The organism is Streptomyces sp. NEAU-174, assembly GCF_052665095.1.
The window spans coordinates 1-57,671 of sequence record NZ_JBQTCE010000003.1; the positions used below are offsets into that span (position 1 = coordinate 1).

Annotated in this window: 44 protein-coding genes and 1 riboswitch (1 of these 45 running past the window's edge); of the genes, 14 read left to right on the forward strand and 30 right to left on the reverse strand. The window is 71.4% G+C overall.

The features are described 5' to 3' along the window. The 4 genes from ispG to ACT2CW_RS09405 all read right to left on the reverse strand — a co-directional run. Positions 1-845: flavodoxin-dependent (E)-4-hydroxy-3-methylbut-2-enyl-diphosphate synthase (gene ispG / locus ACT2CW_RS09390; protein ID WP_445516242.1), on the reverse strand; the 845-nt coding region annotated here is incomplete at its 3' end. Between the two features lie 138 nt (positions 846-983). Further along, complete coding sequence (locus ACT2CW_RS09395; RefSeq protein ID WP_182470687.1) at positions 984-2,285, reverse strand: M50 family metallopeptidase; 1,302 nt, start codon at positions 2,283-2,285, stop codon at positions 984-986. Next, positions 2,282-3,544 carry a 1-deoxy-D-xylulose-5-phosphate reductoisomerase gene (gene dxr / locus ACT2CW_RS09400; protein WP_182470688.1) on the reverse strand — a complete coding sequence of 421 codons (1,263 nt, stop codon included), beginning with the start codon at positions 3,542-3,544 and terminating at the stop codon, positions 2,282-2,284. The genes ACT2CW_RS09395 and dxr overlap by 4 nt, the downstream gene beginning before the upstream one ends. 132 nt (positions 3,545-3,676) lie before the next feature. Further along, positions 3,677-5,611, reverse strand: coding sequence for an acyl-CoA dehydrogenase family protein (locus ACT2CW_RS09405; protein WP_445516243.1), 1,935 nt, complete (start codon positions 5,609-5,611; stop codon positions 3,677-3,679). A gap of 301 nt (positions 5,612-5,912) precedes the next feature. On the opposite strand from ACT2CW_RS09405, the gene ACT2CW_RS09410 reads away from it, so the two are divergent. After that, a complete protein-coding gene (locus ACT2CW_RS09410) occupies positions 5,913-6,929 on the forward strand; it encodes a LacI family DNA-binding transcriptional regulator (RefSeq protein ID WP_445516244.1) in 1,017 nt (338 codons plus the stop codon). 61 nt (positions 6,930-6,990) lie between these two features. Here the strand turns inward: ACT2CW_RS09410 and ACT2CW_RS09415 are convergent, their stop codons facing one another. Genes ACT2CW_RS09415 through ACT2CW_RS09435 form a run of 5 tightly spaced genes read right to left on the reverse strand, consistent with a single transcriptional unit; the run spans position 6,991 to position 13,352 of the window. Continuing rightward, positions 6,991-7,692 carry a GH12 family glycosyl hydrolase domain-containing protein gene (locus ACT2CW_RS09415; RefSeq protein ID WP_445516245.1) on the reverse strand — a complete coding sequence of 234 codons (702 nt, stop codon included), beginning with the start codon at positions 7,690-7,692 and terminating at the stop codon, positions 6,991-6,993. Between the two features lie 35 nt (positions 7,693-7,727). Beyond that, positions 7,728-9,731 carry a beta-galactosidase gene (locus tag ACT2CW_RS09420; protein WP_445516246.1) on the reverse strand — a complete coding sequence of 668 codons (2,004 nt, stop codon included), beginning with the start codon at positions 9,729-9,731 and terminating at the stop codon, positions 7,728-7,730. A 44-nt stretch (positions 9,732-9,775) separates the two neighbouring features. Beyond that, on the reverse strand, positions 9,776-10,729 hold the full coding sequence (locus tag ACT2CW_RS09425; protein ID WP_182470693.1) for a carbohydrate ABC transporter permease: 954 nt from the start codon (positions 10,727-10,729) through the stop codon (positions 9,776-9,778). After that, a complete protein-coding gene (locus ACT2CW_RS09430; RefSeq protein ID WP_445516247.1) occupies positions 10,726-11,670 on the reverse strand; it encodes an ABC transporter permease in 945 nt (314 codons plus the stop codon). Before ACT2CW_RS09430 ends, ACT2CW_RS09425 begins: the two co-directional genes overlap by 4 nt. After that, positions 11,670-13,352, reverse strand: a complete 1,683-nt coding sequence (locus ACT2CW_RS09435; RefSeq protein ID WP_414084684.1) for an extracellular solute-binding protein — start codon at positions 13,350-13,352, stop codon at positions 11,670-11,672. The genes ACT2CW_RS09430 and ACT2CW_RS09435 overlap by 1 nt, the downstream gene beginning before the upstream one ends. Before the next feature lie 311 nt (positions 13,353-13,663). Here ACT2CW_RS09435 and ACT2CW_RS09440 point away from each other — a divergent pair, with 311 nt between their 5' ends. After that, positions 13,664-16,612, forward strand: a complete 2,949-nt coding sequence (locus ACT2CW_RS09440; protein ID WP_445516248.1) for a glycoside hydrolase family 3 C-terminal domain-containing protein — start codon at positions 13,664-13,666, stop codon at positions 16,610-16,612. Positions 16,613-16,697: 85 nt separating this feature from the next. Here ACT2CW_RS09440 and ACT2CW_RS09445 read toward each other — a convergent pair whose 3' ends face one another. The 3 genes from ACT2CW_RS09445 to ACT2CW_RS09455 form a co-directional block, all read right to left on the reverse strand. Next, the gene (locus ACT2CW_RS09445; protein WP_182470696.1) at positions 16,698-18,158 is read right to left on the reverse strand and encodes an aldehyde dehydrogenase family protein; all 1,461 of its coding nucleotides are present in this window, start codon (positions 18,156-18,158) and stop codon (positions 16,698-16,700) included. 150 nt (positions 18,159-18,308) lie between these two features. Next, the gene (locus ACT2CW_RS09450) at positions 18,309-20,060 is read right to left on the reverse strand and encodes a PucR family transcriptional regulator (protein ID WP_445516249.1); all 1,752 of its coding nucleotides are present in this window, start codon (positions 20,058-20,060) and stop codon (positions 18,309-18,311) included. A gap of 269 nt (positions 20,061-20,329) precedes the next feature. Next, complete coding sequence (locus tag ACT2CW_RS09455) at positions 20,330-22,495, reverse strand: ATP-binding protein (RefSeq protein WP_445516250.1); 2,166 nt, start codon at positions 22,493-22,495, stop codon at positions 20,330-20,332. A gap of 248 nt (positions 22,496-22,743) precedes the next feature. Between ACT2CW_RS09455 and gabT the strand changes: the two genes are divergently transcribed. Both gabT and ACT2CW_RS09465 read left to right on the forward strand, forming a co-directional pair. After that, entirely contained in the window at positions 22,744-24,093 is a 1,350-nt protein-coding gene (gabT, locus tag ACT2CW_RS09460; protein ID WP_445516251.1) for a 4-aminobutyrate--2-oxoglutarate transaminase, read from the forward strand. A gap of 351 nt (positions 24,094-24,444) precedes the next feature. Next, positions 24,445-25,131, forward strand: a complete 687-nt coding sequence (locus ACT2CW_RS09465) for a phosphatase PAP2 family protein (RefSeq protein ID WP_445516657.1) — start codon at positions 24,445-24,447, stop codon at positions 25,129-25,131. A gap of 21 nt (positions 25,132-25,152) precedes the next feature. Here the strand turns inward: ACT2CW_RS09465 and ACT2CW_RS09470 are convergent, their stop codons facing one another. The 7 genes from ACT2CW_RS09470 to ACT2CW_RS09500 all read right to left on the reverse strand — a co-directional run bounded on the left by ACT2CW_RS09470 (position 25,153) and on the right by ACT2CW_RS09500 (position 33,061). Continuing rightward, positions 25,153-26,601, reverse strand: coding sequence for an NAD(P)/FAD-dependent oxidoreductase (locus ACT2CW_RS09470; protein ID WP_445516252.1), 1,449 nt, complete (start codon positions 26,599-26,601; stop codon positions 25,153-25,155). Positions 26,602-26,606: 5 nt separating this feature from the next. Next, a complete protein-coding gene (locus ACT2CW_RS09475; protein ID WP_138917285.1) occupies positions 26,607-27,404 on the reverse strand; it encodes an ABC transporter permease in 798 nt (265 codons plus the stop codon). Next, entirely contained in the window at positions 27,401-28,357 is a 957-nt protein-coding gene (locus ACT2CW_RS09480) for an ABC transporter permease (RefSeq protein ID WP_445516253.1), read from the reverse strand. The genes ACT2CW_RS09475 and ACT2CW_RS09480 overlap by 4 nt, the downstream gene beginning before the upstream one ends. After that, on the reverse strand, positions 28,354-29,505 hold the full coding sequence (locus ACT2CW_RS09485; protein ID WP_445516254.1) for an ABC transporter ATP-binding protein: 1,152 nt from the start codon (positions 29,503-29,505) through the stop codon (positions 28,354-28,356). The genes ACT2CW_RS09480 and ACT2CW_RS09485 overlap by 4 nt, the downstream gene beginning before the upstream one ends. Before the next feature lie 21 nt (positions 29,506-29,526). Next, the gene (locus tag ACT2CW_RS09490; RefSeq protein WP_445516255.1) at positions 29,527-30,774 is read right to left on the reverse strand and encodes a polyamine ABC transporter substrate-binding protein; all 1,248 of its coding nucleotides are present in this window, start codon (positions 30,772-30,774) and stop codon (positions 29,527-29,529) included. Positions 30,775-30,854: 80 nt separating this feature from the next. Continuing rightward, positions 30,855-32,375 (reverse strand): gamma-aminobutyraldehyde dehydrogenase, encoded by a 1,521-nt coding sequence (locus ACT2CW_RS09495; RefSeq protein ID WP_445516256.1) that lies wholly within the window; start codon positions 32,373-32,375, stop codon positions 30,855-30,857. Positions 32,376-32,626: 251 nt separating this feature from the next. Continuing rightward, the gene (locus tag ACT2CW_RS09500) at positions 32,627-33,061 is read right to left on the reverse strand and encodes a DUF4190 domain-containing protein (RefSeq protein WP_414084674.1); all 435 of its coding nucleotides are present in this window, start codon (positions 33,059-33,061) and stop codon (positions 32,627-32,629) included. Between the two features lie 115 nt (positions 33,062-33,176). Between ACT2CW_RS09500 and ACT2CW_RS09505 the strand changes: the two genes are divergently transcribed. Next, the gene (locus ACT2CW_RS09505) at positions 33,177-33,833 is read left to right on the forward strand and encodes an NADAR family protein (protein WP_445516257.1); all 657 of its coding nucleotides are present in this window, start codon (positions 33,177-33,179) and stop codon (positions 33,831-33,833) included. Here ACT2CW_RS09505 and ACT2CW_RS09510 read toward each other — a convergent pair. Further along, a complete protein-coding gene (locus ACT2CW_RS09510; protein ID WP_445516258.1) occupies positions 33,773-34,894 on the reverse strand; it encodes a hypothetical protein in 1,122 nt (373 codons plus the stop codon). The genes ACT2CW_RS09505 and ACT2CW_RS09510 overlap by 61 nt on opposite strands. Positions 34,895-35,005: 111 nt before the next feature. Here ACT2CW_RS09510 and ACT2CW_RS09515 point away from each other — a divergent pair, with 111 nt between their 5' ends. Together ACT2CW_RS09515 and ACT2CW_RS09520 are read left to right on the forward strand one after the other, a co-directional pair. Then, entirely contained in the window at positions 35,006-36,028 is a 1,023-nt protein-coding gene (locus ACT2CW_RS09515) for an adenosine deaminase (RefSeq protein WP_445516259.1), read from the forward strand. Beyond that, positions 36,025-36,732 carry a glycerophosphodiester phosphodiesterase gene (locus ACT2CW_RS09520; protein WP_445516260.1) on the forward strand — a complete coding sequence of 236 codons (708 nt, stop codon included), beginning with the start codon at positions 36,025-36,027 and terminating at the stop codon, positions 36,730-36,732. The genes ACT2CW_RS09515 and ACT2CW_RS09520 overlap by 4 nt, the downstream gene beginning before the upstream one ends. A gap of 88 nt (positions 36,733-36,820) precedes the next feature. Here the strand turns inward: ACT2CW_RS09520 and ACT2CW_RS09525 are convergent, their stop codons facing one another. Next, positions 36,821-38,272, reverse strand: coding sequence for a gamma-aminobutyraldehyde dehydrogenase (locus ACT2CW_RS09525; protein ID WP_445516261.1), 1,452 nt, complete (start codon positions 38,270-38,272; stop codon positions 36,821-36,823). 178 nt (positions 38,273-38,450) lie between these two features. Between ACT2CW_RS09525 and ACT2CW_RS09530 the strand changes: the two genes are divergently transcribed. Further along, positions 38,451-38,924 (forward strand): Lrp/AsnC family transcriptional regulator, encoded by a 474-nt coding sequence (locus tag ACT2CW_RS09530; RefSeq protein ID WP_020868121.1) that lies wholly within the window; start codon positions 38,451-38,453, stop codon positions 38,922-38,924. Positions 38,925-38,926: 2 nt separating this feature from the next. After that, positions 38,927-40,288 carry an aspartate aminotransferase family protein gene (locus ACT2CW_RS09535; protein WP_445516262.1) on the forward strand — a complete coding sequence of 454 codons (1,362 nt, stop codon included), beginning with the start codon at positions 38,927-38,929 and terminating at the stop codon, positions 40,286-40,288. A gap of 103 nt (positions 40,289-40,391) precedes the next feature. Here the strand turns inward: ACT2CW_RS09535 and ACT2CW_RS09540 are convergent, their stop codons facing one another. Then, complete coding sequence (locus ACT2CW_RS09540) at positions 40,392-42,113, reverse strand: PucR family transcriptional regulator (protein WP_445516263.1); 1,722 nt, start codon at positions 42,111-42,113, stop codon at positions 40,392-40,394. A 237-nt stretch (positions 42,114-42,350) separates the two neighbouring features. On the opposite strand from ACT2CW_RS09540, the gene ACT2CW_RS09545 reads away from it, so the two are divergent. The 5 genes from ACT2CW_RS09545 (at position 42,351) to ACT2CW_RS09565 (ending at position 48,914) form a co-directional block, all read left to right on the forward strand. Next, positions 42,351-43,826, forward strand: coding sequence for a sodium:solute symporter (locus tag ACT2CW_RS09545; RefSeq protein ID WP_445516264.1), 1,476 nt, complete (start codon positions 42,351-42,353; stop codon positions 43,824-43,826). A 54-nt stretch (positions 43,827-43,880) separates the two neighbouring features. Beyond that, positions 43,881-45,578 carry a thiamine pyrophosphate-binding protein gene (locus ACT2CW_RS09550; RefSeq protein WP_445516265.1) on the forward strand — a complete coding sequence of 566 codons (1,698 nt, stop codon included), beginning with the start codon at positions 43,881-43,883 and terminating at the stop codon, positions 45,576-45,578. A 169-nt stretch (positions 45,579-45,747) separates the two neighbouring features. Beyond that, on the forward strand, positions 45,748-46,473 hold the full coding sequence (locus tag ACT2CW_RS09555; RefSeq protein WP_138917298.1) for an ABC transporter ATP-binding protein: 726 nt from the start codon (positions 45,748-45,750) through the stop codon (positions 46,471-46,473). After that, positions 46,455-47,711 (forward strand): hypothetical protein, encoded by a 1,257-nt coding sequence (locus ACT2CW_RS09560; RefSeq protein WP_445516266.1) that lies wholly within the window; start codon positions 46,455-46,457, stop codon positions 47,709-47,711. Before ACT2CW_RS09555 ends, ACT2CW_RS09560 begins: the two co-directional genes overlap by 19 nt. A 105-nt stretch (positions 47,712-47,816) precedes the next feature. Continuing rightward, positions 47,817-48,914 (forward strand): LOG family protein, encoded by a 1,098-nt coding sequence (locus ACT2CW_RS09565; protein WP_164431232.1) that lies wholly within the window; start codon positions 47,817-47,819, stop codon positions 48,912-48,914. A 102-nt stretch (positions 48,915-49,016) separates the two neighbouring features. Here ACT2CW_RS09565 and ACT2CW_RS09570 read toward each other — a convergent pair whose 3' ends face one another. The 8 genes from ACT2CW_RS09570 to tsf form a co-directional block, all read right to left on the reverse strand. After that, entirely contained in the window at positions 49,017-50,054 is a 1,038-nt protein-coding gene (locus ACT2CW_RS09570; RefSeq protein WP_445516267.1) for an ABC transporter ATP-binding protein, read from the reverse strand. Then, positions 50,055-51,668: an ABC transporter permease gene (locus tag ACT2CW_RS09575; protein ID WP_164431235.1), complete on the reverse strand. Its 1,614-nt coding sequence runs from the start codon at positions 51,666-51,668 to the stop codon at positions 50,055-50,057. 95 nt (positions 51,669-51,763) lie between these two features. After that, positions 51,764-52,837, reverse strand: a complete 1,074-nt coding sequence (locus tag ACT2CW_RS09580) for a thiamine ABC transporter substrate-binding protein (RefSeq protein ID WP_182470719.1) — start codon at positions 52,835-52,837, stop codon at positions 51,764-51,766. Next, a riboswitch (TPP riboswitch) is annotated at positions 52,833-52,937 on the reverse strand. It overlaps the preceding gene by 5 nt. 73 nt (positions 52,938-53,010) lie before the next feature. After that, positions 53,011-54,117 (reverse strand): 23S rRNA (adenine(2503)-C(2))-methyltransferase RlmN, encoded by a 1,107-nt coding sequence (rlmN, locus tag ACT2CW_RS09585; protein WP_164431239.1) that lies wholly within the window; start codon positions 54,115-54,117, stop codon positions 53,011-53,013. A gap of 72 nt (positions 54,118-54,189) precedes the next feature. Further along, on the reverse strand, positions 54,190-55,365 hold the full coding sequence (locus ACT2CW_RS09590) for a phosphatidate cytidylyltransferase (protein ID WP_445516268.1): 1,176 nt from the start codon (positions 55,363-55,365) through the stop codon (positions 54,190-54,192). Beyond that, entirely contained in the window at positions 55,365-55,922 is a 558-nt protein-coding gene (frr, locus tag ACT2CW_RS09595) for a ribosome recycling factor (protein WP_030834259.1), read from the reverse strand. The genes ACT2CW_RS09590 and frr overlap by 1 nt, the downstream gene beginning before the upstream one ends. Before the next feature lie 104 nt (positions 55,923-56,026). Beyond that, positions 56,027-56,809: a UMP kinase gene (gene pyrH / locus ACT2CW_RS09600; protein ID WP_037948633.1), complete on the reverse strand. Its 783-nt coding sequence runs from the start codon at positions 56,807-56,809 to the stop codon at positions 56,027-56,029. Between the two features lie 155 nt (positions 56,810-56,964). Then, positions 56,965-57,671, reverse strand: partial view of a translation elongation factor Ts gene (gene tsf / locus ACT2CW_RS09605; protein ID WP_138917305.1) — the 3' portion only. It continues 130 nt past the right edge of the window; the window shows 707 of its 837 coding nt (coding positions 131-837); its start codon lies beyond the right edge, outside the window — the gene reads right to left on this strand; it ends in the stop codon at positions 56,965-56,967.

Here is a 57,671-nt window from a genome sequence, read left to right on the forward strand (position 1 = left end):
GACGGACACGAGACGATCTCCAGCCGCCGCTGCCGCAGATTCAGCGACTCCAGGATCTGGATGCCGACCTTGACCTCCTCCGCCGGAGGCGCCGACAGCGACACCCGGATCGTGTCCCCGATCCCCTCGCTCAGCAGCGCACCGAACGCCACCGCCGACTTGATCGTCCCCTGGAACGCCGGACCCGCCTCCGTCACACCCAAGTGCAGCGGATAGTCACACTGAGCCGCCAGCTGACGGTAGGCATTGACCATCACCACCGGATCGTTGTGCTTCACCGAGATCTTGATGTCCCGGAACCCGTGCTCCTCGAACAGCGAGCACTCCCACAACGCCGACTCCACCAACGCCTCCGGCGTGGCCTTGCCGTACTTCTCCAGCAACCGCTTGTCCAGCGACCCCGCGTTCACCCCGATACGAATCGGCACACCCGCGTCCGACGCCGCCTTCGCGATCTCCTTGACCTTGTCGTCGAACTGCCGGATGTTCCCCGGATTCACCCGCACCGCCGCACACCCGGCATCAATCGCCGCGAACACATACTTCGGCTGGAAGTGAATATCGGCGATCACCGGAATCTGCGACTTCTTCGCGATCACCGGCAACGCGTCCGCGTCATCCTGCGACGGACACGCCACCCGCACGATCTGGCACCCCGACGCCGTCAACTCCGCGATCTGCTGCAACGTCGCACCGATGTCCGCCGTCACCGTCGTCGTCATCGACTGCACCGAGATCGGCGCGTCCCCGCCCACGGCCACCGACCCGACCTGGATCTTCCGGCTGACCCTGCGCTCGGCGAGCTTGGCCGGTACGGACGGCATTCCTAGCGAAATCGCAGTCATCTGGTTCGTAACCCCAAGGTGTGTGCGTGGCTGGAGATCAGCGGACTCCGATCTCCGAGATTACGGCACCGGCCATGGCCTCAGCACACCGCGCTCCTGAAGTCCGCCCAAAGGTGAACTTCAGGACATCTCGCGTCATCAGGAGATTTTCACGGGGTTCACGACGTCCGCCACCAGGACGAGCAGCGTGAAGCAGATGAAGACTCCGGCGATCACATAGGCCGCCGGCATCATCTTCGCCACGTCGAACGGTCCGGGGTCGGGCCGCCGGACCAGCCGGGCGGTGTGGCGCCGGATGGACTCCCACACCGCGCCCGCGATGTGGCCGCCGTCCAGCGGCAGCAGCGGCAGCATGTTGAACAGGAACAGCGAGAGGTTGAACCCGGCGACCAGGAAGAGCATGGTCGCGATCCGCTGGGAGGGCGGGATGTCGAGGTTGGCGACCTCGCCGCCGACCCGGGCCGCGCCCACGACGCCCATCGGGGAGTCCGCCTTGCGCTCGCCGTCCCCGAAGGCCGCGTTCCACAGGTCCGGGATCTTGGAGGGCAGGGCGATCATCGAGTCGATGCCGTCCTCGACCATGTTGCCCATACGGTCCACGGACTGCCCGAAGGACTGCTGGACCACTCCGGTGGCGGGGGTGAAGCCGAGGAAACCGGCGGTGACGAACTCGCCGTCGACATAGCCGCCGTTCCCGTCGGACTTGGCGACCTGGTTCTTTATGAGGTTGGCGGTCAGGGTCTTGCGGACGCCGTCCCGCTCGACGGTGATCGTGGCGTGGCCGGTGGTCTCGCGGATGTCCTGCTGGAGGGTGCCCCAGTCCGGGGTGGGGTGCCCGTTGAAGGCGACGATCTTGTCCCGGGGCTGGAGACCGGCGGCCTTGGCCGGGGAGTCCTTGGCGCCCTTGGGGCACTTGTCGGTGGAGGCCGAGGCCGCGACCACGCACTGGGAGACCGTGCCCACATTGGTGGTCTGGGTGTTGACGCCGAAGCTCATCATCACCCCGAGGAAGATCGCCACCGCGAGGATCAGGTTCATGAACGGCCCGGCGAACATGACGATCACGCGCTTCCACGGCTTGCGCGTGTAGAACAGGCGCTTGTCGTCGCCGGGCTGGAGCTCCTCGAAGGCGGCCGACCGGGCGTCCTCGATCATGCCGCGCCACGGTGAGGTGGAGCGCGCGGTGATCTTTCCGTCGTCGCCCGGCGGGAACATCCCGATCATGCGGATGTAGCCGCCGAGCGGAACCGCCTTGATGCCGTACTCGGTCTCGCCCTTCTTCCGGGAGAAGATGGTCGGCCCGAAGCCGACCATGTACTGGGGCACCCGGATGCCGAAGAGCTTGGCCGTGGAGAGGTGGCCGAGCTCATGCCAGGCGATGGAGATCAGCAGGCCGACGGCGAACACCACTATGCCGAGGACCGTCATCAGTGTCGTCATGCGCGAGCCTCCGGGGTCGCCTTCGCCGCTCTGGCGGCCAGTTCCGTTGCGCGGGCGCGGGCCCATGTCTCGGCCTCGAGGACGTCCGCGACGGTGAGCCGGGTTCCCGCGGCCGGGGTGCCGTGCTCGGCCACCACCTCGGCGACCGTATCGACGATTCCGTTGAAGGGCAGCTTTCCGTCAAGGAAGGCGTCCACGCACTCCTCGTTCGCCGCGTTGAAGACGGCCGGGGCGGTGCCGCCGAGGTCGCCGACGTGGCGGGCGAGCCCGATCGAGGGGAACGCCTCGGTGTCGAGGGGGAAGAACTCCCAGGTGTGGGCCTTGGTCCAGTCGCAGCCGGGCGCGGCGTCCGGCACCCGCTCGGGCCAGCCGAGGCCGAGCGCGATGGGCATCCGCATATCGGGCGGGCTCGCCTGGGCGAGCGTCGAGCCATCGGTGAATTCAACCATCGAGTGGATATACGACTGAGGGTGGACCACCACCTCAATCCGCTCGAAGGGAATGTCGTAGAGCAGATGGGCCTCGATGACCTCCAGGCCCTTGTTGACGAGGGTCGCGGAGTTGATCGTGATCACCGGGCCCATGTCCCAGGTGGGGTGGGCCAGCGCCTGCTCCGGGGTGACCGAGGCCAGCTCGCGCTTGGTCCGGCCGCGGAACGGGCCGCCGGAGGCGGTGACGACCAGCTTGCGGACCTCCTCGCGGGCGCCGCCGAGCAGCGCCTGGAAGAGCGCGGAGTGCTCGGAGTCGACGGGGACGATCTGCCCGGGCTTGGCCACGGCCTTGACCAGGGGGCCGCCGACGATGAGCGATTCCTTGTTGGCCAGCGCCAGCACCCGGCCCGCCTCCAGGGCGGCCAGGGTGGGCGCCAGGCCGATGGAGCCGGTGATGCCGTTGAGCACGGTGTGGCACTGGGAGCGGGCGAGCTCGGTGGCCGCGTCGGGCCCCGCCAGGATCTCGGGGAGCGGCTCACCGGCGCCGTAGCGCGCGCTCAGCGCCTGGCGCACCTCGGCCACCGCCTCGGGCCGGGCGACCGCGACCCTGTCCACCCGCAGCCGGTGGGCCTGCTCGGCGAGGAGCCCGGCCCGGCCCCCGGCGGCGGACAGGCCGGTCACGCGGAAGCGGTCGGGGTTGCGCAGCACCACGTCGATGGCCTGGGTGCCGATCGAACCGGTGGAGCCCAGGATCACGATGTCGCGCACGCTCGCCGCGGCAGTGGCCGCCGGAACGCGCAGATGCGGGTCAGCCAGGGAATCCGTCATCCCCCCATTGTGGGGGCAAGGGGTGACGGCTCGGTGACAAGCCCCGGGATCCGGTGATCGCGGATCCCGGGAGCCTGTCAGCGCGTGCTCCGGCGGCTTCCCGGCGGCTTCCCCAGGGGCTGGGGCGGCTCCTCAGGGGATGCGGCGATGGACGTTCCGCTTGGCGGTCGGGCCGGGGGTGGCGTCGGCGATCCAGGGGCCGTCGCCGCTGGGGTCGATCACACCGTGCTCGAGCCACTCGTACGTCCCGGAGAGCACGCCGGAGACCACCTTGCGGTCGAGCTCGTCGGTGTTGGTCCACAGCCGCCCGAAGAGCTCGTCGGCGCGGATCCTGGCCTGCCGGCAGAACGCGTCGGCCAGCTGGTAGGCCGCGACGCCGTGGTCGCCGCGGGAGCGCAGCATCTCGGCCCGTACGCAGGCCGCGCTCATCGCGAACAGCTCCGCGCCGATGTCGACGATCCGGCTGAGGAAGCCCTGTTTGGTCTCCATCCGGCCCTGCCAGCGGGACATGGCGTAGAACGTGGAGCGGGCCAGCTTGCGCGCCGAGCGCTCCACATAGCGCAGATGCGGGGAGAGGTCGGGGTGTCCGGCCGGGTTGAACTCCGGGTAGGCGCGGGGCAGTTGGCCGGGGCCGGTGAACAGGCCGGGCAGCCAGCGGGCGTAGAAGCCACCGGCCTTGGCGGCCGCCTTGCCCTTGTCCTGGAGGGACTTCTCGGGGTCGATGAGATCGCCCGCCACCGACAGATGGGCGTCCACGGCCTCCCGCGCGATGAGGAGGTGCATGATCTCGGTCGAGCCCTCGAAGATCCGGTTGATGCGCAGATCGCGCAGCATCTGCTCGGCGGGGACGGCCCGCTCGCCGCGGGCGGCCAGCGAGGCCGCGGTCTCATAGCCCCGGCCGCCGCGGATCTGGACCAGTTCGTCGGCCATCAGCCAGGCCATCTCGCTGCCGTAGAGCTTGGCGAGCGCCGCCTCGATGCGGATGTCGTTGCGGTCCTCGTCGGCCATCTGGGAGGCGAGGTCGATGACGGCCTCCAGGGCGAAGGTGGTCGCCGCGATGAAGGAGATCTTGGCGCCGACGGCCTCGTGCTTGGCGATGGGCTTGCCCCACTGCTCACGGGCGGCTGACCATTCGCGGGCGATCTTCAGACACCACTTCCCGGCGCCCGCGCACATCGCGGGCAGCGACAGCCGTCCGGTGTTGAGCGTGGTCAGCGCGATCTTGAGGCCGGCGCCCTCGGGGCCGATCCGGTTGGCGGCCGGGACGCGGACCCGGTGGAAGCGGGTGACGCCGTTCTCCAGGCCGCGCAGCCCCATGAAGGCGTTGCGGTTCTCGACGGTGACGCCCTCGGAGGCGGTCTCGACGACGAAGGCGGTGATGCCGCCCTTGTGGCCCTCGGAGCGCGGCACCCGGGCCATCACCACCAGCAGGTCGGCGACCACGCCGTTGGTGGTCCACAGCTTGACGCCGTCCAGCAGGTAGTCGTCGCCATCGGGCACGGCGGTGGTGGCGAGGCGGGCCGGGTCGGAGCCCACGTCCGGCTCGGTGAGCAGGAAGGCCGAGATGTCGGTGCGGGCGCAGCGCGGCAGGAAGAGGTCCTTCTGCTCCTGGGTGCCGAAGAGCTTCAGCGGCTGCGGTACGCCGATCGACTGGTGGGCCGAGAGCAGGGCGCCGATCGCCGGGCTGACGGAGCCGGCCAGGGCGAGGGCCTTGTTGTAGTAGACCTGGGTGAGGCCGAGCCCCCCGTACTTGGTGTCGATCTTCATGCCGAGCGCGCCGAGCTCCTTGAGCCCCTTGAGGGTCTCGTCGGGGATCTGCGCCTCGCGCTCGATACGGGCGGCGTCGACCCGCGTCTCGCAGAACTCCTGGAGCTTGGCGAGGAAGGTCTCGCCGCGGCGGACGTCGTCCGGGGCGGGGGCGGGGTGGGGATGGATCAGATCGAGTCGGAAGCGGCCGAGGAAGAGCTCCTTGGCGAAGCTGGGCTTGTGCCAAACCTGTTCGCGTGCGGCCTCGGCGACCTGGCGCGCTTCACGCTCGGACACCGGCCTGACGGAGGATGCGGTCATCGGTGCTCCCTTTGCCGCGACGATCTCGTGACATTACCGGCACGTACCGCTGCCAGTGTGCATCCGGTCCGACCGGACGGCAAAGCGGGAGGACGCGGGGATTCGGAGGTTCGGGAAGGGTCGCCGTGGCGGCGGGCCCGTCAGGAGCACCGAGAGGCGGAGGTGCGGTGTTGAAGCGCTTCGACACCCTCTGGACAGTCCTTGTGCTGCGGGTTTAGTGTCAACCCGCATGGTCAGACGAAGAGGTTCGGCCATGCGTCGAAGCGCTTCACTGACCATTCCCCCGGATGGAGTCCCCCGCATGGTCACCCTCGCCGAGGTCGCCCGCCACGCCGGAGTCTCCGCCAGCACGGTGAGCTACGTCCTCAGCGGCAAGCGGTCGATCTCCGCTCCCACCCGCGAGCGCGTCGAGCGCAGCATCAAGGAGCTCGGCTACCACCCCAACGCCGGGGCCCGCGCCCTGGCCAGCAGCCGCTCCAACATCCTCGCGCTCATGGTGCCACTGCGGACGGACATGTATGTGCCGGTGATGATGGAGATCGCCATCGCGGTCGCCACCACCGCCCGCTCCCACGGCTATGACGTCCTCCTGCTCACCGGCGAGGAGGGCCCGGCGGCGGTGCGCCGGGTGACCGGCAGCGGGCTCGCCGACGCCATGATCGTGATGGACGTGGAACTCGAGGACGAACGGCTGCCGCTGCTGCACGCGGCCCGCCAGCCCACCGTGCTGATCGGGCTCCCCGCCGACACAGTCGGCCTGACCTGCGTCGATCTGGACTTCACCGCCACCGGTGCGCTCTGCGCCGAGCATCTGGCAGACCTCGGCCACCGGGAGATCGCGGTCGTGGGCGAGGCCCCGGCCGTCTATGAGCGCCACACCGGCTTCGCCGAGCGGACGCTGGAGGGGCTGCGCCGCCGCGCCGCCGAGCTGGGGGTGCGGCTGCTGCACCGCCCGTGCGAGGGCAGCTACGAGTCCATGGACGGCACCCTCTCCCGGATCTTCGACGAGCGGCCCGGCACCACCGGCTTCGTGGTGCAGAACGAGGCGGCCATCGAACCGCTGCTCAGCCTGTTGCGCCGGCAGGGCCGCGCGGTGCCCGAGGACATCTCGGTGGTCGCCATATGCCCCGAGCAGGTGGCCACCCAGGCGTCGGTGCGGCTCACCTCGGTGGCCATCCCCGCGCAGGAGATGGGGCGGCGGGCCGTGGAGCTGGCGGTGGCGAAGCTGTCGGGCGACGCCCCCGAGGAGCAGGTGACCCTGCTCGCCCCGGAGCTGACCGTACGGGCCAGCTCGGGCCCGGCGCCCGGCACGTCCTGACGCGGCCGCGCCGGGCCGGTGGCGTATCGCCGCCGCGTGGGGCGGCGGCGGTACGCGGATATCAGCTCGCGCTCACTCCGAAGCTGTTGGTGCGGAAGTCCAGACCGCCGGCCGAGGAGGTGATCTCGTAGCCGAACTGGACATCGCCGATGGTCACATCGCCGAACCAGCCCTTGGTGTTCTTGATCCAGTTCACGATGGACTTGATGTCCACGGAGCCGGAGCTGGAGTTGGAGCCGCGGATGAAGGAGAAGACCTGGTTGGAGCCGTTGCTGCCCTTGTAGACGGTCCAGGTATGACCGCCGAGGGTGACGGTGCCCTGGGAGGTGCCGAGGGGGCCGACCGGACCGGTCTTGTTGACCCAGAGCATGATCTCGTACGCGTAGTTGCTGTCCCAGATGTCGTACGAGGTGTTGTAGGCGCCCGAGGACGGGACCGTCACGCTGTAGTTGCTGGTGAGGGTGTTAATGGCGCTGATCTTCTTGCCGACGACCTTCTTGGCGTTGGGGTAGGACTTGATGCCGCCGGTGTTGGGGTGGTTGGCCCACACTCCCCAGTCGCTGGAGGAGTTGGCCCAGATGGTCTGGGATCCGGCGCCGGAGCCCCAGATATTGTTGTAGAGGGTGTAGCCCCCGTTGGACCAGGTGCCCCACTGGTCCGAGGAGGACCAGGTGGCGGCCTGGGCGGGGGCGGCGGCGAAGCCGATCAGCGCGAGTAACGCGATCAGCGGGGTGAGGAGAAGCGTTCGAGCGGCTCGTTGCACGGGACCTTCCCTTTCAGATGAGGGATTCGGGTCTTTCAGATGGGGGATTCGGGCGGACCCAGGACCATGACCGCGAAGCGGTCCAGCCGGACGCCGGTGTGGTGCGCGCGCCCGGTGAGCAGATCCGTCCGCGCGGACGGGAGGGGGACGACCGCCGGGGTGCGGCCGTGGTTGAGCAGGAAGAGATACGGGCCCCGCCGCACCGCCTCGACCCCCGCGGGGAGGCCGGGCAGCGCGGGGGCCAGCCCCGCCTCCTCGGCGGCGCGGCCGAGCAGCGCGCGCAGGGCGGCGGGTTCGGGGAGGGTGGAGACGTACCAGGCGGTGCCGGTGCCGTAGGCGTTACGGGTGACGACGGGGCGGCCGTCGAGCTCTCCGCCCTTGATCCGGGCGACCGGTTCGGCGGTGGACGGCTCCAGTTCCTCGGACCAGAGGGTGCCGTGGAACGCGCCCAGCCAGGCGCCCTCGGCGGTGAGCGCCTCGCCCTCGTCCAGCGGCCACCACTCGTGGACCGTACGGATGCCGAGGAGCCCGCGGAGGCGGCGGTCCACCCCGCCGGGGCGCACCCGGTCGTCCTCGTCGGCGACGCCGGTGAAGAAGCCGCAGACGAGGGTGCCGCCGTCGCGTACGTACGCCGCGAGGTTGTCCAGCGCCTCGTCGGTGAGCAGATACAGCTGGGGGACGGCGACGAGGGCGTAGTCGGTGAGGTCGGCGTGCGGATGGGCGAAGTCGGTGGTGAGGTTCCGCTCCCACAGGGCCTGGTGCCAGGCGCGCAGCAGCCGTTCGCAGGAGACCAGGGAGGAGGGGCGGCCGTCCTGGACAGAGGCCCACCAGGAGTGCCAGTCGTGCAGGATCGCGGCCCTCGCGCGGACGTCCGTGCCCGCGACCGGGGCCAGTTCGCGCAGTTCGGCGCCGAGTTCGCACACCTGCGCGAAGGTGCGGCTGTGCTCACCGGCGTGCGGGACCATCCCGGAGTGGAACTTCTCGCTGCCCTGCCGGGACTGCCGCCACTGGAAGAAGCAGACCGCGTCGGCGCCGCGCGCGACGGCCTGGAGGGACCACAGCCGCATCAGCCCGTGCGGCTTGGGGTGGTTGACGCCGCGCCAGTTGACCGGACCCGCGGCCTGCTCCATGAGGACCCAGGGGCCGCCCGCCTGGGAGCGGGTCAGATCCTGGACCAGCGCGCCGTAGGCGGCCGCGTGCGGGTCCTTCGGGTCGGGGTAGAGGTCGACGGAGACCACGTCCTCCTCCGCCGCCCAGGCCCAGCCGTCCTGGCCGATGAACAGCGGCATGAAGTTGGTGGTCACGGGGATGTGCGGGGTGCGGGCGGCCAGCGCGTCGCGTTCGGCGGTGAAGCACTCCAGCAGGGCGTCGCTGGTGAAGCGGCGGAAGTCCAGCGCCTGACCGGGATTGATCAGGTACTGGGCGCGGCGCGGCGGGATGATCTCCTCCCAGGAGTCGTAGCGCTGGCTCCAGAAGGCCGTCCCCCACGCCTGGTTGAGGGCGTCCAGGCCGCCGTACCGGGCGCGCAGCCAGCGGCGGAAGTGCCGGGCGGTCTCGTCGCACCAGCAGTGGGTGGAGTACTCGTTGCCGACGTGCCACATCCGCAGGGCCGGATGGCCGCCGTAGCGGTCGGCCAGGTCCTCGGTGATGCGCAGGGCGTAGTCGCGGTAGACGGGTGACGAGGCGCAGAACTGGTTCCGTGAGCCGTACCAGACGACCGCGCCGCTCTCGTCGCGCGGCAGGGTCTCGGGTTGGCGGGAGCCCATCCAGGGCGGCGGGGAGGCGGTCGGAGTGGCCAGGCACACCTCGATCCCGCCCTCGTGGAGCAGGTCCAGGACCCGGTCCAGCCAGTCGAAGTCCCGTGCGCCGGGGCGGGGTTCGAGCCGGGCCCAGGAGAAGACACCGACGGTGACGGTGGTGACGCCCGCCCGGCGCATCAGCCGGATGTCCTCGTGCCAGACGCTCTCGGGCCACTGCTCGGGGTTGTAGTCGCCGCCGTAGAGGACGCGGCCGCGGGTGGCGTCGTTCAGGTCGGGCATACCGGCTCCCGTCTCGGGTCGGCTGGGTACGGGGGCAACCGGCGTCAGCCCTTGACGGCGCCGGTGAGCATGCCCTTGGTGAAGTGCTTCTGGACGAAGGGGTAGAGCACCGCGACCGGGATCAGCGCGAGCACCATGACGGCCATCTGCACCGCCAGTCCGGGGATCTGCTGGGTGGAGATCATCTGGGACATGCCCTGTGGCGCCTGCTGCTTGATCACCAGCTGGCGCAGGATCATCTGGAGCGGCCACATGTCCTGGTCGTTGAGGTAGAGCATGGCGTTGAACCACTGGCTCCAGTAGCCGACCGCGTAGAAGAGCGAGACCACCGCGATCACGGCCTTCGACAGCGGCAGCACGATGCGGAACAGGATCCGCCAGTCCCCCGCGCCGTCGATCCGGGCGCTGTCGATCAGCTCGGGCGCGATGTTCTGGAAGAACGCCCGCAGCACCAGGACGTTGAAGACCGAGACGGCCCCGGGCAGGATCATCGACCAGTAGCTGCCCTCCAGGCCGACGCCGGTGACCAGCAGATACGTGGGGATGAGACCGGCGTTGAAGAACATGGTGACCAGCAGCACCATCAGGATCGGCCGGTGCAGGAAGGACCCCGGGCGGGACAGGCCGTAGGCGCACAGGACCGAGACGACGGTGCTGATCACGGTGCCCACGGCGGTGAGCGCGAGGCTGACGAGCGTCGCCCGGGTCACCGTGCCGCCGCTCAGCAGCTCGGTGTAGGCGCGGAAGGTGATCGTCTCGGGGACGATCACCAGTCCCCCGGCGTCGGTGATGGTCCGCTGGTCGGAGAGGCTGGTGACGACCACCACCCACAGCGGGCCGAGGATCGCCAGACACACCCCGACCAGGGTGGCTCCCTTGAGCCCCTGGCCGACCCTGCCGGGCTCCTCCTCCCACACCGGGCGCCGCTCGTCGCGGCGCCGCCGCGGGGGCGGGGCGGCGGGTCCGGCCGGGGCCGCGGTCCGCTCGGTCACGGTCATTTCCGGTAAACCCCCTGCTCGCCGAGCATATGAGCGACTTTGTTGGCGATCAGCACCAACACCAGGCTGAAGACGCCCTTGATCAGACCGCCGGCGGCGGCGATCCCGTAGTCGGTGTTGGCGATGCCGACCCACCACACATAGGTGTCGAAGACCTCCGAGGCGCCGGGCCCCACCGCGTCGCGCTGGAGCAGGATCTGCTCGAAGCCGACGGTCAGCGAGTCGCCGACGCGCAGCACCAGCAGCAGGGCGACCACGGGGCGCAGCGCGGGCAGCGTGACGTGCCACATCCGGCGCCGGCGGTTCGCGCCGTCCACCGCCGCGGCCTCGTAGAGGTCCTGGTTGACGGCGGAGAGCGCGGCCAGGAAGACGATCACGCCCCAGCCCGCGTCCTTCCACACCAGCTGGGCGGTGATCAGGAACTTGAAGACGCCCGGGTCGGTCATCAGGTCGAAGCCCTCGTGGCCGTGGGCGCGCAGCTGCTGGGCGAGCAGCCCGGCGCCGCCGAGCATCTGCTGGAAGATCGTGATCACCAGCACCCACGAGAAGAAGTGCGGCAGGTACAGGATCGACTGCACCAGGCCGCGGACCTTGTCGCTGAGCACGCTGTTGAGCAGCAGGGCCAGCGCGATAGGCACCGGGAAGAACAGCACCAGCTGGATGAAGGTGATGGAGAGGGTGTTGGCGAAGGCGTCCCAGAAGCGGCTGTCCTCGAAGAGGAGGCTGAAGTTGTCCAGGCCCACCCAGGGGCTGGTCCACAGCCCCTGGGTGAACGGGTCGTAATCCTTGAAGGCGACCGTGGTCCAGAGCAGCGGGACGTAGGTGAAGAGCAGGAGCAGGCCGACGGCGGGGGCGACCATCAGGAGGAGGGTGCGGTCGCGGCGCAGCCGGTGCCACCATGCGGCGCGGGCGGTCGGGGTGCCACGGGCCGGCTTGGCCATCAGGCGCCGCTGCCGTTCTCGTCGAGGAGCCTCGCGTACCAGTCGCGGAGCCGGTCGCCGCCGCCGCTGCGCCAGTCGCTGATGGCCCGCTGGGCGTCCTTGATCGACTTACGGCCGCGGGTGACGTCCTTGGCGAGGTCCTCGAACGGTGTGTAGAGCGAGGCGTACCGATTGGGCTCCTGGATCTGCATTCCGTAGAAGAGCGGCTTCCTGGCGAACTTGCCCATCCGCTGCATCCAGCCGCAGTAGTCCTCGACCATCTGCGGGAAGTCCGGATAGGCGACGCTCGCCTGCGGGGAGACGATGAAGCGATAGGTGTCCTGGACGTCCCGGACGCCGGTCGCGTTCTTGACCGGTACGCCCTTCTTCATGTCGTGGTGCACACCTTCGACGCCGTAGTCGATGAGGCGCTGCTCCTTGGTGCCGAAGGGTGCGGCGATGAAGTTCGCGAGGGCGAGGATTTCCTCGATCTGATCCTTGGAGAGGTTCTTGTTGAGGAACGACCAGATCTGGGCCGGCGGGTCGAGATAGATGACCGGGTCGCCGCCGTCGGGGCCGAACCAGTCCATTCCCTGAATCTTGAAGTCGGGGTTGGGACCGGCCTGTTCGAAGGTGGCGCCGTACCACTTGGCGTCGCCGTCGTTGTAGATGAGGGTCTGTCCGGAGGTGAAGCGGGTCAGCGCGTCATTGGCCTTGCCCGCGACCGCGTCCGGGTGGACATAGCCCCCGGCGAAGAGCTTGCGGCACCATTCCAGGGCCTCGAGGTAGTTCTCGGTCTCGACCTTGTGGACCAGCTTGCCGTTCTTCTCGATCCAGTAGTACGGCTTCTCCCCCGGGCAGCCGAAGAACCGCTGCGCCGACCACCACATGTCGTCACAGGCCCATACCTTGCTCTTGGGCCGGGTGATCTCCTTGGCCAGGGCGAGGAATTCCGCCGGGCTCTTGGGGACGTGATAGCCCTCCTTGGTGAAAATGTCCTCGCGGTAGTACGGAATCACGCTTTCGAACGGACGGGAGGGCATCGGCAGCCCGCGGAGCTTGCCGCCGAAGACGGACATCTGCCAGGCGGCGGTGGGAATGGCGGCGAGGTTCGGATATTTCTTGACCTTGTCGCCGGAGAGATACGGGCCCAGATCGGCGAATTTGGCGCCGACCGCGCCATGGATCCGCCCGCCCATCTCCCAGAGCGGAATCATCACGATATCGGCGATGTCGCCGGAGGCGAGGACGGCGCCGAGCTTCTCGCCGTAGGTGTTGCCGTCCTGCGGCTGGAGCTTGACCGTGGCGCCGAGTGCCTCGTTGACCGCCTTGTAGTAGGCGTTGTTCTTGGGCGGCGGGGTGCCCCAGAGCGGTTCGAACATCGTGTAGCTGCCGCCGTGGCCGGGCTTGCCCCGTACGGAGGCGACCAGTTCGGCGGCGGGCGGGGCCTTGGTGTAGCCGGGGCTGGAGCCGTTGACGCTCGGGATGTCGGGGTCCGCCACCTTCGAGGCCACATAGGTCGGCAGCAGGTTCTTCAGCTCCTTGCCGGAGGTGGTGCCGCCCTTGCCGGAGCCCTCCTCGGTGGAGCAGCCGGTGAGCAGCGGAACCCCTCCCGCGGCGGCCGCCGCGGCAACCGCCGTGGAGGCCAGGAAGGTTCTCCGGCTGGGAGGGGAAGTGGAGGCCGAAGCCTGGGAGTTCGGCATTGCGTCAACCCTTCGTGGCGTGCCCGCCGTACGACCGATGGTCGAGTTGGCCGAGATTGGTCGAAGATTGGTCGAAGCGCTTCGATATTGCGCCGAGATTAAGGCGGGGGGTGGGGTCGCGCAAGAGTGGTGGCGCAAGGTGCTGATGGGTCGGGCTGCCGTGAGCCTTGACAGGGTGAGCATGGTGCGCCCAGCATCGAAGCGCTTCGAATCGACGTCGATTCGACGCCCATGCGACATCGATGCGACATCGATCCGACGTCAGGGGCCGGGGAAGCCGGCGCACGAGCTGAGGAAGCGGGGCCGTATCCGTGAGCGATGACGGTGATCTGATCACGCGTCCGCCCTTTCGCGATCCGCCCTTCCGCGATCCACGGCTGCCGGTGCGTACGCGCGTCGAGGACCTGCTGGCCCGGCTCACGCTGGATGAGCGGATCGCGATGCTCCACCAGTACGCGCCCGGCGTGGAGCGGCTCGGCCTCGCGCCCTTCCGCACCGGGCAGGAGGCGCTGCACGGCGTCGCCTGGATGGGTCCGGCCACCGTCTTCCCCCAGGCCGTGGGGCTCGGCGCGACCTGGAACCCGGAGCTGGTGCGGCGCGTCGGCGAGGCGGTCGGCCGCGAGGCACGGGCGATGCGCGCACGCGATCCGCGGGTGGGCCTCAATGTGTGGTCGCCGACGGTGAACCTGCTGCGCGATCCGCGCTGGGGCCGCAACGAGGAGGGGTACGCCGAGGATCCGTACCTCACCTCGGCCCTGGCCACGGCCTACACCCGCGGGCTGCGCGGCGGCCACCCGGAGCGCTGGCGCACCACGCCCGTCCTGAAGCACTGGCTGGCGCACAACAACGAGACCGACCGGGACACCACCTCCTCCTCGGTGCGGCCGCGGGTGCTGCACGAATACGATCTGGCCGCCTTCCGCGGGGCGGTGCGGGCGGGCGCGGTGGCCGGGGTGATGCCCGCGTACAACCTGGTCAACGGGCGGCCCAACCACGTCTCCCCGTATCTGCGCGAGCACTTGCGCACCTGGACCGACCAGGAGCTGGTGGTCTGCTCCGACGCGGGCGCGCCATCCAATCTGGTCGACTCCGAGCACTACTTCGACACCCATGAGGAGGCCGTCGCGGCGGCCCTGCGGGCGGGGGTGGACAGCTTCACCGACCACGACCAGGACCCGTCGAAGACGATCGCGCGGGTGCGGGGCGCGCTGGCGCGCGGACTGATCGACGTGTCGACGGTGGACACGGCGGTGCGGCGGCTGCTGGGGATGCGGTACGCACTGGGCGAGTTCGACGGGCAGCCGGAGGAATGTGATGGTGCCTTCGACACGCCCGCCCATCGGGCGCTCGCCCTGGAGGCCGCCGAACAGGCCATCGTGCTGCTCACCAACGACGGTCTGCTGCCGCTGTCCGAGGGTGCCGTACGCACTCTCGCGGTCGTCGGTCCGCTTGCCGACGAATGCAAGCTGGACTGGTACAGCGGCACCCTGATCCGCCGCAGTTCGCCGCGCGAGGCGCTGGCCGAGCGGCTCGGCGCGGACCGGGTGGTGTTCGCGGACGGCCTGGACACCGTACGGCTGCGCGCGGCGGCCGGTTGGGTGCGGGTGCCGGACGCGGCGGCGGAGGACGAGGGTCCGGCGGAGGCGTCGGGCTCGCTCAACCCCGCGCATACGGCGGGCCGTACCGATCTGCCGCCGCTGACCGTCGGCGACACCCCCACCGATCTGTCCCTGGCCGACTGGGGCGGCGGTGTGCTCACCCTGCGCGCGCCCTCCGGCCGCTACCTGACCGTGGCCGGGGACGGCTTCGTCCGCGCGGCGGCCGAGCAGCCCGGGGGCTGGGTGGTCCAGGAGACGTTCACGCTCGAAGCGCACCCCGACGGACACCTCCTCAGACACCTGGGGACGGGTGGTTACGTCTGTGTCGCCGCGGGCGCGCTGAAGGTTGCCGACCGTGACGGCGGCGAGGAGGGGACCGGGACCGTCTTCCGGCTGGAGGTCGTCGAGCGCGGCGAGGACGCGGTGGCCCGCGCCGCCGCGCGGGCGGACGCCGTGGTGGTCGTTGCGGGCAACGACCCGCACATCGGCGGCCGGGAGACCGAGGACCGCACCACCCTCGCCCTGCTCGCCCAGCAGGAGCGGCTGTGGCGCGCGGCCCACGCCGTCAATCCGCGCACCGCGCTGGTGCTGACCTCGAGCTATCCGTACGCGGTCGCGGAGGCGGCCGATGCGCTGCCCGCGCTGCTGTGGACGGCGCACGGCGGCCAGGCGGCGGGCACGGCGCTGGCCCGGGTGCTGTTCGGGGACGTCTCACCGGCGGGGCGGCTGCCGCAGACCTGGTACGCCTCCGACCACGATCTGCCCGATCCGCTCGACTACGACATCATCGCCTCGCGCGCCACCTATCTGTACTTCGACGGCGCCCCGCTCTTCCCCTTCGGACACGGGCTGTCGTACACCGCCTTCACCTACGGCGAGCTGTCGGCGCGGCGGGAGACGGGCCTGACCGTGGAGTGCGAGGTCACCAACTCCGGTCCGTGCGACGGCGCGGAGGTGGTGCAGCTCTACGCGAGCGCGCCGGGGTCGCGGGTCCCGCTGCCGCACCACCGACTCATCGCCCACCGCAGGGTGTGGCTGCGCCGGGGCGAGCGGGTGCGGCTGTTCTTCACCGTGCCGGTCGAGGACGCGCTGGGCTTCTGGGACGTGGCGCACGGGCGCTGGACCGTCGACCCGGGGAGATACGAGATCCACGCGGGCGCGTCCAGCGCGGACCTACGCGCCACCGCCACCGTGACCGTCGAGGGCCCACCGCCCGCACCGCGCCCGGTGCTGCTACGCGGTCTGGAGGCCGCGGACTACGACGCGGCGGACGGGATCGTGCTGGTGGACCGCGCCAAGGTCCGCGGGGACGCGGTGGCCTGCCGTGACGGCGCGGTCGGCCGACTGCTCTTCCGCGCCTGTGACTTCGGCGCGGGGGCGATGTCGATGACGGTCGAGGCCGCGTACGACGCCGTTGGGACGGGGGACGGCGCGACGGTCGCGGGGCACGACGCGATGGTTGGTGGGGACGGCGCGACGGTCGAGGCGCACCTCGCCGACGGCACCACCCTGGCCACCGCCGCCGTCCCGCCCACCGGTGGCCGCTATGTCTACACCACGGTCCGCGCCGCCCTGCCCACACCGCCGACCGGGGTCCAGGACCTGCACATCACGCTGCGCGGCGGCGGCCTGAGACTGGCCCGTCTCGGCTTCTCCGGTTGAGGGTCCGGAGTGGCCGGGACGGGTCAACCCCATGCCTTCTTCGTACGCCGAGCCCGACGCGAAGCGGGGCCCGGCGGTGGGTGGGTCAGAGGTCGAGGCCGGTGAGGACCATGACCCGCTCGTAGGTGTAGTCCTCCATCGCGTACCGCACGCCCTCGCGGCCGACGCCGGACCTCTTGGCGCCGCCGTACGGCATCTGGTCGGCGCGGTACGAAGGCACATCGCCGATGATCACGCCGCCGACCTCCAGCGCGCGGTGGGCGCGGAAGGCGGTCCGCACCTCACGGGTGAAGACGCCCGCCTGGAGGCCGTACTTGGAGTCGTTGACGGCCGCGAACGCCTCGTCCTCGTCCGCCACCTTGTGCAGGGTGAGCACCGGTCCGAAGATCTCCTCGCAGGAGAGGGTGACATCGGCGGGGACGTCCGCGAGCACGGTGGGGGCGTAGTTCGAGCCCTCGCGCTTGCCGCCGGTCAGCAGCTTCGCACCGGCCCGGACGGCCTCGTCCACCCAGGACTCGACGCGCTTGGCGGCGTCCTCGCTGATCAGCGGGCCGACATCGGTGGCGTCCTCGGCCGGGTCGCCGGTGGCCTGCGCCTCGACGGCCGCGACGATCTTCGGCACGAGCTCCTCGTAGACGGACGCGTCCGCGATCACCCGCTGTACGGAGATGCAGGACTGTCCGCCCTGGTAGTTGGAGAAGGTGCCGATACGGGTGGCCGCCCAGTCGAGGTCGGCGTCGGCGGCGTAGTCCGACAGGACGACCGCGGCGCCGTTGCCACCGAGCTCCAGGGTGCAGTGCTTGAGCGGCACCGACTCCTTGATCGCGTAGCCGACCTTCTCCGAACCGGTGAAGGAGATGACCGGCAGCCGCTCGTCCTGGACCAGCGCGGGCATCCGATCGTTGGGCACCGTGAGGACGCTCCAGGAGCCCGCCGGGAGCTCGGTCTCGGCCAGCAGCTCGCCCAGGATCAGCGCGGACAGCGGGGTCGCGGGCGCCGGCTTGAGGATGATCGGCGTGCCGACGGCGAGCGCGGGGGCGACCTTGTGGGCGCTGAGGTTGAGCGGGAAGTTGAACGGCGAGATGCCGAGGACGGTGCCGCGCGGGAAGCGGCGGGTCAGCGCGAGCCGCCCGGTGCCACCGGCGTCGGTGTCCAGCCGCTGGGCGTCCCCGCTGTTGAAGCGGCGGGCCTCCTCGGCCGCGAACCGGAATACGGACACGGCGCGGCCCACCTCGCCACGTGCCCACTTGATCGGCTTGCCGTTCTCGTCCGAGATCAGCCGGGCGATCTCCTCGCCGCGCTCGGCCAGGCGGCGCGACACATGGTCCAGCGCGGCGGCGCGGACGTGAGCGGGGGTCGCGGCGAACTCCTCACGCACCGCGTCGGCCGCGGCGACGGCCTCCTCGATCTGCGCGTCGGTGGGAACGCTCACCACGCCGACGCGGCGGCCGTCCCAGGGCGAGGTGACCTCGAGCGTGCTCTCGCCCGTCGCCTTGCGGCCGGCGAGCCAGAACGCATGGGTGACAGCTTCGTGTGTGTCTGGCACAGCGGATCCCGACCCTTCTGAAGTGGTGTCTCACCTCCCACCGTAGGCGCGCACCGGCCGCTCGGCGTTTGTCCGGGGCGTAGCAGTCGAGGGCGCGGGCGCTACGCATTGGCGTGCCGGATCGGGAGGAGGGGGGCTGGGGTGGGCGCTTCAGGTCGAGGTGCCGGGGGCCGTGGCCTTGAGGGCCAGCCACAGCTCCATGCGGACGTCCGGGTCGTCCAGGGAGCGGCCCAGGATCTCCTCGACGCGGCGCATCCGGTAGCGCAGGGTGTGCCGGTGGACGCCGAGGTCGGCGGCGGCCGCGTCCCACTGGCCGTGCCGGGAGAGCCAGGCGCGCAGCGAGGCGACCAGATCGCCCCGGCCGGTGGCGTCGTGCTCGTGCAGGGCGCGCAGCATGCCGTCCGCGAACGCCCTGACGGCGTCGTCGGCGAGCAGGGGCAGTACGGAACCCGCCGCCATCTGCTCGTGCTCGACCAGCATCCGGCCGCGGCGGCGCGCCACCGACAGCGCCTGCTCCGCCTGGCGGTAGGCGGCCGCGGCGGCGATGGGGCCCGCGGGGGCGGACAGCCCGATGACGAGCTCTTCGCCGCCGCGCACGGCGGCCGCGGCGCGGTTGCGGGGGCGGGCCTTCGTCCCCCGGCGGGCCTCGACGGCCTGGGCGTGCTCGGCGCATGCCGCGACCGCCGCCCCGCCGTCGGGGGCCAGCACGATGAGCCGCTCGCCGTCGGGCACGACCAGCACCGACTCGCCGATGCGGGCCGCGGCCGCCTCCATGGTGTCGACGAGCGTGCCGAGGGGGTCGGCCGCCTCGGCTTCACCCGTGGCCGTGGTGGTGGCCTCCGCGGGGAGTTCCGCGGCGGCCTCGTCCGCGGCGGCGGGCGCCGTGTGGGCCTGCTGGGCCGTACCGCCGGACGGCACCTCGGCGACCAGCATCCGGAACGGCGCGTCGAGCAGCCCGCCGTACAGCCGCCCGGCGACCGCCCGCGCATGGTCGGGCTCGCCCGCGAGCAGCATCCGCAGCACGGCGGCGCCCAGCCGCTGCTCGGCCTCCTGGAGGGCGCGGGAACGCTCGGTGGTCAGGGTCAGCAGCGCGACCGCGGAGTGCACCGCGTAGCGCTCGGCGGTGCCCAGCGGGGCGCCCGTGCCGACCGCGAGGAATCCGCGCGTACGGCGTCCGGTGCCCAGCGACTGGAGCTCGACCCGGTCGGCGACGGGCGTGTCCTCGGCCGGTTCCGCGCCCGTGGCCCCGGCCGGCCCGCAGCCGCCGCCGACCACGATGCTCGCGGGGCCGGGGCGGGAGCGCAGCCGCTCGATGTCGGGGGTGAGCCGGGCGGCGCGGCGGGCGGCCCAGTCGGGGGCGGCGGCGACCACGGCGCCGGAGACGTCGTAGAGCGCGGCCCAGCCGTCGACATGGGCGGCGAGCCGGGCGAGCAGCGCGGCGGGCCCCTCGGCGCCGATGGCGGCACGGGTCAGCTCGCGCTGCGCCTCGAACCCGGCCGTCACGGCCCGGTACTGGTCAGCGGCTATCGCCGCGGAGACGGCCTTGCTGATCGCGATGAAGGGGGTGCGGCGGGGTACGCCGAGCAGCGGCAGCCCCTCCTCCTTGGCCGCCGTGGCGAGCGCGGGCGGCACCTCGGCGTAGTTGACGCCGAGCGCGAAGCCGAGCCCGACCACGCCCGCGCCGACCAGCCGCCGCACATAGCGGCTCATCTCCTCCGGGTCATCGGCCTCGATCTGCATCGCGGTGATCAGGAGCAGCTCGCCGCCCTCCATATACGGCACGGGGTCGGCCAGCTCGCTGACATGTGCCCAGCGCACGGGCGTCTCCAGCCGGTCCTCGCCCGCGAGGACGGACAGCTTGAGACCGGGGTGGCGGACGAGTGAGGCGAGCGTGGGAGGCATGGCACCTTCGAAGCGAATGCGACGACTTGCGATGACTTCACCGCCCCGTATGAACGGCTACTGCCGATTCTGCCTCAATGGAGGAAAACGCGGAATTGACGGCCTGATTTCGCCATGGGTATGTCCGTGACGCAGCGGTTCCGGTTGCCCCGGTCACCCTGAACGAGGCAACCGGGGCGGATGACCCAATGACCGCACTTACCGCGATGGCCGCAATGACCCCAATGACCTCAATGACCGCGATGAGGACCGCCCGGGGCGGCGGCCGATCAGCCGCGCAGATCCACCAGCACCGGCGGCCCGCCCTCGCCCCTTACGGAGGTCACCGACAGCACCGCATGACCCGGGGGAACCGCATGGGCCAGCTCCGAGGCGGACCAGCGCTCGCGCTCCACCGTCCGTACGGTCACCGACTGGGTGGTCACCGCCTTGCCGGTGGCGACCTTACGGATGAAGTGCAGCACCTTGGTGAGCGGTTCCTCGGCGATGATCTGCCGGTCGGTGACGTCCCGGGTCTCGACCCACTCCGTCCCCCACACCTCCGCGAACCGCGCCCCGTCCCAGGTCGTCACGCCCGCAAAGGCCATCCGGCAGCCGACCGCGCCGAGCAGCGCGCTGCGCAGCGACTCGGGGACGTCGTCGAGGGTGCGGAGGGTGAGCACGGCGCCCGCGTGGGCGGAGCGGAGCCGCTGGATACCGCGCAGGGCCTCGGGGGTGATGGTGTGCGAGGCGTCGTCGAGGACCAGGCAGGCGAACAGCGAACGGTCGGCGCGGCCCACGGCGCACTCGGTGAACTGCGCCAGGACCAGCCGCGCGAGCATCCGCGACGCCTCCGCGTGGCCCCGCTCGGGCAGGTCGATACGGACCCGGAGGGGGTGTTCGAGGGCGCGGAGCGAGAACGGGCGGCGGTCGCCGGTGGTGTCGAAGAAGTCGGCGAACGCGGGCCGGTCCAGCAGCGCGATCCGGTCCGCGAGCAGCGCGCCGACGTCCCCGGGCGCGCCCGACTGCCGGACCCGCGCCTCCAGCTCGCGGGCCTGCGCCCGCTCCCCGGCCTCGTCCAGCGCCTCGCGCAGCGCGTTGACGGCCGCCTTGGAACCGTCCAGCAGCTCCCGCAGGTCCGGGACGGACGGGAAGCGGCCGTGGGCGGCGCGGTAGGGGCCGAGCAGCTGGGCCAGCGCGGTGGCGGCGCGCCGGCTGTCCCCGCCCGGGAGCGAGGCCGCCATGTCGCCGATCAGGGCCTCGGCGAGGATGCCCGCGGCCTCGTCGGGGTCGGTGGTGCCGCCGTAGAGGTCGAGGTCGTAGCCGGAGTCGGGCCGGCCGATCTTCACGACGACGTCGAACGCCTCATCCGCCCCGAGCCCGGCCCCCGCCGCCCCGACCGCCACGACGGCGACCTGCCCGGCGAGCGCCTGGAGACACAGCGACTCCACGACGGGCCGCACCACCCGCCCCGTCTTCCCCGAACCGGGCGGCCCGACGGCCAGCAGCGAGGTGCCGAGCACCTCCGGGTCGAGGGCGAGCCCGACGCCGCGGTGCTGGTAAGGGTTGCGGGAATCCTCGGCCGCGGTGCCGAGCCGGACCTGCTGGGCGAGAAGATCATGGCGCGCCGTCCTTACGGGCAGATCCCGCGCCCCGGACGGATGGCCGTAGGAGGCGGCACCGTGGCGCAGCACGGTGTCGGTGAACGAGGCGAGCGAATTGCTCCCCGCCCGCACGGACTGCCAGGCGCGCTCGATCCGGGCGTGGTCGACGTCACTCATCGCCCCCGCCCGCGCGTCCGCCGCCAGCCGATCAGCCGCACTGTGCGCCCCCGCGGCCCGCAAATGCGGCCACTCCACCGGATCCCCCTCCGGCCGCCCCGCGGCAGCCGCCTCCGGAGCGGGCTCATCCCAGGCCCGCCGGAAGAGGGGCGCGACGTAGCGGCGCCAGACTTCGGGCCAGTGGCCTACGCGACCGAAGATCACGGCGATGGCGCAAAGAAAGATGCCGTAGTAGGTGTACGTCGCCACGACGTAGGCCATGTCTCCGTCCTCGGACCAGGAGTCCGGAGTGAGCAGGTCCAGCGGCCAGAGCCAATAGCCACCCAGGTACCCGTTCCAGAGCAACGACCAGACCAGCCAGCCGCAGAGCGCCGAGATCAGGGCCCCGCCGAGCAGCCGCTGCCCCGGAATCCGATCCGGCTCCTCCGGCGCCTTCGGCTTGTGCTCGTACGTCCACACCCCCGGCGCCGCCTCGGCCCGCGGAGCGCGCAGCCAGGCGACGAAGGACGGGCGGGCTGCGGGCGCGGGGACCGGAGGCGCGCCGGGGGCCGCCGGGGGCGCGGTCGGCGGCATCGGCGGCGGGCCGGCGGGAAAGGAAGGCGGGGATTGCGGGGGCGGGGGTGGGGGCGGGTTGTGGCGTGTGCTGCGTGGGTCGAACGTGCCCTCGGTGTCCATGTGCTGCCCCTTGCCCCCTGACCGGCTGTTCCTCGGCTTTCGCGCCATCGCTCAATCTAGTGTTCCCGCGCGGGGAGTTCAGCGACCCGGGCGGGCCATCTCACTCTCGGGAGCCGTAAGGCCGTCGTCGGGCTATGGCCGCCGCGGACAAGGAAACACGCGCAGTGCTCCCGAACGGAACATGCCTCATCCCTCGCCACGCCCATAGCCTGCGACTAAAACCCCTGTTCTTTCCCCTGGAGCCCGTCATGACCGAACTGTCCGGAGGCCCGGCCCTCCCCCAGGAGCGTCGCGTCGTCACCGCCATCCCCGGCCCGAAGTCGCAGGAGCTGCTCGCCCGTAAGAACGCGGCGGTCGCCGGTGGGGTGGGGAGTGTGCTGCCGGTCTTCACCGTGCGCGCGGGCGGCGGTGTGATCGAGGACGTGGACGGCAACTCGCTGATCGACTTCGGTTCCGGTATCGCCGTGACCTCCGTCGGCTCCTCCGCGGACGCCGTCGTGCGCCGGGCGTCCGCGCAGCTGGCGGACTTCACGCACACCTGTTTCATGGTCACGCCGTACGAGGGCTATGTGGAGGTCTGCGAGGAGCTGGCCCGGCTCACGCCCGGCGACCACGCCAAGAAGTCGGCGCTGTTCAACTCGGGCGCCGAGGCGGTGGAGAACGCCGTGAAGATCGCCCGTTCGTACACCAAGCGCCAGGCGGTCGTCGTCTTCGATCACGGTTACCACGGCCGGACCAACCTCACCATGGCGCTCACCGCCAAGAACATGCCGTACAAGCACGGCTTCGGCCCCTTCGCGCCGGAGGTCTACCGCGTTCCGCTCGCCTACCCCTACCGCTGGCTGACCGGCCCGGAGAACTGCGCCGAGGAGGCCGCGGCCCAGGCCATCGACATGATCAGCAAGCAGGTCGGGGCCGAGAACGTGGCCGCGATCATCATCGAGCCGATCCTCGGCGAGGGCGGCTTCATCGAGCCCGCCAAGGGCTTCCTGCCCAGGATCGCGGAGTTCGCCAAGTCCAACGGCATCGTCTTCGTCGCGGACGAGATCCAGTCCGGCTTCTGCCGCACCGGCCAGTGGTTCGCCTGTGAGGACGAGGGCATCGTCCCGGACCTGATCACCACCGCCAAGGGCATCGCGGGCGGACTGCCGCTGGCCGCCGTCACCGGCCGCGCGGAGATCATGGACGCGGCGCACTCCGGCGGCCTCGGCGGCACCTACGGCGGCAACCCGGTGGCGTGCGCGGCGGCGCTCGGCGCGATCGAGACGATGCGCGAGCTGGACCTCAACGCCAGGGCCAAGCGCATCGAGGAGGTCATGAAGGGCCGCCTCGCCGCGATGCGGGAGAAGTACGACATCGTCGGCGACCTCCGCGGCCGCGGCGCCATGATCGCCATCGAGCTCGTGAAGTCCGGCACCAAGGACCCCAACCCCGAGGCCACGGCCGCCGTCGCCAAGGCCTGCCACTCGGCCGGGCTGCTCGTGCTGACCTGCGGAACCTACGGCAATGTGCTGCGTTTCCTGCCGCCACTGGTGATCGGCGAGGACCTGCTGAACGAGGGTCTCGACATTCTCGAGGGCGCCTTCGCCGAGCTGTGACTGTGAGTGGCCGATGGGTGGCGTGAAGAAGATGTGCGGGGCCGATGACAGGTGGGTGATCGGTCTGTCGGGCGGGGCTTCGCTGCCGTACGGTCATTGCAGATGAGAGAAACACCCCGCTCGCAGGGGACTGCGGGCGATGCCGAGCCGGTGCTTCCCCAGCCCCGACCCGGCTGTGCCCTCGCGCACACCACTGGAGCCTCCGGCTCCGGATCTCCTCACCGATCGGACGGCCGCCCGCCCCAAACCCCCCGGGGCGCGCGGCACACCGATCGCCACGGCGGCCCCGGAACCACCCCCCCTGTTCCGGGGCCGCCGACTGTTCACTCCCCTTCCGCGCCACGGGCGCCACTGCCCGCGCCCTTCGCGCCCCTCGTGCCCCTCGCACTGATCGCGCTGCTCGCCCTGTGCACCTGGCAGATCGCCGCCCACGGCCCCCTGCGCGCCTACGACGAACGGCTCGGCCGCGCGATCGCCGGCTCGGCGCTCCCCTCCCCCGTCGCCGGGTTCCTCGCCGACCTCGGCAATACGGCGGTGGCGGTCCCCGTCCTCGCCGTCGCCCTCGGCTGGGCGGCGTGGTGCGCCCGGCGCGCGGCGCAGCCGCGCTGGTGGCTGACGCCGCTGGCCGCCGCGGTGGCGATGGCGGCGGTTCCGGCGCTGGTGGTTCCGTTCAAGGCGCTGATCGACCGCCCCGGCCCGCCCGGGCCGCTGGCGGGCGGGACCGGGTTCTTCCCCTCCGGCCACGCCGCGACGGCCGCCGTCGCCTACGGCACGGCGGCGCTGCTGCTCCAGCCCCTGCTGCGCCCGAGGCTCCGGCGGCCCCTCCTGGTGGCGGTCGCCGTGCTGAACCTCGCCGTGGCCGCCGGGCTGGTCCGGCGCGGCTACCACTGGCCGCTGGACACCGTCGCGAGCTGGTGTCTGGCCGGTCTACTGCTGTGGACGGTGTTCAGGGTCAGCCGATTGAGCCACAACGGTCGGTCCAACCCCGACCCCCACAAGCCGCGGCCGCCCCGGGCCGCGCCGAGCGACCCGGGGTGACCACGGCGCGGGGCTCCGCCCTCAGCTGTCGAACCCCAGCCCCACCTTGTCCATCGCCTTCAGCCACAGATTGCGGCGCCCGCCGTTCGCGTCGGCCCGGGTCATGGACCACTGGGTGATGCCGATCCCTGCCCACCGCACCGGCTCCGGCGGGAAGGGCAGGGGCTTGCTGCGGACCATCTCCAGGCGGGTGCGCTCGGTGCGCTCACCGGCGAGCAGATCGAGCATCACCTCGGCGCCGAACCGGGTCGCCCCGACGCCCAGGCCCGTATAGCCGAGCGCGTACGCCACCCTCCCCCCGTGCGCGCTGCCGAAGAACGCGGAGAAGCGCGAGCAGGTGTCGATGGCGCCGCCCCAGGCGTGGCTGAAGCGCACCCCCTCCAGCTGCGGGAAGCAGCGGAAGAAGTGCTCGGCGAGGGTGCGGTAGGTGGCGGGGTGGTGGTCGTACTCGGCGCGCACCCGACCGCCGTAGCGGTAGACGATGTCGTAGCCGCCCCACAGGATGCGCTGGTCGGCGGTGAGCCGGAAGTAGTGGAAGTGGTTGGCGGTGTCGCTGAGTCCCTGCCTGCCCCGCCAGCCGATCGCGTCGAGCTGCTCCTGGTCAAGCGGCTCGGTCATCAGCGCGTGGTCGTAGACGGGGGTGATGTACGGGCGGACGCGGCGTACCAGCGCGGGGAAGGCGTTGGTGGCGAGCGCCACCTGGCGGGCGCGCACCCGGCCGAAGGGGGTGCGGACGGCCATCGCCGCCCCCGCGCTCGCCAGCCGTTCGGCCGGGGTGTGCTCGTAGATCCGTACGCCCAGCTCGGCGCAGGCCCGCGCCAGGCCCCAGGCGAGCTTCGCGGGGTGCAGCATGGCCACGCCGCGGCGGTCCCACAGCCCGGCGAGGAAGGTGGGCGAGTCGACCTGGGCGCGCACCGCGTCGCGGTCGAGGAACTCCTGCTCCCCGACGCCGAGTCCGGCCGCCAGCTGGGCGGCCTCGCGCAACTCGGCCACCTGGTACGGCTCGGTGGCCACATCGATCTCGCCGGTGCGCTCGAAGTCGCAGTCGATGCCGTAGCGCTCGACGGCGGACTCGATGGCGTCGAGGTTGCGGTGGCCGAGCCGCTCGAGTTCGGCCAGCTCATCGGGCCAGCGGGCGGCGCCGTTGCCGAGGCCGTGGGTGAGGGAGGCGGCACAGAAGCCGCCGTTGCGCCCCGAGGCGGCCCAGCCGATCTCCTGGCCCTCGACCAGGACCACCTCGCGGTCGGGGTCGCGCTCCTTGGCGATCAGGGCGGTCCACAGTCCGCTGTAGCCGCCGCCGACGACGAGCAGATCGCACCGCTCCTCCCCGACGAGGGCGGGGCGGGGGCCGGGCCTGCCGGGGTCGTCCAGCCAGTACGGCCGGTACGCGGCCCCGGCCAGGGCCTTCCACGCGGACGGGGTGGGGGCACCCTCGCCCCCGGACGAGCGGGTCATGGCGTCCGTGGCCATGGTTCTCAGCTCCTCTTGCGGCGGGCGCCGGCCAGTTGGCCGACGAGAACGCACAACACCGCGACCGCGAACATCGCCGTTCCGATCACATTGATCTGCACGGGCGTGCCGCGCTGTGCGGATCCCCAGACGAACATGGGGAAGGTCACGGTCGAGCCGGCGTTGAAGTTGGTGATGATGAAGTCGTCGAAGGAGAGCGCGAAGGACAGCAGCGCGCCCGAGGCGATACCGGGCGCCGCGATCGGCAGGGTGACGCGCAGGAAGGTCTGCGCCGGGGAGGCGTAGAGGTCCTGGGCGGCCTGTTCCAGCCGGGGGTCCATGGACATCACCCGCGCCTTGACGGCCGTCACCACGAAGCTCAGGCAGAACATGATGTGGGCGATGAGGATCGTCCAGAAGCCGAAGTCCACGCCCATGTTGAGGAAGAGGGTGGCCAGCGAGGCGGCCATCACGACCTCGGGCATCGCCATCGGCAGGAAGATCAGGCTGTTGACCGCGGGACGGGCCCGGAAGCGGTAGCGGGCCAGCGCGAAGGAGATCATCGTGCCGAGGACGGTCGCGCCGATCGTCGCCCATACCGCGATCTTCAGGCTGAGCGAGAGCGAGCCGCACAGGTCGGCGACGCCGCATGGATCGGTCCAGGCGTCGGTGGAGAACCGCTGCCATTCGTAGTTGAACCGGCCGTTGGGCTTGTTGAAGGAGAAGACCAGGACGACGACGTTGGGCAGGATCAGATACGCGAGGGTGCCGAGCCCCGCGATGACCACCAGGTTTCGCCGTATCCAGCGCGTCAGGGCCGTCACACCAGGTCCTCCGTCCCGGACTTGCGGATGTAGACGGTGACCATCGTGAGGATGGCCGCCATGAGGATGAAGGACAGCGCCGCCGCCGTCGGATAGTCCAGCACCCGCAGGAACTGCGACTGGATGACATTGCCGATCATCTTCTGGTCGGTGGAGCCCAGCAGTTCGGCGTTGATGTAGTCGCCCGCGGCGGGGATGAAGGTGAGCAGCGTGCCCGCGACGACACCCGGCATGGACAGCGGGAAGGTCACCCTCCGGAAGGTGGTGACGGGGCGGGCGTAGAGGTCCCCGGCGGCCTCGTGCAGCCGGGGGTCGATGCGCTCCAGGGAGGTGTAGAGCGGAAGGATCATGAAGGGCAGGAAGTTGTACGTCAGCCCGCAGACCACCGCGAGCGGGGTGGCCAGCACCCGCTGCCCCTCGGTGATCCCCAGATAGCTGGTGACGTCCAGGAGGTGCAGCGAGTTGAGCGCGCCCACCACCGGGCCGCTGTCGGCCAGGATCGTCTTCCAGGCGAGGGTGCGGATCAGGAAGCTGGTGAAGAACGGCGCGATGACCAGGATCATCACCAGATTGCGCCAGCGGCCCGCCCGGAAGGCGATGAGGTACGCGAGCGGATAGCCGAGCAGCAGACACAGCACGGTGGCGGTGGCGGCGTAGAGCACCGAGCGCAGGAAGTGCGGGTAGTACTCGGTGAGCGCGTCCCAGTAGGTCTGGAAGTGCCAGGTGACCTTGAAGCCCTCTTCGAGGGAGCCGGTCTGGACGGAGGTCGACGCCTGGTAGATCAGCGGCGCGGCGAAGAAGATCAGCAGCCAGAGGATGCCGGGGAGCAGCAGCCAGTAGGGCACCAGCCGCTTGCGGACGGCGGGCTTGATCAGGGGCGGCTTCTGTACGGGCCCGGCGTCCGGCGCGGGCCCGTCGTCCGGCGCGGCTTCGGGAGTGGCCGTAACGCTCATGGGGCCTCCTCGTCCAGCTCCGTACCGGCGTCGATGTCCTGGGCCGCGTCGAGGCCGAAGGTGTGGGCGGGGTTCCAGTGCAGAACGACCTCGGCGCCGGGGACGAGCCGGGCGTCGCGCTCGATGTTCTGCTCGTAGACGGTGATCTCGGGGCAGTCCGGGGTGGCGATGAGGTACTGGGTGGAGACGCCGATGAAGCTGGAGTCGACGATCCGCCCGGTGATCCGGTTGCGCCCCTCGGGGACGGACCCGGCGTCCTCGGCATGGGCCAGGGTGATCTTCTCGGGACGCACCCCCACCAGCAATTTCCCACCCGTGCGGACGGGCGCGCTACATCGGTCGGCGGGCAGGGCGAGCTTGCCGCCGGCGGCGGTGAGGACGAGGTCGCCGCCGCTCTTGTCGGTGATCTCGGCCTCGATGAGGTTGGAGGTGCCGAGGAAGTTGGCGACGAAGGTGGTGCCGGGGTTCTCGTAGAGGTCGGCGGGGGCGCCACGCTGCTCGACCCGGCCGCCGTTCATCACCGCGACCGTGTCGGCCATGGTCATGGCCTCCTCCTGGTCGTGGGTGACATGGACGAAGGTGATGCCGACCTCGGTCTGGATGCGCTTGAGCTCCAGCTGCATCTGGCGGCGCAGCTTGAGGTCCAGCGCGCCCAGCGGCTCGTCGAGCAGCAGCACCCTGGGGTGGTTGATGAGCGCGCGGGCCACGGCGACGCGCTGCTGCTGGCCGCCGGAGAGCTGCTGCGGTTTGCGGCGGGCGAAGTCACCGAGCTGGACCAGCTCCAGCATCTCCCCGACCTGCTTCTTCACCGATTTGACGCCGCGCCGGCGCAGTCCGAAGGCGACGTTCTCGAAGACGTCGAGGTGCGGGAAGAGGGCGTAGCTCTGGAAGACCGTGTTGACGGGCCGCTTGTGGGGCGGCAGGGCGGTGATGTCCTCACCGGCCAGCTGGACGGTCCCGGTGGTGGGGTCCTCCAGCCCCGCGATCATGCGCAGGGTGGTGGTCTTGCCGCAGCCGGAGGCGCCGAGCAGGGCGAAGAAGGAGCCGGCGGGTATGTGCAGATCGAGCGGGTGGACGGCGGTGAAGGACCCGTAGGTCTTGCTGATCCGGTCGAGCCGGACGTCGCCGCCGGAGGTGGGCTGGGTCATGGCGGTGCGCTTCCTCGCTTGTCAGGCGCCGGTGAGCTTGGCGAACTTGTCCTCGAACGCCGCGTCTTCCTTGCTGGAGAGCGAGCGGAAGGAGTGGGACTTGGCGGCCATCTCCTCGTCCGGGAGGATCAGCGGATTGTCCGCCAGCGACTTGTCGATCTTCGCGAGCTCCTCGCGCACCCCGTCGACGGGGCAGACGTAGTTGATGTACGCGGCGATCTTCGCGGCGACCTTGGGCTCGTAGAAGTAGTCGATGAGCCGTTCGGCGTTCCTCTTGTGGCGTGCCTTGTTGGGGACCAGGAGGTTGTCCGTGGCCGTCATATAGCCGGCGTCGGGGATGGCGAACTCGATCTCGGGGTTGTCGGACTGGAGCTGGATCAGGTCCCCGGCCCAGGCCATACAGGCGGCGAGGTCGCCCTTGGTGAGGTCGCCGGTGTAGTCGTTGCCGGTGAAGCGGCGGACCTGGCCCCGGTCGGACGCCTTCTGGAGGCGGGCGATCGCGGCGTCGTAGTCGTCGGCGGTGACCGTCTCGGGGCTCTTGCCCATGTCCAGGAGGGTCAGCCCGACGGTGTCGCGCATCTCGGTCAGCAGCCCGACCCGGCCCTTGAGCTTGGGGTCCTCCAGCAGCTGGGAGACCGAGGTGACCTTACGGCCGCCGGTGGCCTTCTTGTTGTACGCGATGACGGCGGGGATACCGGTCCACGGGTAGGAGTGGGCGCGGCCCGGGTCCCAGTCCGGAGTGCGAAAAGGTTTCGCCAGATTGGTGTAGGCATGGGGCAGGTGGGCGGGGTCCAGCGGCTGCATCCAGCCGAGCCGGATCATCCGGGCGGCCAGCCAGTCGGTGACGCAGATGAGATCGCGGCCGGTGTCCTGGCCCGCCGCGAGCTGCGGCTTGATCTTGCCGAAGAACTCGACGTTGTCGTTGATGTCCTCGGTGTACTTGACCTTGATGCCGGTACGGCGCTGGAACGCGTCCAGGGTCGGATGGCGGCCGCCCTTGCCGACGTCCATGTACTCGGTCCAGTTGGAGAAGGCGAGCCGCTTCTCCTCGGCGGAGTGGTCGTCGGAGGCGTTGTCCACCTCGGTGCGTCCCGCGGGCGGGATACCGCAGCCGCCGAGCGCCCCGAGCCCGCCGACGGCGATCGCCCCGGCGCCTCCCGCACGCAGCAGGGAGCGGCGGGTGAGCGCCATACGGCCGCTGGTCATGGAGCGCCGCATCGCGGCGATCTGCGGTGGGGACAGGCTCTCGGGCTCGTGCCGTGCTTCCATAAGCTGTGCCTTTCGAGGGTGTCGGCCGGTGGCGGCCGGCCGAGGCCACGCGGAGGTGGCCGCACATTCAGGTCTGTCGGTCAGGTCTGTCGGTCCCCGAAGACCGTGCGGTGCCAGTCCTTGCGGACCACCGCGGTGTTGTCGAACATCACATGCTTGACCTGCGTGTACTCCTCGAAGGAGTACGCCGACATGTCCTTGCCGAAGCCGGATGCCCGCACTCCGCCGTGCGGCATCTCGCTGATGATCGGGATGTGGTCGTTGATCCAGACGCAGCCGGCCCGGATCTCGCGGGAGGCGCGGCCCGTACGGTAGACATCGCGGCTCCAGGCGGAGGCGGCGAGACCGTAAGGGGTGTCGTTGGCGAGCGCGATGCCCTCGTCGTCGCTGTCGAAGGGGAGGACGACCAGGACCGGGCCGAAGATCTCGGACTGGACGACCTCGCTGTCCTGGGGCGCGCCGGTGATGAGCGTGGGCCGGTAGTAGGCGCCCTTGGCGAGATCGCCGCCCGGGGCCTCGCCGCCGGTGACGACGGTGGCGTAACCGCGGGCCCGCTCCACGAAGCCCGCCACGCGGTCGCGCTGGGCGTGGGAGATCAGCGGGCCGAGGTCGGTGTGCGGATCGAAGGGATCGCCCATCCTCACGGTCGCCATGAGATCGGCGACGGCTGCGACGAACGCGTCGTACAGCGGGCGCTGCACATACGCCCGGGTGGCCGCGGTGCAGTCCTGTCCGGTGTTGATCAGCGCGCCCGCGACGGCGCCGTGCGCGGCGGCCGCCAGGTCCGCGTCGTCGAAGACGACGAAGGGCGCCTTGCCGCCGAGTTCGAGATGGATCCGCTTGACGGTGGCGGTGGCGAGTTCCGCGACCCGCTTGCCGACCGCCGTGGAACCGGTGAAGGAGGTCATCGCCACCCCGGGGTGGGAGACCAGGCGCTCCCCCGCCTCGCGGCCGGTGCCGCTCACCACGTTGACGACGCCGTCCGGGAGACCCGCCTCGGTGGCCGCCTGGGCGAACATCAGCGAGGTCAGGGGCGTCAGCTCGGCGGGCTTCAGCACGATGGTGTTGCCCGCGGCGATGGCCGGGAGTACCTTCCACGCCGCCATCTGGAGGGGGTAGTTCCAGGGGGCGATGGAGCCGATGACACCAATGGGCTCGCGGCGGATGTACGAGGTGTGGTCGCCGCTGTACTCACCGGCGGCCTTGCCCTCCAGGTGGCGGGCGGCGCCCGCGAAGAAGGCGGTGTTGTCGATGGAGCCGGGCACATCGAACTCGGTGCTGAGCTTGATGGGCTTGCCGCACTGGAGCGACTCGGCGTGGGCGAGGTCGTCCGCCCGCTCGGTGAGCGCCGCGGCGAAGCGGTGCATCGCGTCGGACCGCTCACCGGGGGTGGCGCCCGCCCACTCGGGGAAGGCGGCCTCGGCGGCGGCCACGGCGGCGTCGACATCGGCCGTACCGGCGAGCCGGTAGCTGAACACCTGCTCGCCGGTGGCCGGGTCGACGACCGCGTGGATGCCCTCGGAGCCGCCCTCGCCCAGACGGCCCGCGATGTACTGGGCACCGTCGGCGAATCGCTCCGTCACGTCGAACCGCTGATCCATCGCGCTCTCCTCCGCCGATCCGCCCATAGGGGCACGGCGTAGCTACAACCGGAATTGATGGCCGATCCTGACAGAGGAGCAGCGCTTCAACAAGGGATTCCGTTGTTGCTTTTTGGTTTCGCGACGGATTCAGTGATCAGAGGGGCTTCGGCGTCACCGTTTCCGAGCCGGACCCCGGTCCGGACCGACGGATTGAGCAGCCGGTCCGGAGTCCGGTGGGGACCGCGTCCAGAAGCCGCTGGGGACTGCGTCTAGAAGACGGAGTCGATGGCGGCGTCCAGCGCGGCGAGGTAGATCGCCGGGAGCACCATGCCGATGATGCCGCAGACCAGACCCGCGGTGGCCGAGCCCCCGTTGTTCGCCTCGCCGCGGCTGACCTTCCCCTTGCCGATGGCGCCGAAGATGATCGCCAGGATGCCGAGGATGACCGCGAAGACCCACAGGAAGTAGGTGATCCCGCAGACCAGACCGACGATGCCGCAGACCAGCGCGGCCGTGCCCATGCCATTGCTCAGCTGCATCGGCGTCCCCGCCGCCCCCGGGTAGACGGGCGGCGCGGCGGGGTAGCCGGCCCCGGGGTACGGGGGCTGCTGGGCCGGGGGCTGCGCCGGCGGCGGGGGCGCGGCGTAGGGATTGGCCTGTGGCTCGTACGGTCCCTGCTGTGGACCGGGTGTGTTGCTGGACATCGTCGGTCTCCCCTCCTGGTTGACGTCCGGCAATGTTATGGGCAGGACTCATGCCTGGACAGCTCAATTGCCCAGGTCGGCGGGGCTGTCGGTGGCGGGTGCGAGAATCCTGGGCATGAAGACGAACGGGGTGGGGGATTCGGTTTCGGCGGAGGGGAGGCCCCCGGTTCCGGTGGACGGGGGCCCTCGGTCGGTCGAGGAGCTGGTCGAGCGGGTGGCGCGCGGTGAGCGCCTGAAGTACGTGTGGTTCTGGGGGCATCGCCCCAGGCCGGACGGAAGCGTGGGTTCGGGGTGCTTCAGCCAGTGGTGGCCGTCGCCGTTCACCGTGGACGGAGTCACCTATGCGACGGCCGAGCACTGGATGATGGCGGGCAAGGCGCGGCTGTTCGGCGACGCGGAGGCCGAGCGCCGGGCGCTCGACGCCTCCCACCCCAAGCAGTCCAAGGACGCGGGCCGCGCGGTGCGCGGCTTCGACGAGGAGACCTGGCGGCGCCATCGCTTCGGGCTGGTGGTGGAGGGCAGTGTGCACAAGTTCGACCACCACCCCGAGCTGCGCGCCTATCTGCTGGGCACCGGATCGCGGGTGCTGGTGGAGGCCAGCCCGGTGGACCGGGTGTGGGGCATCAGGCTTGCGGCCGACGACGAGCGGGCGGCGGACCCGGCCCGCTGGCGCGGGCTCAACCTGCTGGGGTTCGCGCTGATGGAGGCGCGTCAGCGGCTGATATCGGCGAGCGGTGGCGGGAGCACCGCCGGGGCCGAGACACCGGCATAGTCCGGGTCGTCATCGCCGCCCGAGTCGTCGTCCTCGGTGGCTATGTAGACGAAGATCATGACGATGCTCGCCACCACGGCGATCACCCCGAGGATCACCCCGGCCAGCGCCGAGCCGCCATTGGTCGCCTCGCCGCCGGCCGCCCTGGAGCGGCCGAGCACCCCGAAGATGATCGCGAGCACACCGAGGACGATGCCGAGCACGATGCTCGCGAAGAGCACGAGGCCGATGATACCGAGCACCAGGGCAGCCGTGCCGTGGCCGTTGTTCGGCACATACGTCCCGCCGGGCCAGCCCGGGCCGTACGCCCCTCCGGGGTAGGCGGCGCCGGGGTAGCCGGAGCCGGGGTAGCCCGTGCCGGGGTGGGCGGCGCCGGGGTAACCCGTGCCGGGGTGGGCGGTGCCCGGGTAGCCGTAGCCGGAATGGTCCTGGCCCGGCGCCGCGCCGTACGGGGACTGCTCGTACGGCGCCTGCTGGCCGTACCCGGGCTGGGCGTACCCGCTCTGGCCGTATCCGCCCTGGCCGTATCCGTTTGGCTGGGCGTATCCGTTCGGCGCGTAGCCCGCGGGGCCGTACGGTCCGGCCGGGTAGGCGCTGGGCGTGCCCGGGCCGGTCGGCGCGGGCGGCGGTGGGGGCACCGCGCCCGGCGCGGTCACCGGGCCCCGGGGCAGCGCGGCGCTCGGCGGGGGCGGCGGAGGGAGCGGGGGCGGCGGGCCCGGCATGGCGGGATGGGAGGTGAGGGTCGGCTGCTCGGCCACCCTGGGCCGGGGAGCGGGGGGCACCGGGGGCCGGGGCGCGGATATGTCCTGCTCGCCCACGCCCACCACGTTGTCCGCCACGCCCGCGTTGTCCGCTACGCCCGCGTCGGCCGCGCGGCTGTCCGCCGGGCCGCTGTCCGTCGGGCCGCTGTCCGCCGCGCCCATCTCCCCAGCGGCCTTGTCCATCGCGACCCGCTGCGCCGGTGGAGCCCAGGGGTCGCGGTCGAGCGGCTCGGGCTGCCTCGGCAGACCGGGTCGCCGCTGCTCATCCTGCGGCTCGGACGGGTCGTGCTGGTCGGCCATGAAGCTCCCCACAAAGACGTCCGCCCATGCTACGGCCTGTGGCGAGCCCGTCGGCGCCACACAATACGATGACCGGATCCCGCCGTCAGCGGGCGTCTCCCGGAGGTTTTGTTGACCGATCTGACCACCTTCATCGCCGGGCTGCCCAAGGCGGAGCTCCATGTGCACCACGTGGGATCCGCCTCGCCGCGCATCGTGGCCGAACTGGCCGCCCGCCACCCCGACTCCAAGGTGCCCACCGATCCCGAGGCCCTCGCCGAGTACTTCGTCTTCCGGGACTTCGCGCACTTCATCGAGATCTATCTCTCCGTGGTGGACCTGATCCGCGACGCCGAGGACGTCCGGCTGCTGACCTACGAGATCGCCCGCGACATGGCCCGGCAGAACATCCGCTACGCCGAGCTGACCGTCACGCCCTACAGCTCGACCCGGCGCGGCATCCCGGACACCGCCTTCGTCGAGGCGATCGAGGACGCCCGTAAGGCCGCCGAGTCGGATTTCGGCACGGTGCTGCGCTGGTGCTTCGACATCCCCGGTGAGGCCGGTCTCGAGGCCGCCGAGGAGACCACCCGGATCGCCTGTGAGCTGAACCCCGAGGGGCTGGTCGGCTTCGGTCTCGGCGGTCCGGAGATAGGGGTGCCGCGCCCCCAGTTCAAGCCGTACTTCGACCGGGCCATCGCCGCCGGGCTGCGCAGCGTGCCGCACGCGGGCGAGACCACCGGGCCGCAGACGATCTGGGACGCCCTCATCGAGCTGCGGGCGGAGCGCATCGGCCATGGCACCAGCGCCGTCCAGGACCCGAAGCTGCTCGCCCATCTCGCGGAGCACCGCATTCCGCTGGAGGTCTGCCCGACCTCCAACATCGCCACCCGCGCCGTCGCCACGATCGGTGAGCACCCCCTGAAGCGGATGGTCGAGGCCGGGGTGTTCGTCACGATCAACAGCGACGACCCGCCGATGTTCGGCACCGACCTCAACACGGAGTACCAGGTCGCGGCCCAGCTGCTGGATCTGGACGCGGCGGGCGTCGCGGCCCTCGCCAAGAACGCGGTCGAGGCGTCCTTCCTGGACGCCGAGGGCAAGGCGCGGCTCTCGGCGGAGATCGACGCCTACACGGTGGTCGCGGGCCGATGAGACCGGCGGGGGCGGGATGCGTCCCGGTCGGCCACCGCGGCGACCCGTATGTGTGCCGTGAGAACACCCTGCCCTCGATCCGCTCCGCGGTGCGCGCGGGCGCGGGCGCGGTCGAGATCGACGTACGGCTGACCCGGGACGGTGTGCCGGTGCTGCTCCACGACGCCACGCTGAAGCGGCTGTGGGGCGAGGACCGGCCGCTGTCCGGGCTGACCGCCGAGGAGGTGCGGCAGCTGACCGGCGGAGGCGTGCCGACCCTGCGCGAGGCGCTCGCCTGCGCCGGGTCCGCCCGGCTGCTGATCGACCTGCCGGACGCGTCGGCCGCGCCCGCCGCCGTAGCCCAGGTACGGGAGAGCGGGGCGGCCGACCGGGTGTACTACTGCGGCGCCCTGGCGGCCCTGCACGCCGTGCGCCGCGCGGACGCGGACGCCGAGATTGCGCTGACCTGGACCACGCTGGCCCCGCCGCGCCCGGCGCTGCTGGCCGCGCTGCGCCCGCGGTGGCTCAACTACCGCTTCGGGCTGGTCTCCCGGGAGCTGGTCGCCCGCCATCACGCCGACGGGCTGCTGGTCTCCGCCTGGACCGCCGACACCCGGCGGTCGATGTCCCGGTTGCTGCGGGCGGGCGTCGACGCGATCACCACCAACCGCGTCGCCGCCCTGGCGGCCCTGGTCCGGATGTCCCCCCTTGGCCATGACAGATGACCCTTTGGTCATGACAGATGACCCCTTGGTCATGACAGATGACCCTGCCATGACCACGTGACAAGCCGGCGCGGGAATCGGCCCCGCGTCAGCCCAGCGACGTCATCACGTGCTTGATGCGGGTGTAGTCCTCGAAGCCGTACGCGGACAGGTCCTTGCCGTAGCCGGACTTCTTGAAGCCGCCGTGCGGCATCTCGGCGACCAGCGGGATGTGGGTGTTGATCCAGACGCAGCCGAAGTCGAGCGCCTTCGACATCCGCATCGCGCGGGCGTGGTCCTTGGTCCACACCGACGAGGCCAGCGCGTACTCCACACCGTTGGCGTAGGAGATGGCCTGCTGCTCGTCCGAGAAGGTCTGCACGGTGATGACCGGGCCGAAGACCTCGTTCTGGATGATCTCGTCGTCCTGCTTGAGGCCGGAGACCACGGTGGGCGCGTAGAAGAACCCCTTGTCGCCGACCCGGTGGCCACCCGCCTCGACCTTGGCGTGCGCGGGGAGCCGGTCGATGAAGCCGCTGACCTGGGCCAGCTGGTTGGCGTTGTTCAACGGGCCGTACAGCACGTCCTCGTCGTCCGGCGCGCCGGTCTTGGTCTCGGCGGCGGCCTTGGCGAGCGCGCTCACGAACTCGTCGTGGATCGACTCGTGGACCAGCACCCGGGTGGCGGCCGTACAGTCCTGGCCCGCGTTGAAGAAGCCCGCGACCGAGATGTCCTCGACCGCCTTGGGGATGTCGGTGTCCTCGAAGACCACGACGGGGGCCTTGCCGCCGAGCTCCAGGTGGACCCGCTTGAGGTCCTTCGAGGCGCTCCCGGCGACCTGCTTGCCGGCCCGCACCGAGCCGGTGATGGACGCCATGGCGGGCACGGAGTGCTCGACCATCAGTCGGCCGGTCTCGCGGTCGCCGCAGATCACGTTGAAGACGCCCTGCGGATGGCCCAGTTCCGCCAGCACCCCGCCGATGATCTCGGCGAACAGCACGGTGGAGGCGGGCGTGGTGTCCGAGGGCTTGATGACGACCGTGTTGCCCGCCGCCAGCGCCGGGGCGAACTTCCATACGGCCATCATCATCGGGTAGTTCCACGGTGCGACCTGGGCGCACACCCCGACCGGCTCCCGCCGGATGATCGAGGTGAGCCCCTCCATGTACTCACCGGCCGAGCGGCCCTCCAGCATCCGGGCCGCACCCGCGAAGAAGCGGATCTGGTCGATCATCGGCGGGATCTCCTCGTCCCGCGTGAGACCGATCGGCTTGCCGGTGTTCTCGGACTCGGTGGCGATCAGCTCCTCCGCCCGCGCCTCGAAGGCGTCGGCGATCTTGAGCAGGGCCTTCTGCCGCTCGCCGGGCACCAGGTCGCGCCAGGCCGGGAAGGCGGCCTCGGCGGCGGCCATCGCCGCGTCCACGTCCGCGGCGCCCGACAGCGGCGCGGTGGCGTAGGGCTCGCCCGTGGCCGGGTTGACCACCTCCGTGGTCCGCCCGTCCGCGGCGTCCCGGAACTCTCCGTCGATGTAGTTGCGCAGACGACGCAGTTCGGTGGTCACGTGCCACCCCTCCTGTCAGCTGTCCGATGGGTGAGACACCCACAGTAGTCGCCAGTGCTGCGTTTTCAACATACCCGCCACACCAGAACGACGGAATCAGTGTTTTTGAGGTCTCTCAACGACGAAATTCATCGCAGAAGGGTTGCGACACGGGCGAGGCTCGTGCACAGTGAGGGTTGTGGCCACACCTGACAAGAACGGCACGCCGACCCTCGACTCCGTGTCCCTGGCGATCATCGAGCAGCTCCAGGAGGACGGTCGCCGGCCGTACGCCGCCATCGGAAAGGCCGTCGGGCTCTCCGAGGCCGCCGTACGGCAGCGTGTGCAGAAGCTGCTCGACCAGGGCGTGATGCAAATCGTCGCCGTCACCGATCCTCTCACCGTGGGGTTCCGGAGGCAGGCGATGGTCGGCATCAACGTCGAGGGCGATCTCGACCCGGTCGCGGACGCGCTGACCGCCATGGACGAGGTCGAGTACGTGGTCGTCACCGCGGGCTCCTTCGATCTCCTGATCGAGATCGTCTGCGAGGACGACGACCATCTCCTCGAAATGATCAACAAGCGGATCCGCACGCTGCCCGGTGTGCGCTCCACCGAGAGCTTCGTCTACCTCAAGCTCCGGAAGCAGACCTATACCTGGGGAACGAGATAGCAATGAGCGCCGACCTCTCCAAGACGGCGTACGACCACCTGTGGATGCACTTCACCCGCATGTCGTCGTACGAGAACTCCCCCGTGCCGACGATCGTCCGCGGTGAGGGCACGTACATCTACGACGACAAGGGCAAGCGGTACATCGACGGCCTGGCCGGCCTGTTCGTGGTCAACGCGGGCCACGGCCGGGTCGAACTGGCGGAGACCGCCTACAAGCAGGCCCAGGAGCTCGCCTTCTTCCCGGTGTGGAGCTACGCCCACCCCAAGGCCGTCGAGCTCGCCGAGCGGCTCGCGGGCTACGCGCCCGGCGACCTGAACAAGGTCTTCTTCACCACGGGCGGCGGCGAGGCCGTCGAGACCGCGTGGAAGCTGGCCAAGCAGTACTTCAAGCTGATCGGCAAGCCCACCAAGCACAAGGTCATATCCCGGGCGGTGGCCTACCACGGCACCCCGCAGGGCGCCCTGTCGATCACCGGTCTGCCGGGGCTCAAGGCCCCCTTCGAACCGCTGGTCCCCGGTGCCCACAAGGTCCCCAACACCAACATCTACCGCGCCCCGATCTTCGGTGACGACCCCGAGGCGTTCGGCCGCTGGGCCGCCGACCAGATCGAGCAGCAGATCCTCTTCGAGGGCGCGGACACCGTGGCCGCGGTCTTCCTGGAGCCGGTGCAGAACGCGGGCGGCTGCTTCCCGCCGCCGCCCGGGTACTTCCAGCGGGTCCGCGAGATCTGCGACCGCCATGACGTGCTGCTCGTCTCGGACGAGGTCATCTGCGCCTTCGGGCGGGTGGGCACGATGTTCGCCTGCGACAAGTTCGGCTACGTCCCGGACATGATTACCTGCGCCAAGGGGATGACCTCCGGCTACTCCCCGATCGGCGCGTGCATCGTCTCCGACCGGCTCTCCGAGCCCTTCTACGAGGGCGACAACACCTTCCTGCACGGCTACACCTTCGGCGGCCATCCGGTCTCGGCCGCGGTGGCCCTGGGCAACCTCGACATCTTCGAGCGCGAGGGACTCAACCAGCATGTGCTGGACAACGAGACCGCGTTCCGTTCCACGCTGGAGCGGCTGCACGATCTGCCGATCGTCGGCGATGTCCGGGGGAATGGTTTCTTCTACGGCATCGAGCTGGTGAAGGACAAGGCCACCAAGGAGTCCTTCGACGAGGAGGAGACCGAGCGGATCCTCTATGGCTTCCTCTCCAAGGCGCTGTTCGAGAACGGGCTGTACTGCCGCGCCGACGACCGCGGTGACCCGGTCGTCCAGCTGGCCCCGCCGCTGATCGCCGACCAGGCGGTGTTCGACGAGATCGAGCAGGTGCTGCGGACGGTGCTGACGGAGGCGTGGACGAAGCTCTGAGGCCACCTCGGCAGCTCAAGGCCATGCGGTTCAGGCCGACTTAAGGCCACGTGGCTCACCCGCTTAAGGCCACGTGGTTGAGGCCCGCTCAAGGCCACGTGGTTCAGGCCCACTTGAGGGCGAACCACAGCTCCATGCGGACGTCCGCGTCGCCCAGGTCCATATCCAGCAGGGCCCCGGCGCGGGCGATCCGCTGACGGACCGTATTGCGGTGGACCTCCAGCGCCACCGCCGTACGGTCCCAGCTGCCGTGCAGCGACAGCCACACCCGCAGCGTCTCCAGCAGCGCGGGTGCGCCCTCGAGCGGCGCCAGCAGGGCCCGGCCGTGCGCCCCCGCCTCGGCCGGGTCCACCAGCGAGCCGACCCCACCGGCGCGGGCCGGGCCGTCCCGCACCAGCGGCACCCGCTCGGCGACGGCCCGCCGCAGCGCACGGGCGGCGTCGGCGCCGCCGCGCGTCAGGTCCGCGGCCGGTACGGGCGCCCCGACGCCGAGGGTCCAGCCTGGCTGGGCCCGTACCTCCCCCTCGCCCGGGACCAGGGCGCTCAGCGCGTCCCCGTCGAGGTCGACCAGCGGCGTCCCGAGCCCGGCCGCGAGCGCCGCCGTGGCCAGCAGCCCGTCGTCCCGGCCGCGGCCGCGCCTCCGCCCGTGCACCACGGTCCACAGCCCGCCGTCCTCCGGGGACTCGGGAGACGCCCCCGGCTGCCCGGACAGTCCGGACTGCCCGGGTGTCCCTGGCTGGCCCGGTTGACCCGACTGGCCTGGCTGGCTCGGCTGCCCCGACTGGCCCGGCTGGCCCGGCTGGCCTGGCTGGCCCGGCTGGCCCGGCTGGCCCGGCTGGCCTGGCTGTCGCGGTTGCGCTGGCTGCCCCGACTGCCCCGGCGTGGGGCTCAGCAGTGCCGCCACCCGCGCCGGTTCGGCGCCGAGCATCAGCCGCACCAGCGCCGATGTGCGCCCGGCCTCGGCCCCGACCACCCGCCGCGCCGTCAGCAGCGACAGCAGCACCACGGCCACCCCCACGATCGCCCCCTCCGCCCCGTCCCGCCGGGGGGCGCAGACGCCGAGCGCGAGCCGGTCCTCCGGCCCCGCCGGGCCGCCCAGCCCGTACGCGGTCAGCAGCAGCTCCTCACCGGCCGCGCCCGTCGCCCTGCCCGCCGCCGAGGACGGGCCCGAGCGCAGCCGCGCCGCGAGCGCGCCGAGCGCCTTACGGGCCTCGCGCGGCGGGCGCGGCCCGGCGGCCACCAGCTCCGCGCCGTCCGGGGCGTCCGGACCGGCCGGGCCGTAGAGCACCGTCCACGCCCCGAGGTGCTGGCTGAGCTGGCGCAGCACGGCCGGTACGGGGTGCGGGCGCGCCGCGGCCGTCGCCAGTGACTGCTGCGCCTCGGTGAGGCTCCGCAGCTCGTGGTGGCGGCGCTCGGCCATCGCGTCCCATACGGCGCTCGCCACGGCCGTGAAGGTCGTCTGCCGGGGCACCTCCACCAGCGGCAGCCCGTGCCGGTCGCACGCCTCGGCCAGCGCGCGGGGCACCGTGTCGTGCACCGGCGCGATGCCGAAGCCGAGCGCCGCCGCGCCCGCCTGGACCGTACGGGCCACATAGCGGTCCCAATAGGTGCCCGCGCCCGCCGCCTCCGGGCAGTGCACCCCCGCGCTGAGCAGCAGCTCTCCGCCCAGCAGATACGGGACGGGATCCTCCATCTCGCTGGTGTGGACGAAGTACACGGGCGTGTCCGCCTCGCGCCCGCCCGCGACCTGCCGCAAACCCAGGGCGGGGTGGTGCAGAAGGGTGGAGAGCGGAACGGGGGCCGTCGGGGGGACGCGGTCGTTCATCACGGCGAGCCTCGCGAGGGGATGGTTCGTACATCCCGGGGATCGGGAGTGGAGGAAACGTACACTTCCCGGACGCTTCGGCGACACCTAGGGTCTCCGTCACTCCCCACATTCCCCACACCCCCCGGGGGCTCGATCCCCGCGGATCGCCGGGACCTCCCCGATCCCGTGCGTCCCCGCCCGATGTCCCGACCTCCCGACCGCCAGCCGACCCCCGCCGGACCGAGGAGCACCACCATGACCGCTGTCGACTACACCGTGATCGTCGTCTATCTCGCGGGCATGCTCGCGCTCGGCTGGTGGGGGATGCGCCGCACCAGCTCCACCAGCGACTTCCTGGTCGCGGGGCGGCGGCTGGGGCCGCTGATGTACTCCGGGACGATGGCCGCGATCGTGCTCGGCGGCGCGTCCACCATCGGCGGTGTCGGGCTCGGCTATCAGTACGGGCTCTCCGGCGCCTGGATGGTCATCGCCATCGGCCTCGGGCTGCTGGCGCTGTCGGTCTTCTTCTCGGCGCGCATCGCCCGGCTCAAGGTCTACACGGTCAGCCAGATGCTGGATCTGCGCTACGGCGGCTCCTCCGGGCTGATCTCGGGCATCGTGATGTGGGCCTACACCCTGATGCTGGCGGTCACCTCGACCATCGCCTACGCCACCATCTTCGACGTGATCTTCGGTCTTGACCGGGTCGTCGCCATCGTGCTCGGCGGGGCGATCGTGGTCTGTTACTCGACGCTCGGCGGCATGTGGTCCATCACCCTCACCGACATGGTGCAGTTCGTGGTCAAGACGGTGGGCGTGCTGCTCCTGCTGCTGCCGATCGCGGTGGTGAAGGCGGGCGGCTTCGACGCGATGAAGTCCGAACTCCCGCACGGCTACTTCTCCCCCATGGGCATCGGCGGCCAGACCGTCTTCACCTATGTGCTGATCTACTCCTTCGGCATGCTGATCGGCCAGGACATCTGGCAGCGGGTCTTCACCGCCCGCGACGACCGGGTCGCCCGCCTCGGCGGCACCGCGGCCGGGACGTACTGCCTGGCCTACGCGGTCGCGGGCGCGGTCATCGGCACGGCGGCCAAGGTGCTGTACCCCAAGCTGGGCGCCCCGGACGACGCGTTCGCGACCATCGTCAAGGACGCCCTCCCGGTGGGTGTGAAGGGGCTGGTGCTGGCCGCCGCGCTGTCCGCGGTGATGTCCACCTCCTCGGGCGCGCTGATCGCCTGCGCGACGGTGGCCAACAACGACATCTGGGCCCGGCTGCGCGGACGCACGCTCCGTACGGCCGGTGCCTCCCATGACGAGATCGGCGGCAACCGCGTCTTCATCCTCATCATGGGCGTCGCCGTGATCGGCATCTCCGTGGCGCTCAACGATGTCGTCGAGGCGCTGACCGTCGCCTACAACATGCTGGTCGGCGGGTTGCTGATGCCGATCCTGGGCGGGCTGCTGTGGAAGCGCGGCACGGGCGCGGGCGCCCTGGCCTCGGTCGGTGTCGGCGGCCTTACCGTCATCGCGCTGATGGGGTGGAAGGGCATCCTCGCCAACGAACCCATCTACTTCGGGCTGCTGGCCTCGCTGGTGGCGTATGTCGCGGTCAGCCTCGCCACCAAGCCGACGGACGCGGCGATCCTGGACGTCTGGCGGCGACGGCTGGCCGGTGAGCCCGCCGCACCCGCCTCGGAGACCACCAGTCCGGCCACCGCGGGCGCCTGACACCGGCTCAGGCTCGCTCTCCTCGGTACACATCGTCAGAAAGGCAACCAACCCATGCCCACCGCACAGCGCGCGCGTCACGGCGGCGATCTCGTCGTGGAGTCCCTCACCGCGCTCGGGGCGAGCACCGTGTTCGGGCTTCCCGGACAGCACGCCCTCGGGGCGTTCGACGCGCTGCGGCGGTCCGGGCTCGCCTATGTGGGGCTGCGGGTGGAGAACAACGCCGGGTTCGCCGCCGACGCCTTCGCACGTGTCACCGGCACGGTCGCGCCACTGCTGGTGTCCACCGGGCCGGGGGCGCTCATGACGCTCGCCGCGCTCCAGGAGTCGGCGGCGGCCTCCGCGCCGGTCCTCGCCATCGGCAGCCAGGTGCCCACGGCGGGGCTCGGCGGCGGGCGCAAGGGCTATCTCCATGAACTCGTCGACCAGAAGGCGTCGTTCCGCGACGTCGTGAAGTCCGTCCACACGGTCCGTACCGCCTCTCAGATCCCCTCGGCGGTCGCCGCCGCCTGGGCGTCCGCGCTGGAGGCCCCCGCCGGGCCGGTGTGGCTGGAGATCCCGCAGGACGTGCTGCTCGCACCGGTCTCCGTGCCGCCGGTGACCTCCCTGCGGGCCGAGCCCCGGCCGCTGCCGCCCCGGCCCGAGCTGACGGCGGAGGCCGCGAGGCTGCTGAACGGCGCCGAGCGTCCGGTGATCCTGGCCGGGGGCGGAGTGGTGCGCGCCGGGGCGCGGGAGGAGCTGCGGACGCTGGCCGAGGCGCTGGACGCGCCCGTGGCGACGACCTTCGGCGGCAAGGGCGCGTTTCCGTGGGATCATCCGCTCTCGCTCCAGTCCTGGCTGGAGGACGCGCACACCACCGAGTTCCTGGAGGACGCCGACGTCCTGCTGGTCATCGGCTCCGGACTCGGTGAGCTCTCCTCCAATTACCACACGTTCCGCCCGCGGGGCCGTCTCGTCCAGATCGAGGCCGACCTCGGCAAGCTGGAGTCCAACCACCCGGCGCTCGGCATCCACGCCGACGCCCGCGAGGCGCTGGCCGCGCTCGCCGAGGCCGTCACGCCCCGCCCGCCGGGCACGGCGGCCAAGGCCGCGGCCGGTCTGCTCACCCGGGTGCGGGAGCGGATCGACGCACAGGGCCTGGAGCTGGAACGGCGGGTGCTGGGCGCGGTGCGGGACGCGCTGCCCGATGACTCCCCCAGCTTCTGGGACATGACGATCCTCGCCTACTGGGCCTGGTCCGCCTTCGATCCCCGTGCGGGCGCCCTGCACTCGGCCCAGGGCGCGGGCGGCCTCGGCTACGGCTTCCCGGCCGCCCTCGGAGCCGCCGCCGCGGACCGCGACCGGCCGGTGCTGGCCGTGTCGGGCGACGGCGGCGCCATGTACTCGATCGCCGAACTCGCGACCGCCCATCAGTACCAACTCCCCCTCACCTGGCTGATCGTGGACGACGGCGGCTACGGCATCCTGCGCGAGTACATGACGGACACGTTCGGCGAGGCGACCGCCACCGAGCTGTCCCGCCCGGACTTCGTCGCACTGGCCGAGTCCTTCGGCGTCCCGGCGGTCCGTACCACACCCGAGCGGCTGCGTGCGGACCTCGCCGACGCCCTCGCGGCCCCGGGGCCCTCGGTCGTGGTACTGCCCGCGCTGCTGCGGATGTTCGCGCCCACCCACCTCGACCGGCCCGCCGACGGCGACCCTGATCCCGACGGCCTCGGTCCCGGCAGCGGCCCCGGTCCCGGTCAGCCCTGATCGGAGCCCGACCCCGCTCAGGGCTGATCGGAGGAAATGGGGGCCACCCGCGCCGAGCCTGGGCGCGGGCCCCCACCCGAGTCCTTACCGTGCCAGTGACCCATTGGCTCCGCGCTCGTTCACCCAACCGGGGGAATGAGACGGTCGCAGGTAAGGCGAGGTGCTCGGGATGGTGGCTCCGCCGGACGACGACATGCTCGCGGCACGCACCGTGTCGTACGCCTACGGCGGCTCGCCCGCCCTCACCGGGGTCTCCCTCGGCGCCCGGAAGGGTGAGATCGTCGCCGTCACCGGTCCACGCGGCTGTGGCAAGACCACCCTCCTCGCCTGCCTGGCGGGCCAACTCGTGCCGGACAGCGGGGAGGTGTGGTTCAAGGGCGTCCCCGTGCACTCCCTCCCTCCACTCGGCCTCGAACGACTGCGGCGCGAGCATTTCGGCTGGATCGGCACCGAACCCCAGCTCGTTCCCGAGCTCACCGCCTGGGAGAACGCCGCGCTCGCCCTGATGCTGCGCGGCACCGGGCGGCGCGCCGCGAAGAGCGCCGCATGCGAATGGCTGGACCGGCTCGACGTCGGCGAGTGCGCCCGGGCACGGCCCGCCGCACTGCTCCAATCGCAGCGCCAGCGGGTCGCGCTCGCCCGCGCGCTGGCCGCCGGGCCCGGCGTGCTCTTCGCCGACGAGCCCACCGCCCCGCTGCACCAGGCGGACCGCGCCCAGGTGCTGCGCGCCCTCACCTCGGCGGCCCGCTCCCACGGCATCACCGTGGTCCTCGCGACGCACGACCAGGAGGTGGCCACCCTCGCCGACCACACCGTCGCCCTGCTGGACGGGCGCCGGGTGGGCTCGGACCCCTCCGAGGCGGAAGGCAGGGCCGCGTGCTCAGCCTCCGCCTAGCGCGCGGCGCCCGCCCGTCGGTGCTGCTGCGGCGGTCGCTGGTCACCGTCGCGGCGGCGGGCGCGAGCTTTCTGCTGCTGAGCGCCCTCGGGTTCGCCTCGGGCCATCCGGACGACTCGCAGGGCGCGGTGGGGCGGCTGCTGTGGTGCCTGGTCCCGCTGGCCGCGACCGTCCAGCTGGCCATCGCCGTGGGCCGCGCCGACCCAAGCACCGGCACCGGCCCCGGTTTCGCGGCGGCCGGAGCCGGCCCGGCCCGGGCGGCGCTGCTCGCGGCGGTATCGATGGCGGCCTCCTGCGCGCTCGGCGGGGTGCTGGCGCTGCTGATCTTCCTGGATCTGCGCGGCGATCTCGGGGCCTCCTGGCTGGACTGGGCCGGAAGCGGGGCGGCCGGCCGACAGCTCGGCGGCGGTCGTCCGCTGCCCCTGGCCGGTACGGTCACGCTGCTCGCCGTCGTCCCCGTGGTGGTGGGAGGGGCGTGTGCGGCCGGGCTGTGGCCCCGGCGGCCGAGGGCGGCCCACCAGCCGGTCCGCGGACCACGGGGCGCCCGCCGCCCGGCGGCCCCGGCCCGGCCCACCGTCGTGACGGGGCCGGTCGAGCCCCGGCCCCACCAGGCCACCTCCGGACTTCCCTGGGGCATCGCCCTGACCGCGGCCGGACTCGCCCTACAGGCGTACGCGAGCGGTAACGCGCCACCGCTCCCCGACACCCTGCTCGCCGCGCCGGGCCGGCTCGGCGGCAGCCCACCCGGTGTGGTGGGCGGCTGGGCCCTGGCCGCGCTCGGGCTGGTGCTGGCCGGACCCGGCCTCACCCATCTGTGCGGCAGACTGCTGGCCGTCGGGCGGCCTGGCGTGCTGCGGCTGCTGGCCGGGCGGATGCTCCAGCAGGAGGCCGGGCTGATCGGACGCCCGGTCGGTGCGCTCTGCGCCCTGGCCGCCGCCGGATTCACCGTCCTCGAACTGTACGGAAGGGCCTCCGGGCCGTCCGGCGCCCATGCCTTCGGCCCGCTCACGGGTCTGGGCGCGGCCCTGGTCACGCTGTGCGCCGCGGCCACGACCCTGACCGCGGTCGTGGAAGCGAGGAGCGCGCGTGAGCGCACGACGGCCGCCCTCGTCCGCCTCGGCGCCCCGGCCAGGCTGCTCCGCGGGGCGGCCGCGCTGCGCGCGACGGCTCTGCTGGCGCTCCTGGTGCCGCTGGTGTGGGTGGTGGCGCATCTCACGGCGATGCCGTTCCACCGCTGAAAATCCCGGGTGTCGGTGTTCATGCCTGGATTGTGCGGCCAGTCGGCCCGGTCACGATGGCCACAATCCACAGCCCCCTACCTCCGGTGTGATTAGCATGTCGGCGTGCAGGAACCAGACCGGGAAATAGAGTCCATCGAGGAGTTCGACCAGGTCGTCGCCCGCGGCACCCTGGCCGGGTTCCGGGTCCAGTCCGTGGACCTGACAGGCCGTACGGCCGCGCTCCTCTCCACCGACACCAGCGAATCCGTCTTCCTCGGCTGCCCGATGGAGACCGAGGCGGCGGCGAAGGTCAGGGCCGGGGGCGCGCTGGTGTTCCCACCGGTGCCTGATCTGCCGTTCGATCCGTACCGCGGCACCCTCTACTCCCCCGCGGAGCTCTTCGAGGGCCTCACCGAACACGGTTACGCGCGGACGCCGGACGCGCTCGCCTACGCCTGGTTCCAGCGGACCAAGACCGACGGCGACATCTTCGCCTCGATGCTGCGCTCCATCCACGACGACGCGGTCTCCGACGCGCTCGACGAATTCCTCGTCGGGACGCGGGTGGTGGGCGTCATGGGCGGCCACGCGCTCGAGCGCGGCTCCGCGGGATTCGCGGGCGCCGCGCGCCTCGGCCGGGCCCTGGCACGCACCGGTCTCACGGTCGCTACGGGCGGCGGGCCGGGCGCGATGGAGGCCGCGAACCTCGGCGCCTACGCGGCCCCGCACGACGACGCGGTGCTGGACGAGGCGCTCGAACTGCTCGGCAAGACGCCCTCCTTCCGGCCGTCCATCGGGGCCTGGGCCGAGGCCGCCTTCGCGGTGCGCGAGCGCTGGCCGGACGGCGGGGCGTCGGTCGGCATCCCCACCTGGTTCTACGGGCATGAGCCGCCGAACGCGTTCGCCTCGCACATCGCCAAGTACTTCGCCAACGCCACCCGTGAGGACGGACTGCTGGCGCGCTCGACCGCGGGTGTGGTCTTCCTGCCGGGCGCCGCCGGGACCGTCCAGGAGATCTTCGACAACGCGACGCCGAACTACTACGAGTCGCGTGGTGAGCCGACCCCGATGGTGCTGGTGGACCGCGACCACTGGACCCGGCGGCTGCCGACCTGGCCGCTGCTCGAAGCGCTCGCGGAGGGACGGTCCATGAAGGCCCGTATCGCCCTGGTGGACTCGGTGGACGAGGCCCCCGAGGCGCTGCTGTCGATGCTGGGCTGAGCCGGCGTCAAGGAGGCGCTGAGTACCGAGGGAAGCACTGGGTACCGAAGGAAGCGCCGAGTACCAGGGGAGGCGAGGGCCAGGGGAGGCGAGGGCCAGGCGTCAGGGCTCGGGGTCCAGGAGCACCACGTCCGCCGGGTCGATGACCGCCCCGACCCTGGCCCCGGCCTCCGGGGCGTCCCGCAGCGCGCAGGACGCCTCCAGACGCGGCGCGGCCGGGTCCGACAGCCGCAGGATGAGCGCCACATGGTCGCCGCGGAAGGTGCGCACCGCCACGGTGCACGCCAGCCCCTCCTCGGGGTCCGTCAGCCGCACCCCGGCCGGGCGGACCAGCAGCCTGCCGGGGCCCGGCCGGGAGCCGGGTGGCACGGGCAGCTTGCCCCATACGGTGTCGGCGACCTCGCCGTGCACGATCGCCTCGACCACATTGTCGAAGCCGAGGAAGCGGGCGACGAACTCGGTGGCGGGCCGCTGCCACACCTCCAGCGGGGTGCCGGTCTGGGCGATCCGGCCGTTCTCCATCACCACCACCCGGTCCGCGAGCGCGAACGCCTCCCCCTGGTCGTGGGTGACCGCGAGGACGGTGGTGCCCAGCCGTTCGAAGAGCTCGCGGAGCTCCACCACCAGCCGTTCCCGCAGCCCGCGGTCGAGCTGGCCCAGCGGCTCGTCCAGCATCAGCAGCTTGGGCCGCGGGGCCAGCGCGCGGGCGAGCGCCACCCGCTGCTGCTCACCGCCGGAGAGCGAGTCGACGGGGCGGCGCTGGGCGCCCGGCAGCCCCACCAGTTCCAGCAGTTCGGCGACCCGGCGGTCCGCCTCCGCGCGGCCCACCCCGCGCATCCGCAGCCCGAAGGCGACGTTGCCGCCCACATCCCGCTGCGGGAACAGCTGGTGGTCCTGGAACATCAGCCCCACGCCGCGCCGGTGCGTGGGCACCCCGCTCTGGTCGCGTCCGGCGAGCGACACCCGGCCGGTGTCGGGGCGCTGTAGCCCGGCCACCACGCGCAGCAGGGTGGACTTACCGCTTCCGCTCGGGCCCAGCACACAGACCGTCTCGTGCTCGGCGACCTCCAGGTCCACGGCGTCCAGCGCGTCGCGCCGGCCGAACCTTACGGTCACCTCGTCCAGTCGCAGCAGCGTCATTCAGAACTCTCCGGAACGGTCGGTGCGGATGCGCTCGAGCGCCAGCAGCGATCCGGCGCAGACCAGCATCAGGATCGTGCTCAGGGCCATCGCCTGCCCGTAGGTGAGCTGTCCGGCCCGGCCCAGGAAGCGGGCGATGGCCACCGGGAGGGTCGGATGGTCGGGACGCGCGATGAAGACCGTCGCCCCGAACTCGCCCAGGGACACGGCGAACGCGAAGCCCGCCGCGACCGCCACGGCCCGTCCGACCAGCGGCAGGTCCACCTCCCGCCAGACCTTCCACGGTGACGCCCCGAGCACGGCCGCCGCCTCCCGGAGCCGGTGGTCCACCGCGCGCAGCACCGGCAGCATGGTCCGTACGACGAAGGGGACGCCCACCAGGGCCTGGGCCAGCGGCACCAGGACCCAGGAGGCGCGCAGGTCCAGCGGGGGCTCGTCCAGGGCGATCAGGAAGCCGAATCCCACCGTGACGGCCGAGGTCCCCAGCGGCAGCATCAGCAGCGCGTCGAAGCCCCGTACCAGCCTGCCCGCCTTACGGGTGAGCGCGGCGGCGGCGAGACCGCCCACGACGAGGGCGAAGACGGTGGCGACCGCCGCGTACCACAGGGAGTTCCCGACGGCCTCCATGGGCGCCACGAAGAAGGTGCCCCCGCTGTCGGCGGAGGACCGCAGCGCCTCGTAGTAGGTGAAGCCGTAGCCGTCCGGTCCGTTCAGCGAACGCTCCGCCAGCACCGCGAGCGGGGTCACGATCAGCAGCGCGACCACCGCCAGCACGCCCCACAGCAGCGCCCACTGGGCCGGGCCCTTCGGGCGGCGCGCGGTGCGGCCCGGGTCGACGAGCCGCAGGGCGCTCTCGCGGCGCCTTACGGTCCACGCGTGCAGGGCCAACACGGCCGCGACCGCGGCGAACTGGACGAGGGTCAGCACCGCGGCCGTGGGGAGGTCGAGCAGCTGCGCGGTCTCCCGGTAGATCGCCACCTCCAGGGTGGCGTAGCGGGGGCCGCCCAGGATCTGGATCACGCCGAAGGAGGTGAAGGTGAACAGGAACACCATCAGCGCGGCGGCGGCCACTGCGGGCGCCAGCGCGGGCAGCGTCACCCGGCGCCAGGCCGAGAGCCGGCTCGCGCCGAGCACCCGCGCGGCCTCCTCCTGGCGCGGGTCGAGCTGGGCCCACAGCCCGCCCACGGTCCGGACGACGACCGCGTAGTTGAAGAAGACATGGGCCAGGAGGATCGCCCAGACGGAGGTGTCGAGCCGCACCCCCCACAGCTCGTCCAGCAGCCCGCCCCGGCCGAGCAGGGCCAGGAAGGCCGATCCGGCGACGACGGTCGGCAGGACGAACGGCACGGTCACCACGGCCCGCAGCAGCCCCTTGCCGGGGAAGTCGAAGCGGGCGAAGACATAGGCGCCGGGCAGCGCCACCGCGAGCGTGAGGGCGGTCGACGCGACCGCCTGCCAGCAGGTGAACCACAGGACGTCCAGCGTCGCCGGATCGCTCACCACCTCGGAGATCCGACCGAACCGCCACCGCCCGTCGACGCGCAGCCCCCGGGTGACGATGGCGGCCACGGGATAGGCGAAGAAGACCGCGAAGAAGGCGAGCGGCACCGCCATCAGAGCGAGCCGGAGGGCGGTCGCGCGACGGCCGCCGCGGTCCGCCCTGTCACCCTTACGGTGACCGTCGGCCGCCTTACGGTTCTCTCGGGGCTCTACAGGACCAGCGAGGACCATGTCTTGACCCACGACTCACGGTTCTTGGCGATCTTCTGCGGCGCCAGGGTGGCCGAGTCGGCGATCCTGACCCCGTATCGGGTGAACAGCTCCGGCAGTTCGGCGTCCTCGCGCGCCGGGTTGACGTACATGTTCAGCGGGACGTCCTCCTGGAACCGCTTGCTCAGCAGGAAGTCCAGCAGCGCCTTGCCGCCCTTGGTGTTGCCCGCGCCGTTCAGCAGCCCGGCGAACTCCACCTGCCGGAAGCAGGTGCCCGTCGCCACCCCGGTGGGGGCCTTCGCGGGCTTGCTCTTGGCGTCGGCCACCTCGGCGGGCGGGCTGGAGGCGTAGGAGACGACGAGCGGCCGGTCGCCCTTGCCGCCGCCGGCCGAGCCGGAGAACCGGTCGTAATACGCCTGCTCCCAGCCGTCGACGACCTCGACCCCGTTGGCCCGCAGCTTCTTCCAGTAGCCCTTCCAGCCGTCGTCGCCGTACTTCGCGGCCGTGGCGAGGAGGAAGCCGAGACCGGGGGACGAGGTGGCCGCGTTCTCGGTGACCAGAAGGTTCTTGTAGGCGGGCTTGGTCAGATCGTCCAGCGTCCGGGGCGGCGTCAGCTTCTTGTCGGCGAAGTACTTCCGGTCGTAGTTGACGCAGATGTCGCCGAAGTCGACGGGGGTGACGCGGTGCTCGGCCCGGTCGAGCCGAAGGGCCGCCGGGACCTTGTCGAGGCCCTTCGCCGTGTAGGGGGTGAACAGGTCGTTGTCGAGCGCGCGGGAGAGGAGGGTGTTGTCGACGCCGAAGAACACATCGCCCTGGGGGTGGCCCTTGGACAGGATCGCCTGGTTGACGGCGGCTCCGGCGTCGCCCCCGGCCTGCACGCGCACCTTGTAGCCGGTCTCCTTGGTGAACTCCTTGAGGACCGCCTTGGAGGCCGCGAACGAGTCATGCGTGACCAGGGTGACCGTCTTGGAGTCCGAGCCGCTCTTGGTGTCCTCGCCGCAGCCGGCGAGCGCGCTCAGTGCCAGTGCGCCGAGGAGGGCGGCGGAGATGGCACGCCGAAGCTGGCTGTTCATGGTGATGCTGACTCCCTACGCCGGTATGACCCGGATCAGGTCCGAGGGTCTGCGGCCGTGCCGCACTCTCAGCGCTCTGAGCGCTCCCCTGTCGGAATGTTCACTTGTACGGATGTGCGTTTCTATGACGATCGCATGATGCGACGATGCCCAGGCACCGTATCAGCCGGTGCTCAGCGCTCCGAAGCCGCCAGCTGCCCGCAGGCCCCGTCGATCTCCTGGCCCCGGGTGTCCCGGACGGTCACCGGCACCCCATGGGCCTCCAGGGCCGCCACGAACGCCTTCTCGTCCTCGGGCCGGGACGCCGTCCACTTGGAGCCGGGCGTCGGGTTGAGCGGGATGAGGTTCACATGCACCCGGTGGCTCTTGAGCAGCCGACCGAGCAGATCGGCGCGCCACGCCTGGTCGTTGATGTCCTTGATCAGCGCGTACTCGATGGAGATCCGGCGGCCGGACTTCTCCGCGTACTCCCACGCGGCGTCCAGGACCTCGCGCACCTTCCAGCGGGTGTTGACCGGCACGAGGGTGTCGCGCAGCTCGTCGTCGGGCGCGTGCAGCGACACCGCGAGCCGGCACTTGAAGCCCTCGTCGGCGAACCGCAGCATCGCCGGGACGAGGCCGACGGTGGAGACGGTGATACCGCGCTGCGACAGGCCGATGCCGTCGGGCTCGGGGTCGGTGAGCCGGCGGATGGCGCCGACGACGCGGTTGTAGTTGGCCAGCGGCTCGCCCATGCCCATGAAGACGATGTTGGACAGCCGGGCCGGGCCACCGGGGATCTCCCCGTCCCGCAGGGCCCGCATCCCGTCGACGATCTGGTGCACGATCTCGGCGGTGGACAGATTGCGGTCCAGCCCCGCCTGCCCGGTGGCGCAGAACGGGCAGTTCATCCCGCACCCCGCCTGTGAGCTGATGCACATGGTGACCCGGTCCGGGTAGCGCATCAGAACGGACTCCACGAGCGTGCCGTCGAACAGCCGCCACAGCGTCTTGCGCGTGGTGTCGTCGTCACAGCTGATGTGCCGCACCACGCTCATCAGCTCCGGCAGCAGCCCGGCGGCCAGCTTCTCGCGCGCCGCGGCGGGGATGTCGGTCCACTGAGCGGGGTCGTCGGCATAGCGCGCGAAGTAGTGACGCGACACCTGACCTGCCCGGAAGGGCTTCTCCCCGAGGGCGGCGACGGCCTCCCGGCGCTCGGCGGGCGTGAGGTCGGCAAGATGCCGCGGGGGCTTCTTGGCCCCACGCGGCGCGACGAAGGTGAGTTCTCCGGGCTTAGGCATGGTTCACCCAGTGTCGCAGACGTACGAAGGGCCCCGCGCCGGGAGTGGCGCGGGGCCCGTGAGCGGGCGTGGTCAGCCGCCGCCCACGAAGATCACCAGCAGCAGCCACACCACCGGGGCGGTGGGCAGCAGCGAGTCGAGCCGGTCCATGATCCCGCCATGGCCGGGCAGCAGCTTGCCCATGTCCTTGATGCCGAGATCGCGCTTGATCATGGACTCGCCGAGGTCGCCGAGGGTCGCGCTGACCGCGGCGGCGAGGCCGAGCAGCAGGCCCTGCCACCAGACGCCGTCGTCGATGAGGTACTGCATGCACAGGACGCCCGCGACCATCGCGAAGGTCACCGCGCCCAGCAGCCCCTCGCGGGTCTTGCCGGGGCTGATGCGCGGAGCCAGCGGATGCTTTCCGAAGCGCCAGCCCACCGCGTACGCACCGGTGTCGCTGACCACGGTCAGCAGCAGGAAGGTCAGGACCCGCCACGGGCCGTCGTCGGTGTCGAGCATCAGCGCCACGAAAGTGGCCAGAAACGGCACGTAGAAGGCGGCGAAGACGCCCGCCGTGACATCCCTGAGGTAGTTGTCGGGCGGCTCGGTCATCCGCCAGACCAGCACCGCGAGCGCCGTAAGGGCGACCGCCACCACCGCGCCCTGGGCACCGCGCACATAGCCGGCGACGACCATGGCGACCCCGCCGACGGCGAGCGGCACCAGGGGGACCCGGATGTCCTTGCGCTCGGTCAGCCGCGAGGTCAGCTCCCAGAGCCCGACCACCACCGCGACCGCCACCACGCCGACGAACACAGGCTTGTAGATGAAGAGCGAGGCCAAGATGATCACACCGAGGCCGATGCCCACCCCTATCGCGGCCCGCAGATTCCGGCCCGCGCTCTTCTTGCCCTGCCCGGCGCCGGCGCCGCCCGCGCCGTCGGCAGGGGCCGGGTCGGGCGCGGGGTCGGGGGGCGTCGGCCGACGACCGGCGGGCTGCCGGGGGCCGGGCTGCGGCTCCCGCTCGTCGCGGAAGAGGGGGCCGCTCTGCCGAGCGGCCCCCCGGTCACGGTCGGCGGCCTCGCCGGAGTCGCCGCCTGCGTGGGGCACGGTGGGCATGGGGCGAGTTTGCGCCGCCTCACCCACCTCATGCGCGGGACCCGCCGAAGAAGTGGGCACCTCCCAGCCATAGCCGGGGGAGGTGCCCTGGCCGCCCGGTCCCCGGAGTCCGGCGCTTGGTGGGGCCCCCCAGGAAGAGTCGTTCATCAGACCTCGAGCAGCTCGGCTTCCTTGTGCTTGAGCAGCTCATCCACCTGCGCGACATACTTCGCCGTGGTGTCGTCGAGCTCCTTCTCCGCGCGGCGCCCCTCGTCCTCGCCGACCTCGCCGTCCTTGATCAGCTTGTCGATGGACTCCTTGGCCTTGCGGCGGACGCTGCGGATCGAGATCTTCGCGTCCTCGCCCTTGCCCTTGGCGACCTTGATGAACTCCTTGCGGCGCTGCTCGGTGAGCTCGGGGAACACCACACGGATGATGTTGCCGTCATTGCTCGGGTTGACGCCCAGATCGGAGTCCCGGATCGCCTGCTCGATATTGCGGAGCGCGGTCTTGTCAAACGGCGTGACCACGGCCATCCGCGGCTCCGGCACCGAGAACGACGCCAGCTGATTGATCGGCGTCAGCGCACCGTAGTAGTCCGCCACGATCTTGTTGAACATCGCCGGGTGCGCACGCCCGGTGCGGATCGCGGCGAAGTCCTCCTTGGCGACCACAACGGCCTTCTCCATCTTCTCCTCGGCCTCGAGGAGGATCTCTTCGATCACCACTTGCTCCTGGTGTTATCAGTAAGCAGAGCCTCGCCCCTGCGTGCGTCTTCTCCTGCACGGTGTCCGACCGGCAGGCCGTTGTCCATCCCCCGTTCGAGCCGTCAGGCCCGGGAGCCCTGGTCGCTCACCAGCGTGCCGATCTTCTCACCCTTCACCGCACGCGCGATATTTCCTTCGGCCAGGAGCTCGAAGACGAGGATGGGCAGCTTGTTGTCCCGGCACAGGGTGATCGCGGTGGCGTCGGCGACCTTGAGGTCCCGGGTGATCACCTCGCCGTACTCCAGGGCGTCGAACTTCACCGCGTCGGGGTTGCGGGCGGGGTCGGAGTCATAGACCCCGTCCACGCCGTTCTTGCCCATGAGCAGGGCCTGCGCGTCGATCTCCAGCGCTCGCTGGGCCGCGGTGGTGTCCGTGGAGAAGTACGGCATACCCATACCCGCGCCGAAGATGACCACACGCCCCTTCTCCAGATGGCGCACCGCACGCAGCGGAATGTACGGCTCCGCGACCTGGCCCATGGTGATGGCGGTCTGGACGCGGGAGTCGATGCCCTCCTTTTCCAGGAAGTCCTGGAGGGCGAGACAGTTCATGACGGTTCCGAGCATGCCCATGTAGTCCGAGCGGGCCCGGTCCATACCGCGCTGCTGCAACTCCGCACCGCGGAAGAAGTTACCGCCGCCGATGACGATGGCGATTTCGGCACCGTCCCTGACCACGGCGGCGACCTCGCGGGCGATGGCGTGCACGACATCGGGGTCGACACCGAGTCCCCCGCCTCCGGCGAACGCCTCGCCGGACAGCTTCAGCAGGAAGCGACCGTGTGGGACCGCGCCGTGCGCCTTCTTGTCATCGGCGGCCTGTTTGGCGTCCGCGCCGTGATTCATTGGAGATCTCCTCGTGCACATACGAAGAAGGCCACTGCCGGACGGGTCCTGTTACGACCTCTGCGGCAATGGCCTCCTCGTCACATCTGCGGCCGACCGGTCGACGGTTGGCTGCCTACGACCCTATCGGGGTCGCCGGTCATTCGCTGCTCGGCTCAGACGCCGACGCGGAAACGGGCGAAGCGCTTGAGCGAGACACCGGCCTCGTCCAGGATCTTCTGGACGGACTTCTTGTTGTCCTTGGCGAACGGCTGGTCCACCAGCACGTTCTCCTTGAAGAAGCCGGTGACACGACCCTCGATGATCTTCGGCAGGGCGCCCTCGGGCTTGCCCTCCTCGCGGGCGGTGGCCTCGGCGACCCGGCGCTCGTTCTCGACCGTCTCGGCCGGGATCTCGTCGCGGGTGAGGAACTTCGGGGCGAAGGCGGCGATGTGCTGCGCGACGTCCTTGGCGACCGTGGCGTCTTCCTTGTCCAGCTCGACCAGGACGCCGACCTGCGGCGGCAGGTCCGGGCTGGTCCGGTGCATGTACGCCGCGACAAAGCCGCCGGAGAACTGCGCGAAGCGGTCCAGGACGATCTTCTCGCCGAGGGTCGCGTTGGCCTCGTCGACGAACGCCTGAACGGTCTTGCCCGCCTCGATCTCGGAGGCCAGCAGGGCCTCCAGGTCGGCCGGGGAGGTCTTGGCGACGTGGGCGGCGATGGCGTCGGCGACGGCCACGAACTTGTCGCCCTTGGCCACGAAGTCGGTCTCGCACTTCAGCTCGACCAGCACGCCGGAGGACTTGTCGTCCGCGATGAGGGAGACGACGGCACCGTTCTCGGCGCTGCGGCCCTCACGCTTGGCCACGCCCTTCTGGCCCT

Excerpts from the sequence above, each read along its gene's own strand:
- pyrH (WP_037948633.1), bottom strand. The coding sequence starts at position 56,809 with ATGAATCACGGCGCGGACGCCAAACAGGCCGCCGATGACAAGAAGGCG.
- ACT2CW_RS09435 (WP_414084684.1), bottom strand. The coding sequence starts at position 13,352 with ATGCCGAACTCCCAGGCTTCGGCCTCCACTTCCCCTCCCAGCCGGAGA.
- ACT2CW_RS09430 (WP_445516247.1), bottom strand. The coding sequence starts at position 11,670 with ATGGCCAAGCCGGCCCGTGGCACCCCGACCGCCCGCGCCGCATGGTGG.
- ACT2CW_RS09545 (WP_445516264.1), top strand. The coding sequence starts at position 42,351 with ATGACCGCTGTCGACTACACCGTGATCGTCGTCTATCTCGCGGGCATG.
- ACT2CW_RS09490 (WP_445516255.1), bottom strand. The coding sequence starts at position 30,774 with ATGGAAGCACGGCACGAGCCCGAGAGCCTGTCCCCACCGCAGATCGCC.
- ACT2CW_RS09540 (WP_445516263.1), bottom strand. The coding sequence starts at position 42,113 with ATGAACGACCGCGTCCCCCCGACGGCCCCCGTTCCGCTCTCCACCCTT.
- ACT2CW_RS09470 (WP_445516252.1), bottom strand. The coding sequence starts at position 26,601 with ATGGCCACGGACGCCATGACCCGCTCGTCCGGGGGCGAGGGTGCCCCC.
- ACT2CW_RS09410 (WP_445516244.1), top strand. The coding sequence starts at position 5,913 with ATGGTCACCCTCGCCGAGGTCGCCCGCCACGCCGGAGTCTCCGCCAGC.
- ACT2CW_RS09500 (WP_414084674.1), bottom strand. The coding sequence starts at position 33,061 with ATGTCCAGCAACACACCCGGTCCACAGCAGGGACCGTACGAGCCACAG.
- ACT2CW_RS09580 (WP_182470719.1), bottom strand. The coding sequence starts at position 52,837 with ATGAACAGCCAGCTTCGGCGTGCCATCTCCGCCGCCCTCCTCGGCGCA.
- ACT2CW_RS09395 (WP_182470687.1), bottom strand. The coding sequence starts at position 2,285 with ATGACGACACTGATGACGGTCCTCGGCATAGTGGTGTTCGCCGTCGGC.
- gabT (WP_445516251.1), top strand. The coding sequence starts at position 22,744 with ATGACCGAACTGTCCGGAGGCCCGGCCCTCCCCCAGGAGCGTCGCGTC.
- ACT2CW_RS09425 (WP_182470693.1), bottom strand. The coding sequence starts at position 10,729 with ATGACCGTGACCGAGCGGACCGCGGCCCCGGCCGGACCCGCCGCCCCG.
- ACT2CW_RS09485 (WP_445516254.1), bottom strand. The coding sequence starts at position 29,505 with ATGACCCAGCCCACCTCCGGCGGCGACGTCCGGCTCGACCGGATCAGC.
- ACT2CW_RS09405 (WP_445516243.1), bottom strand. The coding sequence starts at position 5,611 with ATGACCGCATCCTCCGTCAGGCCGGTGTCCGAGCGTGAAGCGCGCCAG.
- ACT2CW_RS09480 (WP_445516253.1), bottom strand. The coding sequence starts at position 28,357 with ATGAGCGTTACGGCCACTCCCGAAGCCGCGCCGGACGACGGGCCCGCG.
- ACT2CW_RS09535 (WP_445516262.1), top strand. The coding sequence starts at position 38,927 with ATGAGCGCCGACCTCTCCAAGACGGCGTACGACCACCTGTGGATGCAC.
- ACT2CW_RS09450 (WP_445516249.1), bottom strand. The coding sequence starts at position 20,060 with ATGCCTCCCACGCTCGCCTCACTCGTCCGCCACCCCGGTCTCAAGCTG.
- ACT2CW_RS09590 (WP_445516268.1), bottom strand. The coding sequence starts at position 55,365 with ATGAACGACTCTTCCTGGGGGGCCCCACCAAGCGCCGGACTCCGGGGA.
- ACT2CW_RS09495 (WP_445516256.1), bottom strand. The coding sequence starts at position 32,375 with ATGGATCAGCGGTTCGACGTGACGGAGCGATTCGCCGACGGTGCCCAG.
- dxr (WP_182470688.1), bottom strand. The coding sequence starts at position 3,544 with ATGACGGATTCCCTGGCTGACCCGCATCTGCGCGTTCCGGCGGCCACT.
- ACT2CW_RS09420 (WP_445516246.1), bottom strand. The coding sequence starts at position 9,731 with ATGCCCGACCTGAACGACGCCACCCGCGGCCGCGTCCTCTACGGCGGC.
- ACT2CW_RS09555 (WP_138917298.1), top strand. The coding sequence starts at position 45,748 with ATGGTGGCTCCGCCGGACGACGACATGCTCGCGGCACGCACCGTGTCG.
- ACT2CW_RS09505 (WP_445516257.1), top strand. The coding sequence starts at position 33,177 with ATGAAGACGAACGGGGTGGGGGATTCGGTTTCGGCGGAGGGGAGGCCC.
- rlmN (WP_164431239.1), bottom strand. The coding sequence starts at position 54,117 with ATGCCTAAGCCCGGAGAACTCACCTTCGTCGCGCCGCGTGGGGCCAAG.
- ACT2CW_RS09570 (WP_445516267.1), bottom strand. The coding sequence starts at position 50,054 with ATGACGCTGCTGCGACTGGACGAGGTGACCGTAAGGTTCGGCCGGCGC.
- ACT2CW_RS09455 (WP_445516250.1), bottom strand. The coding sequence starts at position 22,495 with ATGGACACCGAGGGCACGTTCGACCCACGCAGCACACGCCACAACCCG.
- ACT2CW_RS09520 (WP_445516260.1), top strand. The coding sequence starts at position 36,025 with ATGAGACCGGCGGGGGCGGGATGCGTCCCGGTCGGCCACCGCGGCGAC.
- ACT2CW_RS09550 (WP_445516265.1), top strand. The coding sequence starts at position 43,881 with ATGCCCACCGCACAGCGCGCGCGTCACGGCGGCGATCTCGTCGTGGAG.
- ACT2CW_RS09510 (WP_445516258.1), bottom strand. The coding sequence starts at position 34,894 with ATGGCCGACCAGCACGACCCGTCCGAGCCGCAGGATGAGCAGCGGCGA.
- ACT2CW_RS09575 (WP_164431235.1), bottom strand. The coding sequence starts at position 51,668 with ATGGCGGTGCCGCTCGCCTTCTTCGCGGTCTTCTTCGCCTATCCCGTG.